This is a genomic window from Pseudomonas imrae, assembly GCF_046352735.2.
Classification (GTDB): Bacteria; Pseudomonadota; Gammaproteobacteria; order Pseudomonadales; family Pseudomonadaceae; genus Aquipseudomonas; species Aquipseudomonas imrae.
This window is the reverse complement of sequence record NZ_CP110853.2, coordinates 3,446,568-3,502,174: the sequence shown is the minus strand read 5'-3', so window position 1 is coordinate 3,502,174 and position 55,607 is coordinate 3,446,568. Positions and strand designations below refer to the sequence as shown.

Genomic DNA, 55,607 nt, shown 5'->3' with positions numbered 1-55,607 from the left:
AATGCCGATGACGTGATGGCGCCCAGCTACAGCGGTCGGTAACATGGCTTGCGAAATGCCTAGCTTCCATTGAGGGATATCCATGAGTTTTGTAATCCCGACGCTGATCGGAGTTGTTGTTTTCCTAATCGGACAATATCTACTCAAAATGGTGATTGAACCCATACAAGCCTTCAGAGCCGCACTAGCTCGGCTTTCTAATACGATTCTTAGGCATCAAGCCAAGATTACCAACGCAGCCGTCGATGACGAGTTGTCGGGAAAATTATCTGATCATTCGGCAGAGATAGTCTCTGCTGCTGCCACGATCATGTTCTATCGTGCAGCGAGACTGTTCTTCCGGTTACCCAAAAAAACCGGAGTTACCCTAGCAGCGCGAAGTCTGAACCACATCGCCTATTCGCTAAATGTGAGCGCGAGAGAGTGGGAGGCAAGCCCAGCATACAATAGTGCAAAACCTGATCATGCCCGATACGTATATGACGCGTTGACGGTGATACGCCAGCAACTTGGTATCAAGACCAGTTACGAAGACTAGCTAGGCGTATCCGATAGCTACTAGCTATCGGATCATAAATCACCCTTGAGACTGCTTAACGGCAATGTCTCGGATTGTCTGAATATTTTGGGTGGATTGTGAGAGTACAAACCACACTCCGGGGCCTAGGCAGCCAACAGCAAAGCCTATTAATGCTCCGATGTGCTCGTAGTTGCCCTCATTGCAAAATAGCCCACTACCGTTGCCACAACGATCCCTAGCCAAGCGAAGAAATTCACTACGGTAATCACGATGTCTTTCATTGCCATTGCTTCCTGCATGATTTGAAAATGTAGTCACTCAATCGCTCGTGGGGTGGCATCATTTTCAAGCATTGGTGGTTCTGTTCCAGACGGCAAATTTTCAGCACGTGCTTGCGTATTCCAAGATATACCGGTCAGTTCTTTTATCCGATCCACTATCGGCTTGGCGTTCTCACCTACTTTTTTGAGAACTACGCTTGCTTCGACCGCAAGACCGTAGAAAGCATTAAGGTCAGATACCTTTTTGTGGATTTCCGACTGCATCTTTTCCAAGCGTTTCAGTAAACGGCGTTTGTGGTCTTCATCTAGTTCGGTATTATCGGTTATCAGTTCGCGTAACTCATTAATTAATGCCCGAATACGCTTTAAATCTCCATCCGTAAACTCGTAGCCAAACGTATTGCTGAGGGCAAGAGAGAAGTGATTTTTAAAGTTGTCGAGCCTGCGTTCGTTAGTCTGGTCTCGACGCTGAGATTGTAATTGTTCTTTGACGCCATCTACGAACTGACTAATGCGTACACAAATATTTGGAAAGGAGGCTTTTAGATCTGGGGCATCTTGAAGATATGAGATTCGCCCTGCTTCCTTCAAACTGAATAATAGGGCGTAAATTTCAAATAGGAGTTCTTCGTCGGATGGTACCCACGAATTGCCATTATTGAACTCTTCCTCTACAAACTCGCAGGCTGCAATTGCTCCGGTTGTCGGGTCGTCCTTTATCTGCTCTAAAATTTCTTGTGGTATCCGCATTTTCTATCCTTGCCTTACTGGTCTTGATGTGACCCTATGGTGGCAGTGTGCTTTGACGGTTGTCCAGATGTCTAGCGGGCAGATCGTTGGCAGAGCATCAGTATCCATGGTGAAAAGCGGACCTGTTTTTCTAGTACCTTCCCTATATCCCCCGCCAAAATTTCCGGTGCGCTTCGATATGCACTTGATACAGCAGCAGGGGAAATAAGCTGTCGGCTCTATCCGAATCGCCAAGCAGGGGGCGATACGTCAAATAGGAATAGCTCTTGATTATGAAATAAGTTAGAGCAGTCAGTTTCTGTCGCCCCCGATCAAAGCAGGGGCATGGCAAGCACCAATGCTGTTACCCGGCCTTCACTCGCTGCACCGTGGACACCGCACACTGAACAATCTCGGCGGTCTTGCGGATACTCTTGCCAGCATCGAGACATTCCTTGATTCGGCCGTGAAGTGCCTGATCGACCTGCCGCCCCTTGTACACCTCTCTGACCTTTGCCTTCTCAATACCCTCAGCCTGACGGCGGCGGCGGTCGTCATAGTCCTTGCGTGCAACCACAGCGAGCATATCGAGTAGCATCCCGTTCACAGCAGTGATCATGCCTTTAGTGAATTCATCCTGACCTTGGGCGGGCTTCAATGCGGCATGACTGGTAGCCAAGTCGAGAGACACCACCGTGACTTTCTTGGCCGCTATGATGGCCTTCAGGCTTATCCAATCATCGGGAGACAAACGGGACAGCCTATCCACCTGCTCAATCAGCAGTACGTCGCCGTCGTGGCTATCGTCCAGCAAGCGGAAGAGTTCAACACGGTCGAGCTTGGTTCCCGATTCGTTCTCAACGTAGAAGGCAGCGATCTTATGACCGTTGTCAGCAGCGAACTGGATCAGGGAGTCCTTGGCACGACTGGCGTCTTGTGAGTCTGTCGAAGCGCGAAGGTAAGCACGGATGAACATGATGTTGAATGCCTTGTACCGTTTTGGGTGTAGCGATTGTGCCTGTGCTCGTTAGGGTTGTCTATTGAGTTATTCGGTACACCTGCAAGCGACCATCAGGGCGTGTTCGCTGATGTATACCCAAAAAGGTATATTCGTGACGTGGCATCAGAGTAGGTTGATCAGTCGCGATTGAAGGTTTCAGTAATTTGCTCGAAGCCACGATCCGTTTTTTAGGGGGGCTATCAAAGGATTTCATCTGGATGGGTGGAGATCACTGGAAAGCACAGCGCCGTCCCAACCTCGATTGGCTTATGTCTGAGCACATCAGCAATACCAATACGCTTGAACTCATCGAGCACCATCGTGGCAGCGTTATCACAGAGGCGAATCATGTCGTTTGCATACGTCGCTGACTTATCGCTGGAGGCGTACAAAAACCTCAGGCTTGGCGGCAGGTAGCTTTCACCATAATACGGCTCCCTGCCAGAGTTGATGTCAAGGTGCTTGCCCAGCTCACTATCCACGATCATCCCGATTTTACAGCTTTGCAAGAACAGTGGATCGAGACTCCGAGCGATCGCTAGATGCCATCCGATGGGCTCACTCTTGGCTTCATGATCCGTATTCAAGATGATGTAGCTAGCATGGTGGTCGTAACGGATTTCGGCTCCAAGCGAGTGTAGAGGCTCCTTCACCACGTAGATGCTACAAACGCTCACCCGATAGCCTTGATGAATCTCTGTAAGCGTATTTGTGTCAACAGCCATCAGGTAATCGAAGCGTGTCTTCAGCTCAGCAAAATCGCCCAGAGACATCGAGAAGTCATTGGCTGGGGCAGAATAGAGGACCTTATCGTCTTTACTCTCTCGTTTATGAGTGATCTGGCGACGAATGCTGCTTGGATCGATTTCAGGGATATGCAGTTGCTGGGTCGTAGGATCATATTCCAACGTAAGTGATGAGACGTTCTCTTTCACTTGCCCGTAGACGTAGAGGTCCCGTGGAATTTTGTCCTGACCTTGCTTGCGCTTTTTCTTGCCCTTCTTTGCCATAGACAGGTCCTTGTTGTGCAGGAGAAGGTTGTTATAGGCCTTGTAGCAGTTCTGACAGCGTCATTCCCAGTCCATTAGCAAGCACCTTGGCCGCATCTAGGCTGGGGTTGGCCGTGCCAGTCTCAATACGAGACATGTATGTCCGAACGAAGCCGCACTTATCAGCGAAAGCTTCCTGACTGAAGCCCTGACTGCTGCGAAGCTCTCGGATTCGTTGGCCGAAGCCTTTTCTAAGATTTTGATTTGGTTGCATCCCCAAATGATGGTCGGATGTATCCTGATCGTGAACACACTGAATGATGACACACTAGATGATACAATTGTGCTTGCAAGCCCCACTAGGGCAACCAATAACACGTAGAAAGGGTAAGCCATGAACGAACAGCTCTTCGTCCTCACTAGCCGGAAGCGGACCACAAACCATGTCCTGCACCTGCTGCTATGCATTCCAACGCTGGGGGTATGGCTCATCGTCTGGTTGGTCGTTATTTCAATGAACAGCAGCCATAACAAGAAGATCGACAGGCAGATTGACAGGATTGTCCAATACAAGGTTGACGGGTTGAGTGACTCCGATACCTTCAAACAGAACGAAGCAGACAATGCTGACGACGACGCCTTTCACTGGAAGGTGATATTTGCAATCGTTGTTGTAGGGTTGTACTTCTATTATCGGTAGTGGTTGCCGGTCATTCAGACCCCTACATCGGCACTAGTAGGTCAGCCATAACAGGCCGTTAACCTCCACTTCGAGAAGCTGTCGCACACCTAAGCGGAGCTTTGAGCGGGATACTCTGAGCCAGCTTCGCTAATTTATTCGCACCGAAAGCGATGAGCTTTCAACGGGCCGACTCTGTAACGGCGGATCACTCCCGACCTGACGGTCGAGTAGAGTGCCAATAAAAATTCCTACACAAATCCAGCTCTCGATCTTCTTCTTGGTGCGGCGTGGTTAGCGCAAGCTAACGATTGAATTCTTCTCAAGCTGCGCTTGGTTGGACGCACGTCAAGGCGGCAAGCCTTGGAAGGGTAGGGGATGATATTTATTATCATTCATCCCCAGCTTTACAAGTAGAGGACACCTCGTAAGCACCGCTTACATTGATCATCTACTAGATGCTCCGCATGCGAGTAAATGAGAATCAAAAGCGATGTGTGTTGATCTCATTGTATTGATGGAGTGCTGATCCAGAATCGGGACGATACGACTATTGCCTATGAAATGGGTTATTCCATTCAGACGCTCTCTCTTTCCGACGTTAATTAAAAAATGATCAACTATGACCAGCTTGAGTGTTCTGGTCACAGAGTTGGTGCGGTCTGATGCTGAGCACTTTCGCCACTGGAAATAGTCTTTTCCTTTTCGACGTTAATTAACATCCCTTGCGGAATGCTCTCAGAGCCTCGCCGTAGGCTAAGTAATCCCCAGCCAGACGCAGGGCTGCAATATGTTCTGGCACCTCCCGAAACGGCTTGCAGGGCACGAGAGCCACGTGGGAATAGGCAAGACTGGATTCAACCTTATAAGCGTCCTCATAGTACCGCAGTAGCTCAGGTCGTCGCAGCAGGTAAGAATGAATTCCATGAGCCGCGTGTCGAGCCGCTTTGATAATACGCTCAGCCTTTCGCTTTGCTACTCCGGTTGCCATTACAGCCTGCACGGTGAACTCCCTGAGGTGCAAAGCACCCAGCACTTCGTTCATGGAAACATTACAGACGTTCTGTGACTGTCTAGCGGAGGTCAGGCAACTGCCAAAGACAATGTCAGCCAACCACGCAGGCTTGGCGCAAGTCAGCTCGCCAGCGATATGTGCAATTGGGTTGACTGTAGATACGCGTTTGCGACCGGCACCCCGTGGGTTCTTCGGTGCAACATCTTCAATTGCGGGGATCAAATTTAAAACGAATGAGTGCGACATGGTTTTCTCCTGTATTCAAGTTCATTTCATAGGCGTGTGCCTCGTTAGTAGTGGTTGCCGCAGGCGTCGGCCTGCGGTGGTACTTGGGTGGACCTGAATCAGTCCCGGATGTGGCGGGAGCAGGTCCTTAGTCTCTGGATCACGCGCTCATCAATCTGGCCTTCGTACTTCTCTGCGAGCTCGATGCAATAATCACTATGAGCCGACTGGTAGGCTTTGAAAGCGTCAGAAATATCACTGAATTTTCCCAGTTCGACACGCTTGCCGAGCATCGACAGCGAAGACACAAATCCGACTCCGCTTGGCGCCACTGACACCCCGATGGGCAGCCTTCCGCGACGACTTCGGGTGTTCCTAAAAATCTGATTGATCAGCTTCGGAACTACCGAGCAATGCTCAGGTGAGTACACGGTGTTCAGTTGATCCAGAATGTCTTTGTCCAGCTCCGCGTCATCCTCAAAAGCATATGGTTGTACGGAGTACCAAGCTGCGAACTCCTGATAGTCCCACCACTTTCTACAGACACTGCAATCCTCATAAGCAGGGCGCTTTTTGGGGGCGTAAGCTCGCCGCATCATGTTGTGCCAAGTTTTGTAGGGCGTTCCCTTCCCTGTTTTGAAGAAGGGCATTCCCATGGCTTTACGACGGCGCCCAGAGTTGTAGCCAAAGCCGTAGGTCAACCGTTCATCCTTTGGCGGTGCGAAGAGTGGAAGCTCCTCCCCGAGGGTGTAGTCGAGATGGTGTCCTGCTACGCAAGGGTGTACGCGGATAGTTCTGGTGATGTCATTGATGCTGTGTTGTTGCATGTTGTTACCTCCGTTCAGTTGAAAAATGGGCAATAAAAAACCGACACATTGGTCGGCATCGGGCTCGTCATTCTTCTCGCTACGGAGGAGCAGGAACTCAGCTATTCGATGTCGTTGACCTCAATGTTGGTGCTGTTTGGATTGCGTTTGTCATGGGGCTTCTCATGATTTGCTATGACCGTCAGGTGGTGGTCAGCCAAAATTCAGGCGTTAAAAAACCTCCTGCGATTTCTGGGCGATTTGTTCGCACCATGGTCGCGTAGAGGTTTCTAATTTGTCTGTCTACCTAGGTAGCTTGCTTATTCTACAGGCTTTCGGCTGTCTGTCAAGAAGTTGTTGCAATCTAAGTCTAGATGTGATTGGGGGTTGGCTCGGGCGATAATCATTCTGAGCTCTCTAGCACCATCCGTCGTGCATAAATCAGTTTTCAAGGTAGAGAGAGCGTCCTGCTTAGCCCATACGTCCATATGAGCCAGTAAACACTAGGTCGAGGACGCATTGGTGTTCAAAATGTGAGCAATGGCTACGCGTTTTGGTTGGGTTATTTGCAGGTATTCGAAGGGTTTCTGTATCTAACTAGTTATATAACTCACCAAGAAAATCGTAAATGCAATAGCGGAGTGAGCGGGGTGAGGCAGCCGTACTCCAAATTGCCATGGCTGCCTTCAGTTTGATCAGTCGATTAAATGCAACACATCCCTGACATTTAGATGGGAGTATCTAGCTACAGATCGAGTATCCCTGTGCCCTGAGACGATCATTATCTGTGCGTTATTGAATCCCTTCTTCGCCACGTTGGTAATTCGGGTGTGCCTGAGTTGGTGCAGTTTGACGCTGCTATCAAGTCCGGCCTTTACACGTGCCAGACGCACAGCTTGAGATACCGCGTGTGGTGTGACAGTGAAGATCACTCCATGTGGATGGCGTTCCACTGTGGCCAACAGCTGGGCGAGTTCAAGAATCTCAACCGCTCGGTGGGTGAGGGGAACTGACCGTGTGCCATTCTTCCCGTCGATCACATCAGCAATACGGTCTTTGAGGTGTAGGCAGTCTTTCGTCAGTTTCAGGATTTCAGATCGCCGCATGGCAGTCTCATATGCCAGTTCAACAATCAGCTTCATGGTTGGTGAGAGTTTCGCGAGCAGGCGTTCAAGCTCACTCGCACGTATGACCTTGTCAGAAGACCGATCAGGTTTTGGAAGTGCGATATCACTCACAGGGTTGTGAATGTCGATCAATAGGCCGCGCTTGGCGAACCTGTAGAAGCGGGACATGAATGCAAGCTGCGTCCTGCACGTGGACGGCCTCACTGTCTTCAATCGCATGATTTTGAAGTCATTGATCATTTGTGGTGTGATTTCGTGAATGGGCTGGGGGAATTGCCTTCCCAGATGCTCCACGATTTTCAGTGCATGGTCGTAGCTGCCTTTGCCTTTGAGCATCGTTTCACAGTACATCATGCCCAGCGTATAGATGGTGTGGTGCTTGCGATCCATCGTCACGGCTTCGATCTGTTTCGCCCATGACTCTGCTTCGGTCTTGGTGCTGAAAGTTTTAGATTGGGGAGGTTTGCCTTTAACCCGTACCTGAGCATTCCAGTTGCCGGACGGAAGTAAGCGGAAATTGGCCATTGTTGACGCCTCATTGATGTGAATGGGCGTTCTGTGAAATCCAAGAGCAGCAGGGCTAGGAGCTTGCTCCTAGCAGACCTTGACATGGTGGGGGTCGTTGGTTCGAGTCCAATCGCGCCTACCAAACAAAATCCGCTCTGCTGGGCGGTCTAGAAGGGCTCACCGAAAGGTGGGCCCTTTTTTGTTGCTGCGATTTTCGATTCTTCGCAAAATCCACCCCAAATGCCAACTCGCCTTCACTTTCATGTAAGCGTCGGGGTCGCATCCAGGTGATCTCAAATCCAATCCGAATTCAAGGCGCGTGCGGAACCTGAAAGGCCGCGACTACTTTTTGCCAAGCTACGTGATAGGCCGTTGTGGCGCTGGTTGTTCAGGGTGATCAAGGGAACGTATGATCGAAGCGAGCGCATATTTGCTCGCTGAGATTCATACCTTATGAAGGACATGAGCATGGAAAAGCACTTCGGTAATTCAGGCCTGTTCAAGGCTGCTTCGTATCACTGCAACAAAGCCCTGGGTAGCGGTGTAGCTAGCTGGGAGCTGAAAAATATTGCGCTGAATACGAAGGAGTTTTTGATATGTCCAAAGAATTACTCGGAGTTTCTGCTTTAGGGTTGATGGTGCTTGGTGAGTTTTGTGCAATCTACAGTGAGGTGGTGACAGCTAAGCTGGCTCAAGTTGGCGATGGCTCATGGCAGGCGTTTATCATGCCTTTGGCGCTAATGTGCTTTGCTGGTTTCTGTCTGCTAGGGGCCTATTGGCTGGGATATCGTGCAGTCGGCGACATTTGGATTGTCACGGTTGTTTCCGTTACCTCGTTATTGCTGCTTGAACCTGTCGTGGTCTGGGCCTTGTTCAATGAGGTGCCTGGGCGAGGCGCGCTGATCGGGTTTTGCCTTGGAGCTTTAGGAATGCTTTCCACGGTTTTACTGTAGATGTACTTTCTGGCCCGGCACTCAAGTGTCGGGCCGGATGATTAAAGCTGTCTGCATGCTCTTACAAAATGCCACGCCTCAGTTGAGAGCACTGCAGCATCAATCTTTGACAAGCAGCTTCACAAAAGCCAGCAATATTGGTTTTTGGGTAGTTTGGCCTTGGTTCGGCCGATAGCTCGGATCGAATCGCCATTCCGTTGACCCTGCCAGCCCATCCCCTCACAAACTTTATTGATTTGCAGCAACAATTTTTCTTGTTGGACACCCCACGCTTCCAGCAGCAAAGATGCCCGCCACTGACTCTCGACCTTCAAGGTCAATAATAAAAATCCGTGTCGGGTTGCAAGCCAATTGCCATGCGTGAGTTGGCCTCGCAGCACGCAATCAAGGACTCAACGCCATGCAAACTGTTGTGAACCTCTGGCCGCTAATTGGCGTGCTCGTTATTGTGGTCGGCTTTGTGTTGCGCTTCAATCCGTTGCTTGTGGTGACTGCGGCGGCGATCGCCACCGGTTTTGCCGCCAGCTTTCCCCTGGAAAAAATCCTTGCCACGATGGGTGATGGTTTCCTCCAGACTCGTGCCTTGCAGTTGATCCTGTTGCTGCCGCTCGCTGTCATTGGCTTGCTCGAACGCCACGGCTTGCGATTGCACGCGCAGAATTGGATCGCTCGTTTCGAGAAAGCGACAGTCGGGCGCCTGTTGATCATCTACCTGTTCGTTCGCGAATCCACTGCGGCTATGGGGCTTACCAGCCTTGGCGGGCATCCGCAGATGGTGCGCCCACTGCTGGCGCCGATGGCCGAGGGGGCGGCTGAAAAGCGGTTCGGGAAATTGCCGGACAAGGTGCGTCACAAAGTTCTGGCCATGTGTGCGGCCACTGACAACGTCGGTCTGTTTTTTGGTGAAGATATTTTTGTCGCCTTTGGTGCGATTGCGTTGATGCACACCTTCTTGCTGGGTTCGGGTATCGATGTCGAGCCGTTGCATATTGCCGTCTGGGGCATTCCTACTGCGATCTGCGCCTTTATCATCCACGCCATACGCCTGCATCGCTTTGATCGAAGGCTGACACGAGAGTTGACCGCCGCCGAGCCGGTTGCCGTCCAGAAGGCGGAGGTCGCGCAATGATTATTTCCATCCAATACCTGTACTGGCTGGCCGGTGTGCTGTTGCTGATCACCGCCGGCATGATCCTGGCTGACCGCACTCATCCCAAGCGCTGGTCCAGCGCGTTGTTCTGGTTGTTGTTTGCCATTCCGTTCCTGGTAGGCGAGCGCCTGCCTTCGGTAGTCATCGGCGTGGGCATAGTGCTGATGGCGATTATTGCCGGCCTTGGCGGCGTAGGTCGTGGTGCCCATGCCGAGTTGCATGACAAGGCCTCCCGGGCCAGCGCCGGTCGGTTGGGGCACAAACTGTTTATCCCGGCGTTGGCGATTCCGCTGACTACCGTGATTGGCTCGGTGCTACTCAAGCATACCGAGGTCGGCGGCGTGCCGTTGCTGGACCCGAAGAACACCACGTTTGTGTCGCTGGGCCTGGGCTGCCTGATCGCCTTGGCGCTGGCCTGCTGGCTGACCCGTGACACGCCGGTACAGGCATTGCGTGAATCCCGGCGCCTGACGGAGGCGCTTGGTTGGGCGATGGTGTTGCCGCAGATGCTGGCGATGCTAGGGCTGCTGTTCAACGAGGCAGGGGTGGGCACTGCCGTGGCGCACATCACTACCACCTACATCAACCTGGATTTCAAGTTGGTGGCGGTAATGGTCTATGTGCTGGGCATGGCGCTGTTCACGGTGATCATGGGGAATGGCTTCGCTGCATTCCCGGTGATGACCGGTGGTGTCGGCGTGCCGGTGCTGGTGGGTATCTATGGAGGTAACCCGGCGGTAATGGCGGCGATCGGTATGTTCTCCGGATACTGCGGTACGCTGATGACGCCGATGGCGGCAAACTTCAATATCGTGCCCGCGGCGCTGCTCGAGTTGCCCGACAAGAACGCGGTAATCAAAGCGCAGATGCCAACGGCGTTGATGATGCTGCTGGTCAATATCGTCCTTCTTTACCTGCTGATGTGAGTCCCGTGATGCGTACTGTGCTGCTGACTGCTTTCGAGCCGTTTGACCAAGACGTGATCAACCCCTCCTGGGAAGCGGTGCGCCTGCTTGATGGCGTGCCGTTGGGCGACGAGATACGGATCGTCGCCCGCCAGTTACCTTGTGCTTTCGCAACTGCTGGGGTGGGTCTGAACCAGTTGCTGCTCAAGCATGCTCCAGATCTGGTGATTGCCACCGGACTGGGGCCCGGGCGTAGCGATATTTCTATCGAACGGGTCGCGATCAATATCAACGACGCACGGATCGCGGATAACCTGGGTGAACAACCTATCGACACGCCGGTGGTGCCGGATGGCCCGGCCGCGTATTTCAGCACTCTACCGATCAAGGCCATGGTCGCGGCTCTGCGCGATGCTGGTATTGCAGCGTCCGTCTCGCAGACCGCCGGCACCTTCGTGTGCAATCAAGTGTTTTACTGCTTGCAGCATGCGCTTGCCGGAACCGGCGTGCGCAGTGGGTTCATTCATGTGCCCTACTTGTCCGAGCAGTTAGAACATGGCGTACCGAGGCTGGCTTCAATGCCATTGGCGATGTTGGTCGAAGGGTTGCGAGTCGCGGTGATGACCGCCTGGCACACGCAGGCGGATATCGCGCAAACGGGTGGGCAGGTCAGCTAGTGCGGGCGGCGCCCTTGCGGGGCATGGCGATATTGTGATCGACGTGAGGTGGATGGCCTGCGTGCATTTACAAGTCTCGGATCGATCCGTAGATTGCAGCGGGCGTGTGGTTCGTCAAGACCCAAGACCGGGTGACGACAGCAAGGGAAGTCCAGCAGTGTCCGCCAAAAGCTCAACCGTATTCGATTATCGGTACCGTGCATTTCTGTTCGATATGGACGGCACCATTCTCAACTCCATCGCCGCCGCTGAGCGGGTTTGGGCGGCCTGGGCCAAGCGGCATGGGCTGGACGTCGAGGCGTTCCTGACTACGATTCATGGCGCCCGAGCCATCGACACCATCACTTGCCAGGCTTTGCCTGGAGTTGATGCCCAGGCTGAGGCGCGTGGTATTACCCAAGCCGAGATCGAAGATGTGGAGGGTGTGGTAGCAATCCCCGGAGCGGTCGAATTTCTCAAAAGCTTGCCCGCGAACCAGTGGGCGGTGGTGACCTCTGCACCCAAGGCTTTGGCTTTGCGCCGCTTGCAGGCGGCGGGGATTGTCCCTCCAGCGGTGATGGTGACAGCTGAAGATGTCGTCCGTGGCAAGCCGGACCCGACTTGCTACCAGTTGAGTGCGCAGCGATTGGGTGTGCCGATGGCGCAATGCTTGGTGTTCGAGGATGCGTCAGTGGGTATTTGTGCTGGTGAAGCGTCGGGTGCCAATGTGATGGTAGTCACTTCGGCGCACCGGGTGCCGATGACGACAACGCATTCGACGATTGATAGCTATGAGCAAGTGCAGGTGCAACGTGACGAGGGAGGTTGCTTGCGTTTGTTGCGCCGTCAGGTGGCATGAGTGGAAGCGGTCGTCGTTTCATCACGCGTTATGTTTGGGGTCGCATGAAGACGCTGTTTGGCGAGCATTGCGAAATGCCCGTCGACATAATTTTCGCTGGATAGCCGTCTGAATGGGCTTGATGCAAAAAAACAGCAAATAGACGCATAGAAACAGCGATAAATCCAACCATGATTTGGCGCCCGCGGTGCTCCTATCGTCCACTGCGAACCTGACGCCATACCCGATTGCTACGAAGACCAGGCCGATCATCAGGGCAATTATCCAGGATCTGGAAAGGTATGGCTGTTTGCTGGCTTGCTCCATCAACGCACTCCCAATGCATTGTAAGGTTTTATTACATTTTCACGACGTTTGGCTTTCAAATGCGCAGCAAGTTCCGTTCATGTGTGAGCGCGATGACAAGTTTGGGCAATACTGAGAGCGTCCGTCGGGCTGTCCAGCCCTGTTATTCGCTTGGGAGGCGCAGGTCATGCTGACTCACTGGTTTCTGGCGGCTGTTCATCTGCTGGCCTTTGCCATGGCTTTTGCGGCGATATTGGCGCGTGGCACGGCATTTCGCGGCCTTGGCGGTGCCGAGCCGGCACAGGTGCGACAGGTGCTGATGGCGGACAATATCTGGGGCGTCAGCGCGCTGTTGCTGTTGCTGACAGGCGGGATACGTGGGTTCGGCGGGTTTGAGAAGGGGGGAGAGTACTACCTGCAGCAACCCTTGTTTCATCTGAAGATGGGGATGCTGATTCTCATCCTGCTATTGGAAGTCGCGCCGATGATCCGGCTGATCAAATGGCGGATTGCGCTGGCCCGTGGTCGGAGCCTGGATATGAGCAAGGTGGGATTTTTTGCCCGAGTCAGTCATTTGCAGGCGTTGCTGGTGCTGCTGATGGTCGTCGCCGCTAGCGGCATGGCCCGAGGTATCAACTTTGGGTGACATTGGATGTGGCGCTGCGCGAATCACGCAAAGCCATAAGCAAACCAAGGGGCTTTCGCCAGCCGTTACAGTGAACGAAAGGGCTGGCTACTGGAGAAGCATCAAGGCGTTTCGCGTTTGTCCGGAGCAGTCAGGCCGGCCTGAATACGCTGGTAAATCTCTTCACGATGCACGGCTACGTTCTTGGGTGCATTGATACCGATTCTTACTTGCTGGCCGCTAACGCCCAGAATGGTGATCGTAATGTCATCACCGATATTTATGCTTTCACCGACTTTGCGGGTGAGTATCAGCATGGACTTCTCCTTGATTGCTTTAAAGGACACATATTTCAGACAGGGCGGATGTCGGTTGTGTACAGCTTACTGTGAAGCGCTTCCCTGTGGCTGCCTCATAAGACGCATGGAGGCCGCATTAATTCCCATGGCGCCATCATACAGGTCTGCGAAACATCATTCGCAATGTTTAAGCCAACGTTTATGACGGCCAGAATAGACAGTGAATGATAAAGTTGCCTCTTTGATCCTAAAGGGGCAGGGCAGTGCGTAGAGTAGCGATGGCGATTGCGGTGTTGGCATTGGCCGGTTGTGGTGATGGTCCCAATCTCGATACCCCCAGAGACAAGGCTGAAGCTGCCAGGGTTCAAGCCCAGGACGCAGCGGTCAGCGCCCCGCAGTGGGATGTCCTGGTACGCTCGCCCGATGACAAGTTGCAGGCGCTGACAGACCTTACCGCTTGGCTGCTGGAGAACGGCTTCAGTTTTTACCTGGCCAAGGAAGATGGCAAGGACCTGGTGTTATTGGGGCCCTTCGCTAGCAAGGCAGAGGCTGAGGCCCGGCAGGCTCAATTGACCGAACGGCTGGCAAAAAAGAAGAAAACCGATGCCGAATCCCTCGTGATCGAGCACAAGCGCACCCGGTAATGTGATGGCGGGCGGGATCTGCCTGATCCCGCTGGCATTCAACCGCAGGCTTTCAGGTTCACCGGGCCGACGAATTCATTGCCCCGTCCCATCACGCACGCCACGGTTTGGTTGCGCTGGTGCTCCCAAGGCTGTGCTGGATAGGTCTTGTTCCAGGCTTCATACAGTCGACGGTCCTGTTTCGACAATCGCAGCCCGTATTGTTTACTCATATAGAAGTACGTACGGGCGATCATGCCGCGAATGGAAGGGCGTGGCATGACCTTCTTGGCCTTGAAGTCCACCTGCGTCAGGCAGGAGCCGTATTGCCCGCTTTGTGCCGGCAGCCAGCCAAAGCTGAAGTTGCTACGATCACCATTGACCTCGCCTATGCTCGGCACCAGGTTGTGCAGATCTGCTTCTGCGCGTTTGTAGACGCTGTCGGTGCGAGTGCAGTTTTTGCGTCCACCGGTTTGCCAGCACTGGCGCTGATGGCCGATCTGCCAGGCGGGAACAATGTGTTCCCATTCGATGCGTGCCGCCCGTTTGGCATTTTTGCGCGGAATATAACCGCAGGCTTTCAGGTTCACCCGGTTGCCCGTGTATTTGCAGCCGCAATAGAACTCTGTGGATTGTGGGGCATAGAGCTTCCAGGCAACTTTCTTGGCTTCACTAAAGGTGCGTGGGGCTTGAGCTTGGACGGTGACGGCAAAAAACAGACAGAGCAGCGCAGTAAAACGAACACTCATTGAATCAATCTTCCTTCGGCACAACCCAGAAAATTTGCACTCCACCGTCATCGCGATAGGCGAGGGTGACGTTGTCGTTTTCTGCAATTTCTTCCAGTAGGCGTTCCCATTCTTCCACCGGTTCGTCCGGTAAACGAAAGATCAAGGCCGCCTTGGCTTTTTGTGCGCTGGTCGAATTTATGATTTTTTGCACGCGGATCGCCAGGCGTTCATAGGCGTCCGGCGGTGTCGCTGCTGCAGAGGAGGGCTTGGCCACGGGTGATCCTTATTAGGCTGTACGAACATACAGTATTTAACTGTGGGAAAATTCGCAACTGCTTAAAATTGAAGAAGCACCCTATGACAGTGGAATGTCCGCTTTTATGCAGATGCCCACTGTTTTTTAAGGATTTTTTACTGGAGGAGGCAGAGCGGGGCGTGCACTCCACTCGCGGAGTGCCGCGAGTGGAGATGGCCCGGCTATAAAAGTCGGGCCGAGGAGGAATCAATATTCCCAGAACATCCGTTGCAGTTCTTTGCTGTCCTGGGTCTTGGTCAGGGCGACCATTGCCAGGATCCGGGCTTTCTGTGGGTTCAGGTCATGGGCGACCACCCAGTCGTATTTATCGTCAGGCTGTTCGGCGTTGCGCAGAACGAAACCACCGGCATTGACGTGGGAAGAGCGGATGATCTGAACGCCTTCCTTGCGCAGTTCCTGCAGGGCAGGCACTACCTTGGAGGACACCGAGCCATTGCCGGTACCGGCGTGGATGATGGCTTTCGCGCCGGCATTGGCCAAGGCTTTGTAGGCGGTGTCGCTTACATTGCCATAGCCGTAGGCAATTTCAACGTCCGGCAGACTCTTGATGGTCTTGATGTCGAACTCCGAGCTCATGGTGTGGCGCTTGGCTGGCAAGCGGAACCAGTAGGACTTGCCTTCAACGACCATGCCCATCGGACCCCAGGCGCTTTTGAAGGCTTCGGTCTTGATGTTGATCATCTTGCTGACGTCGCGACCCGAATGGATCTCGTCGTTCATGGTCACCAGCACGCCTTTGCCACGCGCCTCTTTGCTGCCAGCAACGGCTACCGCGTTGTACAGGTTGAGCATGCCGTCGGCCGACATGGCTGTACCCGGGCGCATGGAGCCGACCACGACGATTGGCTTGTCGGTTTTCTCCACTAGGTTGAGGAAGTAGGCGGTTTCTTCCAGGGTGTCGGTGCCGTGGGTGATCACGATGCCGTCCACGTCCTTGCTGTCGGCCAGCTCGGCGACACGGCGCCCCAGTTGCAGCAAGTTTTCGTTGTTGATGCTCTCGGAGGCGATCTGCATCACTTGCTCGCCGCGCACATTGGCAATCTGGCTGAGTTCGGGAATACCGGCGATCAGTTGTTCGATACCCACCTTGGCAGCCTGGTAGGTGGCACTGTTGGCAGCGCTCGCGCCGGCACCGGCAATAGTGCCGCCAGTGGCGAGGACGATTACATTGGACAGCTTGGTCTTGGATTCAACTTCCTTTGCCTGGGCAGCAACAGGGAAGAGCAGCAGCAGGGCTAAAGCGCCCGGGACAAAGTTCTTGAGTGCGGATTTCATTATTTTTCTCTCTGGTTTTGATGAATGCTTATGCAGGTTCATCTAGAACACCCGGGCTGCGCTGAGCGCCACGAGGTGGGGATTGAGAGCAGGATTTGTACCAGCAGGATTTTGTTTGGCTTGAGTTTTTAACTTATTGATTTAAAACAAATTTAATTGATATTTTTGCAAATGTTTTGTTGTGTCTGTCCGAGTTTCCGAACATGAGTCCACCCGCTGTTCGGTTGTCCGAAAACGATGACAGAAAATTCATGGATGTCTCCCTGAAACAACGATCGCGATCCGTCGGTTTAGAGAACGAGGATGTGTCGCTGATGTTTAACAGCATGGGTAACGGGCTGTAGGGCAGGACATAGAGCGGGTACAGAAAAAGGTCTTATCTTTCGTTGACAAATTTCGACAGGCTTCGCATAGTTTGTTCAACGCAAACGTTTGCGAGACGTTTCATGTTCACTCTATACGTGACGTGAAGCTTCGTATCAGTCGTCCTGCGGGATGGCTTGCGAGGTGTCCTTCGGTGTAAGCGTTGCTCACAATAATCATAAGATCGGAGTGAACCCATGAAGCTGCCATTTGCTGGACGTCTTCTTGCTAGCGCTATGCTGGTTGCTGTATCCGCTGCTCTGCCCCTCTCCCCTGTATTTGCCGAAGACGCTGCCAAACCCAAGATCGGTCTGGTGATGAAGTCCCTTGCCAATGAGTTTTTCGTCACGATGCAAGACGGTGCCAAGGACTATCAGAAAGCCCATGCCGCCGATTTCGACATGATCACCAACGGCATCAAGAACGAAACCGATACGGCAGCCCAGATTGATATCGTCAACCAGATGGTCCTGGCCAAGGTTGATGCGTTGGTTATCGCGCCCGCTGACTCCAAGGCGCTGGCCTCAGCCCTGGAAAAAGCCAGCAAAAAGGGGATCAAGGTCGTCAATATCGACAACCGTCTTGATCCACAAGTGCTGAAAGGAAAATCCCTGGATATTCCTTTCGTCGGGCCGGATAACCGCAAGGGCTCACGTCTGGTTGGCGAGTACCTGGCCAAGCAACTGAGTGCCGGCGACAAAGTCGGCATTATTGAAGGTGTTTCCACCACTACCAATGCTCAGCAACGTACCGCTGGCTTCAAGGATGCGATGGAAGCGGCAGGTATGAAGATCGTTTCCATCCAGTCCGGTAACTGGGAAATCGACGGTGGCAATAAGGTCGCTGCTGCGATGTTGAGTGAATACCCGGATCTCAAGGCCTTGCTGGCTGGCAACGACAATATGGCGGTAGGCGCGGTTTCTGCTATTCGCGCCGCTGGCAAGGCAGGCAAGGTGCAAGTGGTTGGCTATGACAACATCGAGGCCATCAAGCCGATGCTGCAAGACGGCCGCGTACTGGCGACCGCTGACCAGGCCGCCGCTCAGCAAGCGGTTTTCGGCATCCAGAATGCGCTGAAGCTGATCAGCGGGGAAAAAGTAGAGTCTGTTGATGGTGTGATCGAAACCCCGGTCGAACTCGTTCTCAAAAAGTAATCCCTGTCCGTGCAACACAGCGTCCGCCCAACCAGGGCGGGCGCCTGGAGATTTCCCTATGTCATCTTGCGCCCCGGCTGCTGTCCTTTCGGTCAGCGGTATAGGCAAGACCTACGCCCAGCCGGTTCTGGCTGACATCACCCTGACGCTCAATCGCGGGGAGGTGTTGGCGCTGACCGGCGAGAACGGTGCGGGTAAAAGTACGTTATCGAAGATCATCGGTGGGTTGGTCACACCGACCACCGGCCAGATGCAGTTCAACGGTCAGGCCTACGCCCCAGGTAGTCGGACCCAGGCAGAAGGTCTGGGCATCCGCATGGTCATGCAGGAGCTGAATCTGCTGCCCACCCTGACGGTGGCCGAAAACCTGTTCCTGGATAACCTGCCCAATCACGGTGGTTGGATCAGTCGCAAGCAATTGCGCAAGGCCGCGATCGAGGCCATGGCTCAGGTGGGGTTGGATGCCATCGACCCGGACACGTTGGTGGGCAGCCTGGGTATCGGTCATCAACAAATGGTCGAGATCGCCCGTAACCTGATCGGTGATTGCCATGTGCTGATCCTCGATGAACCGACGGCGATGCTGACCGCCCGTGAAGTTGAAATGCTGTTTGAGCAAATCACCCGTCTGCAAGCCCGTGGGGTGGCGATCATCTATATTTCCCATCGTCTGGAGGAACTGGCTCGTGTGGCCCAGCGCATTGCGGTATTGCGAGATGGCCAGTTGGTTTGTGTCGAACCCATGGCCAATTACAGCAGCGAGCAACTGGTCACCCTGATGGTGGGGCGCGAGTTGGGCGAGCATATCGACCTTGGTGCACGCACCCTCGGAGACCCGGCATTGACGGTCAAGGGCCTGACGCGTGCGGACAAGGTTCGTGATGTTTCCTTTGAGGTTCGCGCCGGTGAAATCTACGGGATTTCTGGCTTGATCGGCGCAGGCCGGACCGAATTGTTGCGCCTGATCTTTGGTGCAGACCCGGCCGATAGCGGCACCGTGGCCCTGGGGTCGCCGGCCCGGGTGGTCAGTATCCGTTCACCCGTCGATGCGGTGGGGCATGGCATTGCGCTGATCACCGAGGATCGCAAGGGCGAGGGCTTGCTGCTGACCCAGTCCATCAGTGCCAATATTGCGCTGGGCAACATGCCGGAAATTTCCAGCGCCGGTGTGGTCAATGGGCGGGACGAAGCGACCCTGGCCAAGCGCCAGATCGATGCCATGCGCATTCGTAGCTCGGGGCCGGAGCAGTTGGTATCTGAGCTCTCGGGTGGCAATCAACAGAAGGTGGTGATTGGCCGCTGGTTGGAGCGCGACTGTTCTGTACTGCTGTTTGATGAACCCACTCGCGGCATCGATGTGGGGGCCAAGTTTGATATCTATGCGCTGCTCGGCGAATTGACCCGTCAGGGCAAGGCGTTGGTAGTCGTGTCCAGCGACCTGCGCGAGCTGATGCTTATCTGCGACCGTATCGGCGTGCTGTCGGCCGGGCGCCTGATCGAAACCTTCGAGCGTGACAGCTGGACTCAAGACGAATTGCTCGCCGCCGCGTTTGCCGGCTATCAAAAACGTGATGCGCTGCTCAACGAAGCAGCGCCTAGGACTGCCCCATGAAAACAACGTCTTCCACCGCCAAGCCAGGCGGCAACTTCTATGGACTGGGCACGTATTTGGGCCTGGCCGGCGCCTTGTTGGCGATGATTGCGCTGTTTTCGGCGTTGAGCGACCACTTTTGGTCCTATGACACCTTCAGCACCATTGCCAACCAGATCCCGGGCTTGATGGTGCTGGCCGTAGGCATGACCTTTATCCTGATCATCGGCGGCATCGATCTGTCGGTGGGCTCGGTACTGGCCCTGGCGGCGTCGGCCGTCAGCGTGGCGATCCTGAGTTGGGGCTGGAGCGTGGTGCCTGCGGCATTGCTGGGCATGGGATGTGCCGCGTTGGCGGGCACCCTGACCGGTTCCATTACCGTGGCCTGGCGTATTCCATCGTTTATCGTTTCCCTGGGTGTGCTGGAAATGGCCCGTGGCGCGGCTTATCAACTGACCGGTTCGCGCACGGCTTACATCGGTGATTCCTTCGCCTGGCTGTCCAACCCGATTGCCTTTGGCATCTCTCCGTCGTTCATCATCGCTTTGCTGGTGATCATCGTTGCCCAGGCGGTATTGACCCGTACGGTGTTCGGTCGCTACCTGATCGGCATCGGCACCAACGAAGAAGCTGTGCGCCTGGCAGGGATCAATCCAAAGCCCTACAAGGTTCTGGTGTTCACCCTCATGGGGTTGCTCGCAGGCCTGGCAGCACTGTTCCAGATCTCCCGCCTGGAGGCGGCGGACCCGAACGCCGGTTCGGGGTTGGAGCTGCAAGTGATTGCAGCCGTGGTGATCGGCGGCACCAGCCTGATGGGGGGGCGTGGTTCGGTGATCAGTACCTTCTTTGGCGTGTTGATCATTTCCGTATTGGCCGCAGGCCTGGCACAGATTGGTGCGAGCGAACCCACCAAGCGCATCATTACTGGCGCCGTGATCGTGATCGCCGTGGTGCTCGACACCTACCGCAGCCAGCGCGCCAGTCGGCGGGCCTGAGTCATGGCAACCATCAAGGATGTGGCGGCACTGGCGGGTATTTCCTATACCACGGTGTCCCATGTGGTGAACAAGACGCGACCGGTCAGTGAGCCTGTGCGAATCAAGGTCGAAGCGGCCATCAAGCAGCTGGACTATGTGCCCAGTGCCGTCGCGCGATCATTGAAGGCCAAGACCACCGCCACTATCGGTCTGCTGGTGCCCAACAGCCTCAACCCCTATTTCGCGGAGTTGGCCAGGGGCATCGAGGATTACTGCGAGCGAAACGGTTACTGCGTGATTCTCTGCAACTCCGACGACAACGCCGAAAAACAGCGCAGCTACCTAAGAGTGCTGCTGGAAAAACGTATCGACGGCTTGATTGTCACCTCGGTAGGCGGAGATGACAGTGGCCTGACGAGTGGTTTGAAAGCGGTGCGTACGCCAATGGTTATCGTCGACCGGGGCCTCGACGGGATTGATGTGGATCTGGTGCGCATCGATCACGAACAAGGCGCGTACCTGGCTACGCGGCACCTGTTGGCGCTGGGGCATCGGGATATCGCGTGCATCGGCGGCCCGGCGCATACCCGTGTGGCGCAAATGCGTCTGGCCGGCTATTGCCGTGCGCTGCGGGAGGCCGGAATTGAAGTGCCCGCAAACCGGGTGCTGGAAAGCGACTTCACCAGCACGGGTGGTTATACCGTGGCCGCGACCTTACTGGCGAGTGATCCTCCCACTGCAATATTCGCCGGCAACGACATGATCGGTTTCGGCGTTTTGCGGGCTGCCGCCGAGCGCAATATACGGGTGCCTGCCGAGCTGTCGGTGATCGGCTTCGATGACATTCAAATGAGTCGTTATGTCTATCCGGCATTGACCACGGTCGGTCAGTCGATCCTGCAATTGGGGGAGATGGCGGCGGAGCTTTTACTGCGTCGGATTGCGACGCCCCATTTGCCGGTCGATCAACGCATCGTGACGCCGAGCATTGTTTTGCGCGAGTCAACAGCGCCATTGGCCGCTGTGTTCGCCTCAACCCGCTGAATGAATTGATGAGTATTGATGTATGCAAGCAAAAGTAGTGGTAGTCGGCAGCTTGAACATGGACCTGGTCACCCGAGCCAGCCGGCTGCCTCGCGCCGGTGAGACCCTGGTCGGCCAATCGTTTTTCACGGTTGCGGGAGGGAAGGGGGCCAATCAGGCAGTGGCCTCTGCGCGGCTGGGGGGAGATGTCGCGATGATTGGCTGCGTAGGCTCTGATGCCTACGGCGCCGAGTTGCGCGGTGCATTGCAGGTAGAAGGTATTGATTGCCAGGCCGTCAGCCAGGTCGATGGCTCCAGCGGTGTTGCGTTGATTGTGGTCGACGACAGCAGCCAGAACGCGATTGTTATCGTCGCGGGGAGCAACGGTCAGTTGACACCTGCGGTGGTACAGTCATTCGACAGCGTGCTGCAGTCCGCCGATGTAGTGGTCTGCCAGCTTGAAGTACCAATGGCGACCGTGGGGTACACCCTCAAGCGTTCACGCGAATTGGGCAAGACGGTGATCCTCAATCCAGCGCCGGCCAGCGGGCCGCTCCCAGAAGACTGGTACGCCGCGATCGACTACCTGATCCCCAATGAAAGCGAGGCGTCGGCCTTGAGTGGCGTGATGGTCGACTCCCTGGAGACTGCCAAGGTGGCAGCTGCACAGCTGATCAAGGCTGGAGCGGGCAAGGTAATCGTGACCCTCGGCGCCCAGGGCGCGCTGTTCGCCGATGGCCGGAGCTTCGAGCATTTGCCGGCGCCCAAGGTCAAGGCAGTCGACACCACGGCGGCTGGCGACACGTTCGTTGGCGGCTTTGCCGCTGCGCTGGCCAACGGTAAAAGCGAGGCCGAGGCCATCCGCTTTGGCCAGGTCGCCGCGGCCTTGTCGGTCACCAGAGCGGGGGCGCAACCTTCCATTCCCTCGTTAAACGACGTTCAAGGTTATGTCCCCGCATGAAAAAGACACCGTTACTCAATATCGCCTTGTCGCGAGTGATCGCATCCCTTGGTCACGGGGATATCCTGGTGATCGGCGATGCCGGCCTGCCCGTACCGCCGGGTGTCGAGTTGATTGACCTGGCGCTGACCAGGGGCATTCCGGACTTCGTCAGCACGTTGCGCATTGTGCTCAGCGAGATGCAGGTCGAAAGCCACGTATTGGCCGAAGAAATCCTGCTCCGACAGCCCCCGGCCCTGGCGGATCTTAATACTCTTGATCCGGGCGACCTGGGCGAGCGGCGACTGTTGAGTCATGACGAGTTCAAGCTGCTCAGCCGCAAGGCGCGTGCAGTTGTACGCACGGGCGAGTGCCAGCCTTACTGCAATATCGCGCTGGTTTCCGGTGTGACTTTCTAGTATTCCCCAATGACAAGGAGAGCGTCATGCAACCTAGTACCCAAACCCTGCGACATCTGTTCCGGAGTGTGCTGCTTTTGTCCGTATTGACTGCTGGAAGCGCCCAGGCGGCGGAAAAAATCGACCTGATCATTGATACCGATCCAGGTGCCGATGATGTGGTCGCGTTGCTGTTTGCCATGGCCTCGCCTGAAGAACTGAATATTCGCGCGCTGACCACCGTGGCAGGCAACGTGCGTCTGGACAAGACCTCACGCAATGCGCGACTGGCGCGCGAGTGGGCGGGGCGCGAAGAGATACCGGTGTATGCCGGAGCGCCGCAACCTTTGCTGCGTACACCGATCTATGCTGAAAACATTCACGGCAAAGAGGGTATTTCCGGCGTCACCGTACACGAACCCAAAAAAGGTCTGGCCGAAGGGAATGCGGTCGACTACCTGATTAAAACCCTCAGCACCGCCAAGCCCCATAGCATCACCATCGCCATGCTGGGTCCACAGACCAATCTGGCGCTGGCATTGACTCAGGCACCTGGAATCACTCAAGGCATCAAGGAAGTGGTAGTGATGGGCGGCGCGCACTTCAACGGTGGCAACATTACGCCGGTGGCCGAGTTCAACTTGTTCGCCGATCCGATTGCCGCTGAAATTGTGCTTAAAAGCGGCGTCAAGCTGACCTACCTGCCACTGGATGTGACCCATAAGGTCCTCACCAGTGAGGCGCGCCTGAAGAAAATCGCTGACCTGAAAAACAATGCCAGCAAAGTGGTCGGCGATATTCTCAACGAGTACGTCAAAGGGGATATGGAGCACTACGGCATCCCGGGCGGCCCGGTGCATGACGCTACAGTCATTGCCTACCTGCTCAAGCCCGAACTGTTCAGCGGGCGCCAGGCCAACATGGTGGTGGACAGCCGCGAAGGGCCGACCTTTGGCCAGACCATTGTCGACTGGTATGACGGCCTCAAGCAGGACAAGAACGTGTTCTGGGTTGAAAACGGCGACGCCCAAGGCTTTTTCGATCTACTCACCGAGCGCCTTGCGCGCTTGAAGTAAATCGTGTGCCAGCCATGTACTAATCGCGTTCGGGGTTATGCGCACCCATATGATCGGCCGGGTATTTTCCAAATATCTGGTCGATGAACGTTCGGGCTGACTTTGTGCCCAGCTCCTTCACCAGCAAGTCAATACCGATGATCGCCAGCTCCTCCGGGCTCCCGGGGCTATAGGAACTTTGTCCTTGGGGCCACTTGGCTTTGATGTCGGCTTGCAGGGTCACGGTGGTCATGTATGTCTCGCGGGCTGAAAACTGGGCTATGCGCTAAAGCGCAACCTTTACCGAGCCAGTTAACCATTTCACGCGGCATTTGGCACTGCTACTTAGGCATGAAGAAAGGGCTGTGCCACACTGTCAGCCTGTTTAATTGTCGGGAACACCACGTGCAGATTGATTTGAGCAATCCTGAGGGCCTGACGCTGGCGGCCGTGCGCCAACTGATCGCCAGTGCCAGCGACGACGAACACACCCAGTTGCGGGTGACCAAGGTCGGTATTGCCTATATTTCCTCTGGCAGCCAAGTAGGCGGTGCGGATATCGATGAGCTGCTGTTTCGCCTGGAGACCTGGGCCAAGGGTTCGGGGTATGTCGGGAATGTGGCTGCCAGCGATGAAGTCTGGGTAACCCAGATTTTTAATGCGCTGAAGCAGAACTGGCCTACTCCCCCCCATGACTACATCGATATCTACTGAGATTCATTCATATCTGGTGACGATTGATTCCCCGGGATGCGGCGTTGAGTCAGGCAGACTTGCCCACGACGAATAGCGACGATCCTGAAACCAAATTGGGAATCGGCTGTCGCACGATCTCTGACCATTTTTTCTCAAAGGAGGCTTCATGCCTTGGAAGCTCGCATCATTCGGTACCTTGTTGGCAGCAGCCCTTCTGGCTGGGTGCAGCACCCCGGGTACCTCAGAGCCCGCCAAAGACACGGCCGTGGCTGACGCTGCTCATACCCGTTGCGAAGCGGCGGCTGCACAGTTTGCGGTAGGCCAGAAGGCGTCGCCTCAACTGCTGGAGCAGGCCCGTGCCCGGGCGGGGGCGCAGAACGCCCGGATCCTCAAGCCCAATGACATGGTTACCCTGGAATACCGTTCTGATCGCCTGAATCTCAACACCGACGACAATCTGGTGATCACGCGCGTCAACTGCGGCTGATTGCCCGACGCTTTTGCTTCACCCACAAAAAACCCCGTCACATGGACGGGGTTTTTTTGATTGGCTCAGAAATTACTCTGGGCGAACCTGTGCAGCTTGCATACCCTTTTGGCCTTTCTCAGCCACGAAGGAAACGGTTTGGCCTTCTTTCAGGCTTTTGAAACCGTCGCTTTCGATAGCTTTGAAGTGTACGAACAGGTCGTCACCGCCACCTTGAGGAGTGATGAAGCCGAAGCCTTTTTCATCGTTGAACCATTTAACGGTGCCGGTTTGGCGATTAGACATGGTGTATCTCCAAGAAACATATATTTTCAGTAGTGCTGTGCTGCTCAGGCCAACTGGGCACACTGGGCTATCATAGTCGAAATGTTCGGCTTGGGAGCCCCCCCAAGGCATTGTTTGCTAATCAATCGCGTTGCGCAGAGTGCCTTGGCTGGCTGAAAGCCCCGGTTTATGGGGCTTTCGCGTGAAATATCAGCTGGTAAAAAAAGCAGTAAAAGCTACGTAATTTGTGAGAAATGGCAGTTTTCGGGCTGTTTTTCCGGCTAAGCATTCGTCTGAACGGCGGTCAAACTTACTTTTTCTTCACCACCTTGCACGATGAAATAGCTGCCACGGCCTTGTTTTTCAGGTCGGTACTGGCGTTCTGGTTGGTCATGAGCTCCTTGATTTCTGCAGTGCTCAATTCAGCATTGATCTTGTCCGCGCCACATTCACAATGGGCTTTGGCAGTTTTGACGTCTACGTTCTGGCTGGCGGCAGTGCTGCAATCGTTGACGAAGGCGTCACGGGCACCGGCAGGCCAGTTCGAAGGGGCCGCAGCCTGGGCACCGAGGGACAGCAATGTCAGGGACGCGGCGAGAGCGAGGGTTGGGATAAAACGCATCATGGTGCTCCTTTGAGTCGAGGGCGAACGGCGATTCTCAGTGGGTTTGAGGGGAGGCGTACAGCTCAAGTTCACTTTTGCATCTATAAAGAGTTGATTTTGCCTTTGCACAACAGGGTGTCAGCGCGATGACCGTTCATCTGTGCTAGCATCTCCCGCTTGGCTATTTTCAGGCGCAACCTTTGTCGCCTCGCCATGTTTTTGTTTAACTCCAGTCACTCTGGTTCGATTATCGGTTGGCCGAAAGGTCCCTGCCGCTGTAAGGCAGGCGTTCAGCAATGGGCGGCCTGGTGTTGGATCTTGTACTGGCTCATCCCAACCCACGTGACCTTTGGTAGGGGTCACCACTAGGAGAGGAGGCGCCATGCCAACTATTACTCTTCCCGACGGCAGTCAACGTTCATTCGATCAATCGGTTTCCGTAGCCGAGGTCGCCGCATCCATTGGTGCTGGCCTGGCCAAAGCCACCGTGGCCGGCAAGGTCGACGGCAAACTGGTTGACGCCAGTGACCTGATCACCAGCGATGCCAGCCTGCAAATCATTACGCCCAAGGATCAAGAGGGGCTGGAGATCATTCGTCACTCCTGCGCGCACCTGATTGGTCATGCGGTCAAGCAGCTGTACCCGACGGCCAAGATGGTCATCGGGCCGGTCATCGAAGAAGGCTTCTATTACGATATTGCCTATGAGCGTCCTTTCACCCCGGACGACCTGGCGGCGATCGAAGCGCGCATGCATGCGTTGATCGAGAAAGATTACGACGTCATCAAGAAAGTCACTCCGCGCGCCGAAGTGATCGACGTGTTTACCGCCCGCGGCGAAGACTACAAGCTGCGCCTGGTGGAAGACATGCCCGATGAACAGGCCATGGGGCTGTACTACCACGAAGAGTACGTCGACATGTGCCGTGGTCCGCACGTGCCGAATACGCGTTTTCTCAAATCCTTCAAGCTGACCAAACTGTCCGGTGCCTACTGGCGCGGCGACGCGAAGAATGAGCAGTTGCAGCGGATCTACGGCACTGCCTGGGCTGACAAGAAACAGCTGGCGGCCTATATCCAGCGTATTGAAGAAGCGGAAAAGCGCGATCACCGTAAGATCGGCAAGCGCCTGAACCTGTTCCACCTCCAAGAAGAAGCACCGGGCATGGTGTTCTGGCACCCGAACGGCTGGACCCTGTACCAAGTGCTCGAGCAGTACATGCGCAAGGTGCAGCGTGAGAACGGTTACCTGGAGATCAAGACTCCACAGGTGGTTGATCGAAGCTTGTGGGAGAAATCCGGGCATTGGGCCAACTACGCCGACAATATGTTCACCACGCAGTCGGAAAACCGCGACTACGCCATCAAGCCGATGAACTGCCCTTGCCACGTGCAGGTGTTCAATCAGGGCCTGAAGAGCTATCGCGAGCTGCCGATGCGCCTGGCAGAGTTCGGTGCCTGCCACCGTAACGAACCATCGGGTGCCTTGCACGGCATCATGCGTGTCCGTGGGTTCACTCAGGACGACGCTCACATCTTCTGCACAGAAGAACAGATGCAAGCCGAATCCGCTGCTTTCATCAAGCTGACCATGGACGTTTATCGCGATTTCGGCTTTACCGAAGTCGAAATGAAACTGTCCACTCGTCCGGAAAAGCGCGTTGGCTCCGACGAATTATGGGATCGCGCCGAAGCTGCACTGGCTGCTGCGCTGGACAGCGCGGGCCTTGCGTACGATCTGCAGCCGGGGGAGGGTGCGTTCTACGGGCCGAAGATCGAGTTCTCGCTGAAAGATTGCCTTGGTCGCGTCTGGCAGTGTGGTACTCTGCAGCTCGATTTTAACCTGCCGATCCGTCTGGGAGCCGAATACGTCTCCGAAGACAACAGCCGTAAACACCCGGTTATGTTGCACCGGGCGATTCTCGGTTCTTTCGAACGGTTTGTTGGCATCCTGATCGAGCACTACGAGGGCGCGTTTCCTGCGTGGCTGGCTCCGACCCAGGCAGTGATCATGAATATCACTGATAAACAGGCAGATTTTGCTGCTGAAGTTGAAAAAACTCTCAATGAAAGCGGATTTCGTGCCAAGTCTGACTTGAGAAATGAAAAGATCGGCTTTAAAATCCGCGAGCATACTTTGCTCAAGGTTCCCTATCTCTTGGTTATCGGAGATCGGGAAGTCGAGATGCAGACTGTCGCTGTGCGTACTCGTGAAGGTGCTGACCTGGGCTCGATGCCCGTCGCCCAGTTCGCTGAGTTTCTCGCGCAAGCGGTTTCCCGGCGTGGTCGCCCAGATTCGGAGTAATTACTATTAAGCGTGAAATGAGACAAGATAAACGAGCTGCACCGAAAGCCCCGATCAACGAGAATATCTCGGCACGTGAGGTTCGGTTAATCGGGGCTGAAGGCGAGCAGCTTGGGATTGTGTCAATTGAAGACGCGCTTCTTAAGGCTGAAGAAGCCAAGCTCGATTTGGTGGAGATTTCCGCCGATGCTGTACCTCCTGTCTGCAAGCTGATGGACTACGGCAAATCGATCTTCGAGAAGAAGAAGCAGATTGCTGCAGCCAAGAAAAACCAGAAGCAGATCCAGGTTAAAGAAATCAAGTTTCGTCCAGGGACGGAGGAAGGGGATTACCAGGTAAAACTGCGCAACCTGGTACGTTTCCTGAGTGATGGGGACAGGGCCAAGGTATCCTTGCGATTCCGCGGCCGTGAGATGGCCCACCAGGAGCTGGGGATGGAACTCCTCAAGCGGGTTGAAGCTGACCTGCTCGAGTACGGTTCGGTCGAACAGCATCCTAAGATGGAAGGACGCCAGCTGATCATGGTCATCGCCCCGAAAAAGAAGAAGTAATCAATAGGGCACGGCAGGCCTTCTGATTATGTTTATCAACTGAATGCGGAGTATCCGAACATGCCAAAGATGAAGACTAAAAGTGGTGCTGCTAAGCGGTTTCTGAAAACTGCTAACGGTATCAAGCACAAGCACGCTTTCAAGAGCCACATCCTGACCAAAATGTCGACCAAGCGTAAGCGTCAACTGCGCGGTAGCAGCTTGCTGCATCCGTCTGACGTGGCAAAAGTCGAGCGCATGCTGCGCCTTCGTTAATTTTTGGATCAAGAATAGAGGAAGTAACTCATGGCTCGTGTAAAGCGTGGCGTCATTGCCCGTAAGCGTCACAAAAAAATTCTGAAACTTGCTAAAGGCTACTACGGCGCGCGTTCACGCGTATTCCGTGTTGCCAAGCAAGCGGTAATCAAGGCAGGCCAATACGCCTACCGTGACCGTCGTCAGAAAAAACGTCAGTTCCGCGCTCTGTGGATCGCTCGTATCAATGCTGGTGCTCGTGTTAACGGTCTGTCCTACAGCCGTTTCATCGCTGGCCTGAAGAAAGCGTCCATCGAGATCGACCGTAAGGTTCTGGCTGATCTGGCAGTGAACGAAAAAGCGGCGTTTGCTGCGATTGTCGAGAAAGCTAAAGCCACCTTGGCTTAAGTACCCCCGACAGTCACCCTGGGTCACTTCCGTGACCCAGGGTGTTAAACGTCATAAATAGGGGAAGAGCCTTCAAGCTCTTCCCCTATTTTGTATCTGGAGTCTGTACATGGAAAACCTGGATGCGCTGGTCGCTCAAGCTCTTGAGGCTGTGCAAAGCGCTGAAGATATCAATGCCCTGGAGCAAATCCGGGTTCACTACCTTGGCAAAAAGGGTGAATTGACTCAGGTGATGAAGACCCTGGGGAATTTGCCGGCACAAGAGCGTCCGCAAGTCGGTGCGCTGATCAACGTTGCCAAGGAGCGTGTCACAGAGGTTCTCAATGCGCGCAAGGCGTTATTCGAGGAGGCCGATCTTGCGGCCAAGCTCGCCGCCGAGTCCATTGACGTGACCCTGCCTGGCCGCGGCCAGACCTCAGGCGGTCTGCATCCGGTTACCCGGACTCTGGAACGTATCGAGCAGTTCTTCACCCACATCGGCTACGGCATTGCCGAAGGCCCTGAAGTCGAAGACGACTATCACAACTTCGAAGCGCTCAACATCCCAGGCCATCACCCGGCCCGTTCGATGCATGACACTTTCTATTTCAACGCGAACATGTTGTTGCGCACCCATACCTCGCCGGTACAGGTCCGCACCATGGAATCGCAGCAACCGCCGATCCGCATCGTCTGCCCAGGTCGTGTATACCGTAGCGATTCCGATATCACTCATTCGCCGATGTTCCACCAGGTTGAAGGCCTGTTGGTTGATCGCGACATCAATTTTGCCGACCTCAAAGGCACCATCGAAGAGTTCCTGCGGGTGTTCTTCGAGAAAGAGCTGGCGGTGCGTTTCCGTCCGTCGTACTTCCCGTTCACCGAGCCTTCCGCTGAAGTCGATATGGAATGCGTGATGTGCAGCGGTAAAGGCTGCCGCGTCTGCAAGCAGACCGGCTGGCTGGAAGTCATGGGCTGCGGCATGGTTCACCCCAACGTGCTGCGCATGTCCGGGATCGATCCGGAAGAGTTTTCCGGCTTCGCCTTTGGCATGGGCGTTGAGCGTCTGGCCATGTTGCGTTACGGCGTGAATGACTTGCGTCTGTTCTTCGACAACGACTTGCGGTTTCTTGCGCAATTTCGCTAGTCGTAACGGATCTTTAGGAGAGCAGAATGAAATTCAGTGAACAATGGCTGCGTGGCTGGGTAAGCCCGCAGGTAGATCGCGACGAGCTGGTCGCCCGTCTGTCGATGGCCGGCCTTGAGGTCGATAGCGTTACGCCGATTGCCGGCGCATTCAGTGGTGTGGTCGTGGGCGAGGTGCTGAGCACCGAGCAGCACGCTGACGCCGACAAGTTGCAGGTATGCCAGGTCAGTAATGGCGTGGAAACTTTCCAGGTCGTGTGCGGAGCGCCAAACGTGCGTCCGGGCCTGAAGATTCCGTTTGCGATGATCGGCGCCGAGCTGCCTGGCGACTTTAAAATCAAGAAAGCCAAGCTGCGGGGCGCCGAGTCCAACGGCATGCTGTGCTCTCAGGCAGAGCTGCAGATTGGTGAAGGAAATGATGGTTTGATGGAACTACCGGCTGACGCGCCAGTGGGTCAGGACATCCGTGTTTACCTGAACCTAGAAGATGCCTGCATCGAAGTCGACTTGACCCCGAACCGTGGCGATTGCCTGTCCTTGGCCGGCATGGCCCGTGAAGTGGGCGCACTCTATGCTGCCCCTGTTACCCGTCCGGTAATCGCAGCGGCACCAGTGGCCCATGATGAAGTGCGTTCTGTCGAAGTGTTGGCCCCGGCCGCTTGCCCGCGTTACCTGGGTAGGGTCGTGCGTAATGTCGACTTGTCCAAGCCAACGCCGTTGTGGATGGTTGAGCGTCTGCGCCGTGCTGACGTGCGCAGCATCGATGCGGCAGTGGATATCACCAACTACGTGATGCTGGAGTTGGGGCAGCCGCTTCATGCCTTCGATCTTGCCGAAATCAACGGCGGCATCCGTGTGCGCATGGCCGAAGAAGGCGAAAAGCTGGTACTGCTTGACGGTCAGGAAGTTACGTTGCGCAGCGACACCTTGGTGATTGCCGACCACTCCCGTGCCCTGGCGATTGCCGGTGTGATGGGGGGCGAGCACAGCGGCGTCTCCACGACGACTCGTGATGTGTTCCTTGAAAGTGCTTTCTTTGACCAGATCGCTGTGGCTGGCAAGGCCCGTTCCTACGGCTTGCACACCGATGCTTCGCATCGCTATGAGCGTGGTGTCGACTGGAAACTGGCCCGTGAAGCCATGGAGCGTGCCACAGGCCTGCTGCTGGAAATCACTGGCGGCGAAGCTGGTCCGATAATCGAAACAGTCAGCGAACAGCACCTGCCGTCGATCGCACCGATCATCCTGCGTGCCCAGCGGGTTGAGCAAATGCTCGGCTTGGTAATCGAGAACGCTGAAATCGAACGCTTGCTATCGGCCTTGGGCCTGGGCGTATCGGCTGATGGGGCAGGGCAGTGGCGCGTAGAAGTGCCAAGCCATCGCTTCGATATCAGCCTTGAAGTCGACCTGATCGAAGAACTGGCTCGTCTCTACGGCTACAACCGCTTGCCGGTTCGCTATCCGCAAGCCCGCCTGGCGCCGCAGGCCAAGGCCGAAGCTCGTGCCCACCTGCCGGAGCTGCGTCGTCTGCTGGTCGCTCGCGGTTATCAGGAGGCGGTGACGTATAGTTTCATCGATCCGAGACAGTTCGAACTGTTCAATCCCGGCGTTGAGCCATTGCTGTTGGCGAATCCGATCTCCAATGACATGGCAGCTATGCGTTCGTCTCTGTGGCCGGGCCTGGTCAAGGCGCTCAGTCACAACCTGAACCGTCAGCAGGATCGTGTACGCATGTTCGAAAGTGGCCTGCGCTTTGTCGGCCAACTGGAAGGTCTGAAGCAGGAGCCGATGCTGGCTGGTGTAGTCTGTGGCAGCCGCCTTCCAGAAGGCTGGGCTCAGGGACGTGATCCAGTGGACTTCTTCGACGTCAAGGCTGATGTTGAAGCGGTGCTGGGCTTTGCCGGTGCACTGGACGCGTTCAGCTTTGTCCCGGGCAGTCACCCGGCATTGCACCCGGGCCAGACTGCGCGCATAGAGCGTGAAGGGCGGCTGGTCGGTTTCGTCGGAGCTATTCATCCGGAATTGTCGAAAACCCTAGGTCTCGACCGTCCGGTTTTCGTTTTCGAGCTGGTATTGGCTGAAGTCGCCTCGGGCAAAATGCCGAAATTCAGCGAGTTGTCGCGTTTCCCTGAGGTGCGACGTGACCTGGCGCTGATCACCGATAGCGAAGTGGCAGCCAGTGCTGTTCTGGACGTAATCCGTGAAAATGCAGGGGAATGGCTGACGGACCTCAGGCTATTTGACGTCTATCAGGGTAAAGGCATTGATCCGCATAGAAAAAGCCTTGCAGTTGGCTTGACCTGGCAGCATCCATCGCGCACTCTTAATGACGATGAGGTGAATACCACGACGCAAAACATCCTCACCTCGCTCGAACAAAGGTTAAACGCCACGTTAAGGAAGTGACGTATGGGGGCTTTGACGAAAGCTGAGATGGCGGAACGTCTATATGAAGAGCTGGGCCTGAACAAGCGCGAGGCCAAGGAATTGGTCGAGCTGTTTTTTGAAGAAATCAGGCACGCTCTTGAAGACAACGAACAGGTCAAATTGTCCGGTTTCGGCAATTTTGACCTGCGGGACAAACGCCAGCGGCCTGGCCGCAATCCAAAAACGGGAGAAGAAATCCCGATCACGGCTCGCCGTGTGGTCACCTTTCGTCCAGGGCAGAAGTTGAAGGCCCGAGTTGAGGCTTATGCTGGAACCAAGTCATAACGACGAACTACCCGTCATCCCAGGCAAACGCTACTTCACCATCGGTGAAGTCAGCGAGCTATGTGCGGTAAAACCGCACGTACTACGCTATTGGGAGCAGGAGTTTCCTCAACTCAACCCCGTCAAACGCACTGGGAACCGTCGGTATTATCAGCGCCAGGATGTGCTGATGATCCGGCAGATCCGCGCGCTGCTCTATGATCAGGGGTTTACCATCAGCGGCGCACGTCAACGTATGTCGGGTGATGAAGCCAAAGACGACACCACCCAATACAAACAACTGATCCGCCAGATGATCTCCGAACTGGAAGATGTGCTGGTGGTTTTGAAGAAATAACTCAGGCTTTAAAATACTTCCACATTTCAAATGCTTGCGGTATATTCCTGATCGCTTCCTTGCGAAGCAAACCCAGTTTCACGCCTAGTCGGGGCGTAGCGCAGTCCGGTAGCGCACTAGCATGGGGTGCTAGGGGTCGAGTGTTCGAATCACTCCGTCCCGACCATATTCCCTGATTAAAATCAGACACTTAAGCCGATCATCTAGATCGGCTTTTTTGTGCCTGCGCAAAACCCGCGCAAAACTACCCGGTGATTTCGCTGATATTTAGGTCTGGAATTGCTTCAGGCCAGACGATTTCTGCATGGCCCTTTTGGTAGTTCTTGGTCATCTTTTCGCTGGCATGGCCTGCGATCTTCTGCCCGTCCTTTCCGGCTTTCTGGTACAGGTGAAGCGATAGCGCTCGCACCTCATGAAAGCCCGGCATCTCTTCCTCCTTCCAACCCTTGTAACAGCCTGCTGCCTCCCGGGCCTCCTTAAAAGCCCGCGTCAAATATCTCTCTTCGACCTGGGTCCAGTGATCCTTCGTATGCGCCTGCTTTTGTTTCAGGCGATCTGGGCGACGGTGCACCAGGTATCGGCGAGCTCATCGCGAACGCAGCGAACCGCAACGAATTGAGCGAAGAAGTCGCAATGAGTGCCGGCTGGCTGATCAATTCGCTGGCTCTTCTGTCGATGTCCATGGCAGAAGTCGGCGCTGCCGCCGAATACAAGCTGCAGAACATCCCCCACCGGGGAGTCGCCAAATGAACAAGCCACTACCAACCATGCAACAGGCTTCGCAGGAAGCGGAGTTTCAGCTGTCTGCAGCCAAAGATGTGCTCGAGTGGCAGCACGCACTGATCAGGGCCGTCCATCTGGACCACCTGCACGGCGGCGGCCAAGGTATTGGCACTTTGTTCGAGGTGGCGAAGTACTTCAACGACACCGGTTTCGGCGGAGTTTATAGCGCGATCGACCAGTTCAAGACCCTCGGTGAATCGACGCCACAAAATGCGCAATCTGAAAACGTGGCGCGGGAAATTGGGGGTGATCAATGAATAAGATCACCATCCACCAGACCCAGCAAGGCAGCACGCTGCGTGGCTGGCTGCACGTCACTACCGACCGCTGCTCGACACCGCGAACACTGACGTGGCCATTGCCAAGAAGGCCAGGGACAACCTTGAGGCGCTGGCGGGGGAGCAGGGCAAGAAGCTCGGCGAGTTGGTGCTGGCTGGCAAGGAGCGGGAGGCGCTTGCAGCTCAGGCGCAGGCTGATGCCAGAAAGTTGGCCAAGCCAGACTATGCCGCAGCAAACCGGTTATTGCAGGAGCGAGCTGGCGGCGATCCCACCCAGGCAGCAGAATTGATCATCGATCAGGAGTTGGGATTATGAAGCGGGCCCCTTACTGGCAGACGGCTGGATATGGCGTTGACTTTCCTTTCGAGAATTACGAGCGGATGGCCGACTTCATGCGTCGTTGCAAGGGCAAGGTGATGGTCAGTATCAATGATCATCCAGACATCCGACGCGTATTTGACGGCTTCCACTTTGAAACGGTGGATATCCGATACAGCACAACGAACCAGCGGCAGGGTAAGGCCGAGGTCAGCGGGGAGTTGGTGATCATGAATTGGGAGCCCGATGCCTTGGGCGGTCTGTTCTAAGAAACTGGATCAATCAAACTGGCTTCCTGGTTTCTCACATTGCCCACGGCGGTGCTCACCTTGAACCATTCAAAGGTCTCGGCCGGCTCGCCCTGATGCAATACCATCTGCTCGGCACGCTCCTTTGGCGTGGCGGGGTCCAGCCATTCCCTGGCCAACTCCGGCGTTAGCACCACGGGCCGCCGGTCGTGGATGTCCACCATGCCGCCGGCGCTGTCGGCGGTGATGGTCGCGAAGTGATCACGTGCGCCTGAGCGCTAATACCACTGGCATACCATCCAGTCGGTAGATAGTCGAAGAGCTTTTTACCGGTTTGGTGCTTCAACTTGCTGAGGATGCCTGAGAATAGGGGTATGGGTTTTGTATCCATCCTTCAAACGCATCGATCTCCATTGGCCTAGCACACAGAAAGCCCTGACCAATTCGCGCCCCCATCTCACACAGGTGATCGTGCTGTGCTACGGTTTCAATACCCTCGACTACGAGTTGCATGCCTAGGTCTGTGGCCAGCGCCAGGGTATTGCGAATGACTACACGGTAGTGGCTGGGCCCGCCAATAAAACGGGTGAACTCTGCGGCAAGTTTGATTTCGCTAAACGGTACCTGGCATAGACGTAAGAGTGACGAATAGCCTGTGCCGAAGTCATCAATCGATAGGCGCATGCCCAGCAGGCGCAGACGATTTAGCTGCTCCACACTGGTAGCGCAGACAACGCCAGGACCGTCCTCGGTGATTTCCAAGGTGAGCGACGAAAGTGGCAGAGGGTGCTGGTGCAGGCGAGTCTCCAAGCGATCAATGAGTGTATCGTTCATTAATTGACTAAGGGACAGGTTGAATGCCATCCCTATGAGTCTGCCTTGGTCGTGAAGTTTGATCTGATAGGTAAGACTCTGTTCCAGAAGTTCGAAAAATAGCTTGTCGAGCCATTTTTCACGTGCCATCACCGAGATGAAGGTTGCTGGGCTCAGCACACCGTAAAGCGGGTGATGCCAGCGAGCTAACACCTCAGTCGAGTTGACTTGGCCAGTGCGTAAATCGAATTTGGGTTGCACGTACGCCACGAACTCTCGTCGTCGTAGACCCAATTGCACATCATCGGCACTGGGTAGTTTGGCTAGTGTCTTCGATACACTTAAATTGTTCGACTGCCCTGGCTGAGCCTGTTGTCGTTGGTGTGGGGCGCTCGATATGAGAGCGAGCGAGGAGCTTTTGGGCATTGGGGTGGCCTGAATTTAGATGCCCCAAAGCCTACGTGAACTCACCCTGGCGACCTGCGAGACTAGTCTTGGCTCTCGTCGAGATTTGTCTGGAGTGGCGTGCGGATATTCCTTGCTTGGCGTTCGGGAAATTAGTTCGGGCGCAGTGACTCGTTGATTATCTCCAGTGATTGAATCAGATCTGTGACGCTTTCACGTATATCGACGGACATAGTTCCTTCCGCGCACAATTCTTCTATCTCGACGCATTGCTCCAGCATGACTGAGTGGTTCAGCAGGTATGCGGTGCCTTTTAGCTTGTGCGCGACGCGCTCCATTTCCTTCAGATCTTCTTTTTCCAGCGACTGTCGCAAGATTATGCGTTCGCTATCATTGCTTTCGATCACTTGTTCGACCATGGCGGCGTGGATAGAGTTCATCAACGACGGCGAATTTTTTAGCTGCTGCTGATCTGTCTCAAGTTTGGGAATCCAGCGGTTAAGGTCGGGCAGGGTGACCGGCTTGGTCAGCGCATAGTCCATGCCGGCAGCCAGGCAGCGCTCAATAGCTTCGCGTTGGGCGTCGGCAGTCAGTCCAATAATGATGCACGGGCGACAGCGTCGGGATTGCTCCAGCTGTCGGATGCTCTGGGTCATTTCGAGACCCGTCATCTGCGGCATGTTGCCGTCGGTGAGCACAATGTCGATTTCACTCTCTTGCCACATCGCCAGGCCTTCCAGGCCATTGCTGGCGGTAACCACGCTATGACCTAGATAGGAGAGCTGCTGGTACAAAAGGTATTGGCTCGGTAGATGGTCTTCGACAATCAGAACGGTCAACGCCGCATCCCTGCACTTATCCGTAGTCGATCCTGAAGCAGGGGGAGCTATGGGGCTCTCAGCTATGACGCAATCAAGGACTATGCTGAATGTCATCCGTGTGCCGGACTTCGTATCACTCTCGGCCTCCAGATGCCCGCCCATAAAGTTGCTCAGCTCCTTACAAATCGCCAGGCCCAGGCCGGCGCCGGCATTGGGGTCACCAATCGCATCACTCGTGATATAGAACGGTTTAAATATCTGATTAATCTGTGCTGCGGGAATTCCTACTCCGGTATCGCTCACACAGATGAGAACCTGTAAAGAGGTCTTGTTCGCGGGTGTTACTTGGCAGCGAATATTTACGCCACCCTGCTCAGTGAATTTGATCGCATTGTTCACGAGGTTGGAGATGATTTGTTTGACCTTTAGCGCATCAACCCAAACCAGTTCAGTGGCCAATGGAGCTATATCCAGATGCAGTTGCAATCCCTTCTGCCGAGCCAAGCCGGAAAATACATTGGTTGTCGTTTCCAGTAGATCCTTGATGCGGGTTGGTTCAGGCGATAGGATCAGCTTTCCTGACTCTATGCGCGATATGTCTAGGATGTCGCCGATCAGCGCTAGCAGATGAGTGGATGATTCGTAGGCGATGTGCAGGGACTGAGTGTTGAGCTCGGTGTTATCCTTGCGGATGAGTGCCAGTTCCAACATGCCGATGATGGCGTTGAGAGGAGTGCGGATCTCGTGGCTCATGGTAGCCAGGAACACAGATTTGCTCCGGCTGGCCTTTTCGGCAGACTCCTTGGCAATCTGCAGTTCATCTAAGAGCAATTGTCGTTGTTCAAGGTCCCGGCGTTTAGCAGATATGCGGCGGCGTTGAATAACTATCAGCAGGCTGGTTATCAGAAGCAGGGCGCCTAAGACCTCGAAGGACCGCCAGATATAAGAGTCGATACCTTCCCAGTATTTTTCATCGGTGGCAGAGTTTGCGCGCCAGCGACCAATGATTTGCAAATTCTTACGCGGAGGGATTTCAATCATCGCCTTGTTGAAGATCGAGATCAGTTCCGGCTGGTTTTCAGGGGCGGCGAACACGATTTTTGAATCCTCAAAATTCAGGATGCCGCCGACTTTCAGGCTCGATTCATATTTATAGGAGAGGTAGTAGCGCGCTACGTTGGCCGGCGCCAGAACAAAGTCGGCGCCACCTTCACGAACAAGTTTGAACGCCTCGCCCATCGTCTCGGTGTGCTCGATCCGCACATTGGGATATTGCCGGGCAAGCATCTCGCTCTGCAGATAGCCTTTCGCAACGGCGACCAGTGCAGTGCTTTGTGGTTCCAAGGGCACCTGATCGTTCTGTCGCATGACGAAAAGGTAGGGGGCGACGGCCAGTGACCGTGTATGCAGGTAGGGCAGTGAGGATTTACTGGCCTCTGTCAGGATGCCGATGCTTGCCTTGCCACTGTCCAGCAAAGCGTTGACTTCACTTAACGATCTGACACGGATAATGTTGAGGTGGATGTCAGTCTTGCGCCGAATGATGCCCAACAGATCCAAAGCAATGCCATTCAAGCGGCCATTGCTGTTGAAAAAAGCGTAAGGGGCAAGATCCTCACTGATCGCCAGGTTGACGACCCCGTTATTGGTCATCCAGGTACGTTCCGCATTCGTGAGGTGGACGCGAAAATCACTTAGATCACCACTCTCGAAGTCGCCCCAAAAATACTGGGCTTCGGTCATTTGGCGGTGCTTGATGCTGCCCAATCCACGCTCAAGAAGACCGGCCAGCACAAGGTTGTCCGCTGCAATGGCAAAAGAAAGGTTGACCTTTGGCAGGCGGGTGCTCTGGTTGATTTCAAACTGCACACTGAATAGCTGGCTGGATAAATAGTAGGTGGAGAGCGTGTCACCGAGGTAGGCGTCGTTATCGCCAGTCAACACTGAGGCCATCGCGGCAAGAGGCGTGGCATACATCTTGAAGGTCCCTTGGCCGCCGTTGGCCTCGTACATCGAGAGTGCAGCTCTGCTGGCCACGGCGATGCGCAAGTGGGGATCATTGATGCTGTATTCGTGAAGATCCCCTGCGTCCGCGAAGAGGGCGAGCTCTGACAGCCCGTAAGGTGGCGTTAATTGCACACCCAAATCGTTGGCCTCTTGAGGGGTGGCAGTCGCCACCAGATCCACTTGTCCTTGACGCAGGGCGTCAAAGGCGGCGACGGCCGTAGCGAACGGGCGCACCTTGATCTCAATCGCAAGCTCGCGCTGCATAGCGGCCAGATAGTCCGCTGTGAGTCCTTCAAAAGTCTCTTGCTCACTGAAGATGCGGTACGGCGGTAAGGAATCGCTGGTCACTGCAACTATCAGCGTTTGCTTTTTCCCAAGCCAGGCTCGCTCGCCATCGTTGGGCTGGACTTTCACGCTATCGAGTTGCTGTCGCGCGATGGGTCGCAAATCGCCCATTTCGGCCCCAGCCGGCATGCAACACAATAACGTGAGGTAGGCGAGGGTAGAGAGGTGAGAGATTGTCGATTTCAATTCGATATCAAATGAGGTTGTGCTGTTTGGCGATGTCGGCCAGTTCGACCAATGAGGTCGCGCTAAGCTTCGTCATAAGGTTGACCTTGTGGCCACTGACCGTTTTGCTGCTGAGGTTGAGTTTAGTTGCGATATCACGGTTGGAGTACCCTTCAGCCAGCAACTTCAGAATCTGCATCTCGCGATCCGTGAGATTCTGAAAGTCACCTAATACTCCTACTCCAGCTCTAATAGCACCAGAGTAGACCGGCATGGCACTCCTTGGAAATAACACGTACCCATCAGCGATGGTTTTGATCGCCTTGAGCAGTTGGGCGAGGGGTTCGTGCTTGCTCACAAAGCCGCTCGCCCCGGCGTGAAAACAGCGCGTGGCATAGGCGTCTTTCATCTGAGAGGTAAATACGAGCACCCGGGTATCGAGCTTTTCCCGGGTGATCCGCTGCAATACCGTGAGCCCGTCCATTTTTTCAAGACCTATATCCAAGATCACAATGTCTGGCGTAAGGGCCTTGATCATTTGCAAAGCATCGACCCCATCGGCAGTCTCGCCAACGGTCTCGTATCCGATTCCTTCCAGGGCGGTACGGATGGCCAAACAGATCAACGGATGATCATCGACGATTAATACTTTTTTACTCATTATTCGTGGCTCACATTTAGGCCTGGGTCGGTGGGACAACAAGGGTTCTATAGCCAACGCTTCACTCTCGCAGTCTGAACAAGACCGGCGCTAAGCTACTGAGTTTCCGGGCGTCCGCCCCCGGGCCTCTCTCTGTCGATGCAATCATTATTGCAGGAAGTCGACCTGCTGGAACCAAGCCTAATCTGGCTGCTGGCGTGAATATTCTTGCCAGATAGCAAGATTTTTCTTGCTTTTAGGCTGTCTGGCTTCTCGGTTGGATTAAGACTAATCCACGGAATAATAGGAAAGGTCTCGTAGAAAAGCTAACAAATGAAAGCTAACTTCCTCGCTTTTTTTAGGAGCGGGATGTGCATAGGGGTAGGAGTCGCATTGTTGTGCTTAGCAAAAGCCCTGGTTCGCTGTTTGGCTACGCAGGGGCTCTCAATGAACTGGGGTATTACTCGGTTAGCTTGTGCGCCCGCGCCCGAGAGGTGGCCGATCTACTGGAGGCGGGGGCGCGTTTCGAGTATCTGGTCTACGACGGGTTTGATCTCGGAAAAAATGCTGGTTACCTACAAATGTTTGTTAAGCACAATGCGATCATCTCCGTTATTGCAGTTGCTGATGTGAACTCCCAGCAGCGAAAAAAAATAATCTTGTGGGCGAAAGTTCATCGGGTCCCGCTTCGGGGCGTTCTTCAGGCACCGCTTCGCTCAAATGAGTTGCATGAATTGATACAGTTGAACTCTCTAAATACAGAGTGCCGTAGTGTCGCTTCGGAGCTCTAATAGCTACTGGGAGGATTAAGGTCCTCTATGCCAAACAAGAAATTTCTTGCCTCTCTTCAAGAGGCGCCTTGGTTATCTCCGTGTGCATCGCCCCTATACTTATGCCAGCTCAACGATATAAATATATCGGAGCTCGACTGCTTGCTATTGATTGCCCTGTTGTGGGGTTGACATCTATTTGTGGGTCTTTAAATAGATGTGTGGTCGAAATTTTTGATCTGGTTATAATTAAGGATAATAGTTCGTATGAAGTTTAATAAGCTCGCTCTGGCGGCCGCAATGGTGCTCGGTACTATCACTAGTGTCCAGGCTGCAAATGAAGGCAACGGTGTAGTTCGTTTTACCGGCTCTATTATTGATGCGCCATGTTCTATTGATCCGAACTCTGCTGATCAGGCAATCGAGTTGGGTGCTGTTTCTAGCGTGGCACTGGTAGATGGTGGTAATTCCACTCCAAAACCTTTTGAAATTCGCCTCGAAAACTGCAGCATCGATGTCGCTAAAACTGTAAAAACGACCTTTAACGGTACGGCAGGTGCAAGTGGTTTGCTCGGTATTACCGGTGATGCCAGCGGTGCTGGCATTGCGCTGACTGATGGTAATGGCACTTCGATCGAGCTGGGCACTGCCAGTGCTGGTCAATTGATTAGTGTCGGGGCGTCCGAAGCTATCCTGTCCTACAGTGCTTACCTGAAAGGCAATGGTGGCGCTGCAGATACGATCGTGCCGGGTGAATTTAGCAGTGTGGCCAACTTCATGTTGACCTACAACTAATACCGGCTTTGCTATGCATGTGGGTGTATCCCACATGCATTTTGCTATGAATAATTACTTGACCAGCTATACGGATTGGCAGGGGGCGACGGTTGATTGGCTCTCGGCATTTACTCGGCAATCAACAGAAATTGCGATTAAAGACGTTTAATTAAGTCCGGTGCTTTTTCGTGGGTGATGAGTGGGTGAAAGTCATGTCTTGCTAGCAGTTGGCATGCCTCGTAGTGTGAATATAAATGATATGGACTCTTCAGTCGTGAGTGTGCCGAAATGGGCACTTGTACCTTTTCGTCCGCGCGTATTGGGCGTTTCCATAGCTTGTGCACTCAGCGGCGCTGGGTATCACGCCAGTGCGCAGGAAGTAGAATTCAATATTGATGTTATAGATATTAAAGATCGTAAAAATATTGATTTGGGCCAATTTTCCAGTGGCGCATACATCATGCCGGGCGATTATACGATGCTTGTGCGAATTAACAGGCAGGCGCTGCCTGAGCAGTCGGTGGTTTTTTACCCCTCAGAACAGAATACCAAGGAGAGTGTGGTCTGCCTCGGTCCGACTTTGGTCGATCAGATCGGTTTAAAACCGGACATCAGCAAAAAACTCACATGGTGGCACCAGGGGCAATGCCTGTTACTGGATAGTCTGCCAGGTGCAGTCGCACGTGCAGAGCTGGGCACTTCCAGCCTGATGGTGAGCGTACCGCAGGCCTATCTGGAATACGCTGCAGACACTTGGGATCCACCGTCGCGATGGGAGGAAGGTATCCCCGGGGTGTTCGTTGACTATTACATGAACGGACAAAGCCAGCGGCAGGAACATGGCGGCGGGGCCTCTTACAACCTGAGCGGCAACGGCACAGTAGGGGGCAACATGGGTGCCTGGCGGCTGCGTGCCGACTGGCAAGCGCGGCTGGAACATCGGAGCAATGGTCAGGCGACCGGCAATAGTTGGGACTGGAGCCGTTACTACGCCTACAGGGCAATACCGTCCCTTGGGGCTCAATTTTCCCTAGGTGAGAACTTCCTGTATTCGGACATCTTTGACAGTTTTCGCTTTACCGGCGTCAGCCTCGTCACTGATGACAGTATGCTGCCGCCTAACCTGCGGGGTTATGCCCCGGAAGTAGCAGGTGTGGCGCGAACCAATGCCAAAGTGGTCATCAGCCAGCAGGGGCGGGTGCTATATGAAACCCAGGTCGCCTCAGGGCCTTTCCGCATTCAAGACATTAATGATGCGGTTTCCGGACAATTGGATGTGCGGGTAGAAGAGCAAGATGGCGGCGTGCAGACGTTCACTGTCGAAACCGCCAGCGTTCCCTACCTGACCCGGCCTGGGTCTGTGCGTTACAAGGTCAGCAGCGGTCGTCCCTCGGACTTTAGCCATAGTACCGAAGGTCCAATGTTCATCACCGGTGAGGCCTCGTGGGGAGTGAGCAACGGGTGGTCGCTTTATGGCGGCGGTGTTGAAGGCGGTGATTACAAAGCCCTGGCTGTGGGGGTAGGACGTGACCTGATGACGTTTGGGGCATTGTCATTTGACGTTACCCAGTCGCGGGCACGCCTGCCTCAAACGGAGCAAAACACTCTGAGCGGTAACTCTTACCGACTGCGCTATTCGAAAAACTTTGACGCGTACGACAGTCAGGTGACGTTTGCGGGGTATCGCTTCTCCGAGAAAGACTACATGTCGATGAGCGATTATCTGGATGCCCGTAATTTCGGCACACGTAACGAAAACAGCAAAGAGTTATACAACGTCAGTTTCAGGCAGAACTTCAGCGACAGCGGGTTGAGCACCTACCTCAACTACGACCACCAGACCTACTGGGACACCAAAGCCAGCGACCGATACACATTTACCCTATCCAAGAGCTTCAACGTCGGTCAGTTCAGGGCGGTAAGCCTGTCGCTTACGGCGTACCGCAATAAGTACAACGGCTCCAATGATGACGGCATGTATCTTTCGCTCTCAATGCCACTTGGTGGCGGTAGCAGTTCTGTCAGCTACAGCGGCAGCTTCGATCGTGATGCAAACAGTCATCAGGTGGGCTACTACGATCGTCTCGAAAATGGCGACAGTTATCAGCTCAATGGTGGCAAAAACAGTGACGGAGCCACCGCCAGTGCTTTCTACACCCATGACGGAACCCTAGCCCGGGTCAATGCCAATACCAGCTACCAAGAGGGGCGTTATTCCTCAGTCGGTATGTCGCTGCAGGGCGGGGCGACCGCCACCGCGAAGGGGGCGGCGATGCACCGCTCGAACATGATCGGTGGTACCCGAGTCCTGGTCGATACCGATGGTGTAGGGGACATCCCAATCTCTGGATATGGCAAAGCCATTCGCACTAACCTATTTGGCAAAGCGGTAGTCACCGACGTGAACAGTTATCACCGAAATCAACTGAGCATTGACGTTAACAAGTTGCCGGAAAACGCCGACGTGGGGCGCTCGGTGACGCAGGCGACTCTGACCGAAGGCGCTATTGGATACCGGCGGTTTGAAGTAGTGGCCGGAGAGAAGGCGATGGTGGTGATCAAGCTTGTCGACGGTTCAGCCGCACCCTTTGGTGCCACGGTGAAAAACGACAAAGATCAGGATGTAGGCATCGTCAGCGACGAAGGCAGCGTCTACCTCAGCGGTATCAACCCTGGCGGGGAAATGAGTGTGCATTGGAATGGCCGGGCGCAGTGTGCGCTGCAAATTCCGGAGCAGATATCCGAGGTCGATATGGCAGAACTGGTGTTGGCATGCGCACGTCTACCCGCCAACGATTCGCCAAAAAAAGCGCCAGGTTGACCCGTACGGCAAAGACGCCAGTAGCCCATGTGACAGGCCAGTGTGAAGTTCTCTTCAGAGGTCTGCCTTTGAAATTTATACAGATACAAAACAGTGAGTAACAAAAGATGAACATACAGAGTAATCCTCTTTTTCGCGTGGCGGGCGGGTTGTTGTTAAGCGTGTTGGGCCTGCAACAGGTGCAGGCGGCCGTAGCGCTGGACCGTACCCGAGCGGTATTTAACGGGGGTGAAAAGTCCATCAGCCTCAGTATCAGCAACGAAAACAAGACTCTGCCTTACTTGGCGCAAGGCTGGGTGGAAGATGAACAGGGTAATAAGATTACCAGCCCTTTGACCGTTCTCCCCCCCCTGCAGCGGCTGGAGCCAGGGACCAAAAGCCAGATTAAGGTACAGGCACTGCCTGCCGCCAATTTGTTAGTACAGGACCGTGAGACGCTGTTCTATTTCAACCTGCGTGAAATCCCGCCAAAGAGCGAAAAACCCAATAGCTTGCAACTGGCACTGCAGACGCGCATCAAGCTGTTTTATCGGCCAAAAGCGCTGGGCGCAACCATGGGCATGGTGCCCTGGGAGGAACAACTAACACTAAGCAAGCAGGGCAACAAATATCAAGTGAATAACCCAACGCCGTATTACGTGACGATAGTGGACGCGGGCAACAAACCCGGCAGCGCCGGCGCGGAGGGGTTTGAGCCGATTATGGTGGCGCCAAGGAGTAAGGAAATGCTGAATCTGGGTGTTTCCGTGCTGGGCCCGACGCCCGTGCTGACTTATGTCAATGACTACGGTGGTCGCCCCCAACTGCAGTTCACTTGCAGCGGTAACGACTGCAAGGCGAAGCCCGTCAAGCCAAATTGATCGTCGGTGTAGTGGTGTCATGACGTAATGAAGGAGCCAAACACACTATGAGTAACGGGAGCAGTATGGCCACCGAAACATCACGCCGGCTTGCGCGGAGTGTACTGTGCGTTGCTCTGGCCGTATTGGGAGCTACCGCTCAACCAGTCATGGCGACCTCATCGAGCACCATCAATGTGACGGTGATCCTCACTGCTGAGCCGTGCAAGGTTAACAACAATAATATTATTGAAGTTGATTTCGGCGACGACGTGCAGACCAAACTCGTAGACGGCAACTATAAAAAAATGCAAGTGCCGTACACAGTGCAGTGCCCGGCTGGCGCCCCCAGTGCGATGAGTATCCGGATAGAAGGCGCAGCGGCGGCGTTTGACAGCAGTGTGTTGACGACCAATATCGGCAATTTTGGAATTGCGATATTAACTGATGGGGCTCGGCTGCCGATCAACAGCTCCAAGGATTTCACTTACCCGAATTTGCCACGACTTTATGCAGTGCCGGTCAAGCGTTCCGGCGCCACTCTTAAAGGGGGGGGCTTCTCTGCGGGAGCGATCATGAGGGTGGAGTACCGGTGAACAGGAATAACGTGATGAAACTTTCTGCAGTCATGCTGCTGTTGCTGGTCAGTGGCATCAAGAGCGCGTCAGGTTGGGAGTCAGATAACCTGAAACTCCGCGGCACCCTGATTGAACCACCGCCATGCACCATCAACGACGGCGGTCAGGTGGATGTGAATTTCGGTAACCGGGTGGGTGTGAAAAAGGTAGATGGCGTGAACTATCAGCAAGTCATGAATTACCAAATCACCTGCGACCCCACTGCCAGTACCTGGGACATGACGCTGGAAATCATTGGTACTCCTGCGGATTACGATACTGCGGCAGTGACCAGCGACGTTGCTGACTTGGCGATCCAGATCAAGCAAAACGGCATGCCTTTTGAATTGAACAAGCCTATCCCAATAAAGTTGACGACCCCGCCTATTCTGTCGGCCGTGCCGGTCAAACGGGTTGGAGCAACGCTGATCGAAGGGCCGTTTGAGGCTACTGCGACTCTGCGGGCGGTATACCAATGAGCCCGTGCAAGAGGCATCTGTATGCGCTACCGCTGGCGTTGATGCTGAACCAGACGGCACACGCCGAGAATGTTCGGCTACACGGCGCTTTGGTGGCAGAACCTTGTGTGATTACGCCAGGGGGCGAGAGCATGATACTGGACTTTGGCACGGTGATAGACAAGGACCTGTATGTCCACCAGCGTACCCGCGGCCAGCCGTTTGATATTCGCCTGACGGGGTGCGATGCGAACTTGGGTAAAACAGTCAAGGTGACCTTTAGTGGTGCTGAAAGCCTGCATTTGGCCGGGATGCTGGCGATTGATGGTAAGGGTATTGCTATCGGTATGGAAACCCCGGCCGGCCAGAAACTACCGCTGAATAAGCCCGGTGAAGGAATTCGGTTGGTCAACGGCAGCAACACCCTGACGATGGTGGCATTTGTGCAGGGCGAACCGGTGGCAATAGCCAATAAGACCATTGAGCGCGGGCCGTTCAGCGCCATCGCCACCTTTAGACTGGACTATGAGTAAGGCTGAGAGTGACTGGTTGGCGGCGTATGTCTGGTTGGGAAAACGACGCCGGCACTCACCTCCAAATGCGGAGATGTGGCACCTGGGGTTCACACGAATATTTGCAGTTATTACTGCAGTTTTCGCAAGGAGCATTTGCTGACTCTAATACTTCAGCACCGTGATAAACCGACTTTATCGCACGCGTTGACAAATGCGACGCTGCGTAAAATAACCGCACGAGATTTTTTAATCTGGCTCGTGCACAACCGCTGCGACTTTACGAGCAAGCTCCACGAAGGGGACTGGCGGCAACAGGGTTGATCCGCCTAGTTGTTGCTGGTCAAGCATTGGCGCTGCTGGCCGCAGCGTAACTTCATCTGGGCTGAACCGATAAGCGCCAGTTACCTCCAAAAGAACGACAGGAACCCCCATGCAGATGCCGCAATACACCCTGTACTTGCTTCTAGGCGCGCTGGCTTGGATGCCTTGCTTCGCCTCTACTCTGGCCTTACAACCGGCTGGTACAACAGCAGACGGTCGAAACCGATATCTCATAACTTCCGTATCTGCTACGAACGCCCGCGTTAATGGTTTTATGCAAATGGCGCATGGCATTCTTTGGATCAAAGATTTAGATGGCGTCATGTCTCAGTGCGGGACTGACCAAACAGGGAGGCACTACCCGGAATGCACGGCTACTGTATGGTACCAGCCGGTTACCTGCGGTAACGCTGCGCAAGCGATTTCGATGTTCGGCCGCCTTGTAGGGAACATAATTTACTATGATGGAAACGGGGTGGCAAAGTGGCAATTCCACTGTGCCTCGCAGCAGGGTAATGGCTGGGCGATTGAGGGGCAGGTGAGCACTGCTCCGAAACCCCCACCTGTGTCGTGCACAAGCCCCTCAACCGAAATAATGATGCAGGGGCGCATTGGGTCACGGGTGGCCGATACGGCCAATGTTTACATCCACTGTGATTCAAAAGCTTCTCTCAAATTATCCATTTCTAATGGAGGGCGAGTTCAGTTGAGTGGAAGTGGGGAGGTTCAACTGAAATTTCCATTGACGGGAGAGGCCGTTCTAAATGTAACCGGAACCGACCCAATTGTGCGTATTGATGGCGAATTGACTAAATCGCCAACCACCGCAGGAACTTACCGGGGCTCTACCGTGCTACGTATCGACGTATTGTAAATATATCGATCGCAACGGGAACCGCTTCTGTCGATCCCGCCCTAAAGACCCCCATGTCAATGAAGGTTCAGGTCTTGCTCTCCTTCACTTATGGGCACGCTGAGACGATGGCCCAAACAATCGCTGAGGCGAGGCGTTCGGCGATTGTCGGAGTTTCACTTAGACGCGCTTCCGAATTAGTATCGACAGAAATGGCGCGCGAAGCAGTATTGAAGAAATGGAGCTTCGACTGAGCAGCGCGCCGCACAAGCTGCGGCGTCCGAAAGCTGGCTGTTGAGTATCCCTTCGGGCTGCTCAAGCAAGTGATGGAAGGCGGGTCTTATATAATGTAGTGGTCTAATGAAACCGGACACCCATTTAGGCGAGAATGCTCGCCAGATCGAGGTGTCAGATGACCAAACAACGCCGTTCCTTTTCTGTTGAATTCAAACGCGAGGCTGCCGATCTCGTGCTCAAGCAAAACTACAGCTACATCGAAGCCAGCCGTTCACTCGGCATTGGTGAGTCGGCCCTGCGTCGCTGGGTTGACCAGGTTCAGAAAGAGCGCCAAGGCGTCACCCCTCAAAGCAAGGCGCTGACACCGGAACAACAAAAGATTCAGGAGCTGGAAGCCCGGATCGCCCGCCTTGAGCGGGAAAAATCGCTATTAAAAAAGGCTACCGCGCTCTTGATGTCGGAAGATCACGAGTGTACGCGCTGATCAATCAGTTGAGCGTCCATGAGCCAGTCGATTGGCTGTGCAAGGTGTTTGAAGTCACTCGTTCGTGCTACTACGCCCAGCGCCTTAGGCGCCGCACGCCTGATGTTGAATGGCTTCGGTTACGCAGCCGGGTGAGCGAATTGTTCACGCAAAGTCGCAGTGCTGCGGGCAGCCGCAGCATTCTGTCGCTGATGCGTGAAGACGGTGAGCAGCTCGGTCGATTCAAAGTGCGCAGCTTGATGCGCGAGCTTGATTTAGTCAGTAATCAACCCGGCTCACATGCCTACAAACGAGCGACAGTAGAAAGACTCGATATCCCGAATACCTTGAACCGTGAGTTTGATGTGCCAGCCCCGAATCAAGTCTGGTGCGGCGACATCACCTACATTTGGGCCCAGGGCAAATGGCATTACTTGGCGGTCGTACTGGATCTTTGCACGCGCCGGGTGGTGGGCTGGGCGTTGTCGGAAAAGCCGGACGCCGATCTGGTTATCAAGGCCCTAGATATGGCCTACGAGCAGCGTGGCAGGCTTTCGGGTCTACTGTTTCACTCGGATCAGGGGGCCCAATACGCAAGCCGGCTATTTCGTCAGCGATTGTGGCGTTATCGCATGCGCCAGAGCATGAGTCGCCGGGGAAATTGCTGGGACAACGCGCCAATGGAGCGCGTGTTCCGCAGCCTAAAAACGGAATGGATACCGACCACGGGCTACAGAACGACTCAAGAAGCCAAGCGCGATATCAGCCACTTCTTGATGCATCGGTACAACTGGATTCGGCCTCACCAATTCAATGGTGGATTGCCACCAGCTCGGGCCGAGGAAAAACTTAACGTCGTGTCCGGGATTAGTTGACCACTACATTTCGTCAGTGCGACTCTTACCCTTAGCCCGGCGCCCGAGGTATTTAAGTCCAAGATCTGGCGGATTGACGAGTTCGCTGCAGATAGCCTCCGGGTCATACCTGGGCTTGATCTTGTCCTGGATGGCCCGTTCTTGAATCGCCTGCCAGAAGCGGAGATGTCTACGATGCTGGGGGCAGTCCAATTAGCAACACTTCTAGCACCCCTAATCAGTGAAACCGAACGAGACAGGTGATGTCCGATAGCTATCGGTAAAGGACGAGGTCGCCCGAGCGAGCATTGGGTCTACACTCAGTAAATTGATCGAACGACCTCAAAATGCCGGTTTAGCCGCGCGTTTATCTTGCCAATGCAGGAAACGCCCGTACTCAAAGCTGACAGAGTGAACCATGAAACAAAACATTCTTCTTGTGGCCGTTTGTGCTGCACTGATCCAAGGCTGCGCCGCCCCCTCCAAAAGCCATGAAGGATCACCTTCCATGCCTGCTGCTACCTCAGTTGCTGTAGCCCAGCCAGCATTATCCGCTTACTACTGGAACCTGGTCTCGGCTACTGATGCTTCGGGCAAACGTCTTGTCGCTCTGGACAAAGGTATTGAGCGCAAGTTGCGCGTCTCCTTCGGTGACGGGAGTCTCAATATCAGCGGTGGCTGTAATGGCCAGTTCGGTGGCTATCACTATCAGGAAGGGATTTTGAAGGTGCAGCCACTGGCCTCTACGCTTATGGGCTGCGACAAGAGTCTGATGGACCTTGACGCCCAGGTGGGTCGGCTGTTCAAGGGGGATCTGCGCGCTGTCATCACCGTTGATAACACGGAGCCGATGCTGCAACTGACGACATCGGACGGCTCTGTGCTCAAGCTACAGGGCGAGGCTACTCCGCAGACCCGATACGGTAGCAAGGGCGAGGTAAAGTTCCTGGAAGTGGCTTCCAAGACTGTCGAGTGCAGTCATCCGCTGATCCCTGACTATCAGTGTTTACAAGTGCGCGAGCGCCGCTATGACGCTGCCGGCCTGCAACTTCCGACCCAAGACACATGGCATTCGCTGTATCAGCCTATCGAAGGCTTCGAACATCATGACGGCGTGCGCACTGTGTTGCGGGTAAAGCAATACGAATGGAAGAATCCGCCAGCAGACGCCCCTTCGAAGGTCTATGTGTTAGATCTGGTGGTCGAGCAGGACGCTTCTGGGACTAATAAGTAAGCGAAATCTAAGGCGGTCGGTAGCCACGAGTAAACGGTGCATACCGGCCTGCCCCAGGCATTCGCGATTGATAAGGCCGTCCTCAGGCTGTTCGGATTAGAGGGGCAAGCAACGCTGGAAAAACGAAGTTCATCAGAACCAGTGTCACTAAGGTAGATGGCGTTTTGGAGATCTTCCGTGACGCTGCCTAAAAACTCTTTCCACGCGGATAAACACCTGTTTTCATGGCGCCGTGTTTAGCTTTTTAAGCGCGACATTACGTAGAAAGCACGGCCGAATTAGCTTGTGAATGATCTTGTTCAGCCGTCAAGTATATGAGTTATGGACAACACGATTAAGAGGCCGATGTTCATTCTGGGCGTCTCATTTTTTGCGGTAGGCCTGGCCGCATCTATTTCCGGAATATGGATTCCCGGTCTGGTTTTCATGGTTATCGGGATTTCCCGGAAACCGAAAAGTTAACCCCGCGCCTGCCTAACCTTGTCAGACGCCGCTGTTACTTTGTTGCCAGAGAGCCGCGCGCGGGCCACGGTCAATAAACAATCTGGCTGTGGCGAGCGCAAAGAAGAGTTGATCAGCGCATTGCGCCAGGGCAATTGATCCAAGTCAGCTCATCTGGCGCGTTCACCCGCTGCCACTGTCACATCCGATTGTGCAAGGTTGCGCAGTGCCACTGGAACTTTGCCGCTCGCAACGGCGAGTGCGCCCAAGGTCTCTGATCCGGCACGGCTCAGGTGCCCCCCGTCATAGTAGAGTGGGGTATTGCCTGCGAATGCCCTACATAGGCTGCCATCACAGATCAGGTCTCGCACGCTGAATGTCGATATGTTCTTCCTGCCCGCTGCCTTTTCAATGATCTGCAGGTTTACGCCCATCTCACCCCTGTCCTGGGCGATCGCTTTTGATGAACAGTCGAGAAACGGAATCTTCAGGGCTTTCCCTGGGCACTGCCGGTCCATTGCCGGGAACGTAGGCGCCTTTAGCGCAACCACCACGTTTTTTCCGCTGGCTTGAAGATCATCCAGTAACGCGTCTATGTCATTTGCGAACTCGGACTTGTTCTGTGCCTGATAAGACAGCCAACTGGCCCCGACTATGATCGTGTCGTACTTGAGCATTTCTTCCCTGGCCTTTGCATAATAGGCCGGGCAGCTGGTTTCATACGCCTGCCGAACATATTTGACGCTTCTGTTTCCAGGCAGTGGCGGACAGGCGGAGTGCTCGACATTTCTCACGGCGATGCCTTGGGATTTGGCGATCTGTGAGAGATAGCCTGCAAAGTGAGCGGCGTTTGAATCTCCGATCAAAAGAACTTTGGGGGCTTTGTTCATATCGCCAAATACGCACTTTCCATCGCTGAACAAAGCGGGCTTGTATGCCACCTGGCAGACGTAAACGGCTGCCGAAGCAGGCTGTGCGCCGTCTCGATGGGCAGTCAGGTTCTCCCTGTAGTTTTTCGGTGCGAGCGAATCAATGAGTCCACGCTGCTGCAGAACTACGCCTGAAAAAACAACGGTGAGCAGCGCAAGCGCAGGGATGGCTGCTGTTTTAGTCAAGCCGGTGTTGGTGGATCGGAACGGAACCTCAATGAATTTGTAGCTGGCATAAGTCAGCACCACCATGATCGCCAGACACAACGCCCCACCCGGCAGGCTCAGGTCTGCATATGCGTATCGGTAGAATGCGAGCACCGGCCAATGCCAGAGGTACAGTGAAAACGACACCAGGCCAATAGCAACCATTGGGCGTATTGACAGTACGGTACCGACAGCGGTTTGGCCAAGGCTGCCAGATGCGATGATCAGCGCAGCTCCGAGGGAGGGAGCCAGGGATATGAAGCCTGGAAACCCTGCGGTTTCTCGAATGAATGCCAATGACCAAACGAGCAGGGCAGCCCCGACCACGCCGATCGCCTGTGCCCCAATTCGCCCGGTTTTTCCCTTCAAGGTGTCGCAGGCAAAGAACACCAGGCCACCCAACAGCAGCTCACCAGCGCGCGATGGCAGCATGTAGTAGGCGAACGTAGGATCACTTATCAGCACGTGTTGGCCGTACCAGAACGAGGCGATGGCCAATACTACGGCGGTGCTTACCGTCAGTGCCCGGCCACCGAGCTTGTAAGTGATCAGAAGAAGCGCGGGCCATAGCAGATAGAACTGTTCTTCAACACCCAACGACCACATGTGCAGAAGCGGCACGGTGTCGGAAGACGCAGCAAAATAGCTGGTATCCAGAGACTTCCAGAAGTAAATGTTGGCAACCGACAGCGTCGTGGCAATCGCCGAGCGGGAGAGCACTTTAGCGTCATCGGGCAGCATGAACACAAGACCAAACAGCAGTGTGCTGATCGTCACAAAAAGCGCCGCCGGCAGAATTCGCCGCACCCGCCGCCGGTAGAACTCACCGAACGAAAAGGTGCCTGTCGCTACCTGCCTGGCAATGATGCCGGTAATCAGGAAGCCGGAAATCACGAAGAAGATGTCTACGCCGACAAAACCACCGGGTAGCCACTCTTTATTGAAGTGAAATATTACGACCGCCAAAACGGCAATGGCTCTCAGCCCGTCAATATCAGGGCGATAGCTGAGACTCTTGTTATGCATGAATTCCCTTTCCGCAGGCCGGCCGGCCAAGTTGATATCGCTGTGGGCTCTGAATTGAGTTCCGGGTATGTCAGCAATTGATTGTGCCCGCTCGACCAAAGGCTTTATAGCAGAAAGCCAGTAGGACGATCAGCGAGGATTCAACGCGTGAGCACCTTGTGTACGGCTCCACGAGCCAAGCGGATGGTCTGGGACGCCCGATAACACGTGGCTGGATTATTCCTCAGTAAAGAAATTTCCTACAAGCCTTGACCTTGCCACTGGAGGAACGTTTACGCTTTTTTCCACAACAAAAACAAGGTTAAAAGGTAGATCAATGGCTTCTGTCGGCCTCAAAAAAAGCTGTAGCCCTTTCTTGTACTCATTCACTCCTCCAAGTCCGTTGGGCAGGAGTGCGAACTTTCGCGTGCCGTTTCTCTCATTAATCGCCAATGGAACTCGTCATGAATAACGACACCACTTATCCCGATGCACTAAAACCGCAAAGCCGAGTTGGCCAGGCGGGATCGCCCACTGCGGCATCGGAGCTCCTGGATGTAGCCTTGCGGCCAGGTGCCAGCTATGCCCAAGTCACTGTCGCTCTTGAAGCACTTCTCGCACTGACCTCAAAGGGCCTGGCGGGGGATGAGGCATCCTACGCGCAATACCAGTCGTTGCTTCTGGATCTGCACATTCCGGGCGAACCGCGCACCGAACCGACCCGTCGCTGGATGGCGAGCCAGATATACCAAGTGGAAGATCAGTTCGCTCCCGCGCTGGCGGATTTCACCGCGCTGCCCGTGGACCAGTTCCGGAAGCGGGTCGACGCCGAAATCGCCGAGCGTAGCCGTGTGAAGCATCCGATGTCAGCGTATCTTTTTGAGGGGACGCCGTCTGTCGAGGATGTACGATTCTTCCTCGAACACCACTGGACCCGCTCGTACAACTTCTACAGCCTCCTGGCAGAACTGGCATTTCGCTTCGAAGCGATTGAAGACGCTTCGGTGTTCTATCGCAATCTCTATGGCGAAGCGGGAGCCGAGGCTCCTGACCGTTCGCATCCGGCATTGCTCTCGCACCTGATGACGTATTTCGATATTCCGTTGCGCGTCGATTTTCCCGCTCTTGACCCCTTGGAAAAGGCCTACCTCAATAACCGCATCCGCTGTGTACGGCATACGGACGTCGCGTGGGGGTTAGCGTTGTTGTACGCCGTCGAGTCCGTGAGTTGCGTCAACCACCGACGCATCTACGAGTTGTTGCAGCGCCTGGACGTTCCAGAGGAGCCAAGCGAGTTTCATCGCCTGCATGGCACTCAAGACGAGATCGATACTGAGGAAATGTGGGAGTTGATTGCCAAGTTCGCACCAGATGCAACCTTTCAGCACAAGTTCATGCAGTCGTTGACACGCCACTTCGAAATCAACCGGGCGTACTTCGATATGTTGTGGAAGAAGATGCAGCAACAGTAATCCACCTGCATCCCCTAGGCCACGATGGCGTATCTAGAACAGAAAGGAGCACGCATGATGAGTACTTGTAATTTTTCTTCGCAGCAACTCCAGAACTTGAACACCCCCAACGCTCGCGTGGTTGCCCGTGCGCTGGTGCCACACGCGCCGTATGCCGATATCGAAGCAGCGTCCAAGGTGCTCCGTGAATT

General features: G+C 54.6%; 59 protein-coding genes, 2 tRNA genes and 3 pseudogenes (1 of these 64 only partly in view). 44 read left to right on the top strand and 20 right to left on the bottom strand.

The features are described from left to right. Nucleotides 1-82: 82 nt before the first annotated feature. Entirely contained in the window at nt 83-538 is a 456-nt protein-coding gene (locus OQ460_RS15650; RefSeq protein WP_410018338.1) for a hypothetical protein, read from the top strand. A gap of 296 nt (nt 539-834) precedes the next feature. Here OQ460_RS15650 and OQ460_RS15645 read toward each other — a convergent pair whose 3' ends face one another. The 4 genes from OQ460_RS15645 to OQ460_RS15630 form a co-directional block, all read right to left on the bottom strand. Next, nucleotides 835-1,551, bottom strand: a complete 717-nt coding sequence (locus OQ460_RS15645; RefSeq protein ID WP_410018337.1) for a hypothetical protein — start codon at nt 1,549-1,551, stop codon at nt 835-837. A gap of 343 nt (nt 1,552-1,894) precedes the next feature. Further along, nucleotides 1,895-2,506: a recombinase family protein gene (locus OQ460_RS15640; RefSeq protein WP_410018336.1), complete on the bottom strand. Its 612-nt coding sequence runs from the start codon at nt 2,504-2,506 to the stop codon at nt 1,895-1,897. A 224-nt stretch (nt 2,507-2,730) separates the two neighbouring features. Then, nucleotides 2,731-3,540, bottom strand: a complete 810-nt coding sequence (locus OQ460_RS15635; protein ID WP_410018335.1) for a hypothetical protein — start codon at nt 3,538-3,540, stop codon at nt 2,731-2,733. Nucleotides 3,541-3,571: 31 nt separating this feature from the next. Next, nucleotides 3,572-3,793: a helix-turn-helix domain-containing protein gene (locus OQ460_RS15630; protein WP_410018334.1), complete on the bottom strand. Its 222-nt coding sequence runs from the start codon at nt 3,791-3,793 to the stop codon at nt 3,572-3,574. A 120-nt stretch (nt 3,794-3,913) separates the two neighbouring features. On the opposite strand from OQ460_RS15630, the gene OQ460_RS15625 reads away from it, so the two are divergent. Further along, nucleotides 3,914-4,219: a hypothetical protein gene (locus tag OQ460_RS15625; protein WP_410018333.1), complete on the top strand. Its 306-nt coding sequence runs from the start codon at nt 3,914-3,916 to the stop codon at nt 4,217-4,219. Nucleotides 4,220-4,913: 694 nt separating this feature from the next. Here the strand turns inward: OQ460_RS15625 and OQ460_RS15620 are convergent. The 3 genes from OQ460_RS15620 to OQ460_RS15610 all read right to left on the bottom strand — a co-directional run bounded on the left by OQ460_RS15620 (nt 4,914) and on the right by OQ460_RS15610 (nt 7,896). After that, nucleotides 4,914-5,459, bottom strand: coding sequence for a hypothetical protein (locus tag OQ460_RS15620; protein ID WP_410018332.1), 546 nt, complete (start codon nt 5,457-5,459; stop codon nt 4,914-4,916). Nucleotides 5,460-5,557: 98 nt separating this feature from the next. After that, nucleotides 5,558-6,265, bottom strand: a complete 708-nt coding sequence (locus OQ460_RS15615) for a hypothetical protein (RefSeq protein ID WP_410018331.1) — start codon at nt 6,263-6,265, stop codon at nt 5,558-5,560. 674 nt (nt 6,266-6,939) lie between these two features. Continuing rightward, complete coding sequence (locus tag OQ460_RS15610; protein WP_410018330.1) at nt 6,940-7,896, bottom strand: tyrosine-type recombinase/integrase; 957 nt, start codon at nt 7,894-7,896, stop codon at nt 6,940-6,942. Nucleotides 7,897-7,920: 24 nt separating this feature from the next. On the opposite strand from OQ460_RS15610, the gene OQ460_RS15605 reads away from it, so the two are divergent. The 7 genes from OQ460_RS15605 (at nt 7,921) to OQ460_RS15575 (ending at nt 13,332) form a co-directional block, all read left to right on the top strand. Beyond that, a tRNA-Val gene (locus OQ460_RS15605) sits at nt 7,921-8,020 on the top strand. A gap of 493 nt (nt 8,021-8,513) precedes the next feature. After that, nucleotides 8,514-8,831, top strand: a complete 318-nt coding sequence (locus tag OQ460_RS15600) for a hypothetical protein (protein ID WP_410022024.1) — start codon at nt 8,514-8,516, stop codon at nt 8,829-8,831. Between the two features lie 400 nt (nt 8,832-9,231). Beyond that, complete coding sequence (locus OQ460_RS15595) at nt 9,232-9,960, top strand: DUF969 domain-containing protein (protein ID WP_410018328.1); 729 nt, start codon at nt 9,232-9,234, stop codon at nt 9,958-9,960. Next, nucleotides 9,957-10,907, top strand: coding sequence for a DUF979 domain-containing protein (locus tag OQ460_RS15590; RefSeq protein ID WP_410018327.1), 951 nt, complete (start codon nt 9,957-9,959; stop codon nt 10,905-10,907). The genes OQ460_RS15595 and OQ460_RS15590 overlap by 4 nt, the downstream gene beginning before the upstream one ends. A gap of 8 nt (nt 10,908-10,915) precedes the next feature. Further along, the gene (gene pcp, locus OQ460_RS15585; protein WP_410018326.1) at nt 10,916-11,563 is read left to right on the top strand and encodes a pyroglutamyl-peptidase I; all 648 of its coding nucleotides are present in this window, start codon (nt 10,916-10,918) and stop codon (nt 11,561-11,563) included. A 157-nt stretch (nt 11,564-11,720) separates the two neighbouring features. Beyond that, complete coding sequence (locus OQ460_RS15580) at nt 11,721-12,401, top strand: HAD-IA family hydrolase (protein ID WP_410018325.1); 681 nt, start codon at nt 11,721-11,723, stop codon at nt 12,399-12,401. A 472-nt stretch (nt 12,402-12,873) separates the two neighbouring features. Beyond that, on the top strand, nt 12,874-13,332 hold the full coding sequence (locus OQ460_RS15575; protein ID WP_410018324.1) for a DUF2214 family protein: 459 nt from the start codon (nt 12,874-12,876) through the stop codon (nt 13,330-13,332). 101 nt (nt 13,333-13,433) lie between these two features. Here the strand turns inward: OQ460_RS15575 and csrA are convergent, their stop codons facing one another. Further along, on the bottom strand, nt 13,434-13,628 hold the full coding sequence (csrA, locus tag OQ460_RS15570; protein ID WP_060838422.1) for a carbon storage regulator CsrA: 195 nt from the start codon (nt 13,626-13,628) through the stop codon (nt 13,434-13,436). Between the two features lie 245 nt (nt 13,629-13,873). Here csrA and OQ460_RS15565 point away from each other — a divergent pair, with 245 nt between their 5' ends. After that, a complete protein-coding gene (locus OQ460_RS15565) occupies nt 13,874-14,254 on the top strand; it encodes an SPOR domain-containing protein (protein WP_410018323.1) in 381 nt (126 codons plus the stop codon). A 38-nt stretch (nt 14,255-14,292) separates the two neighbouring features. Here the strand turns inward: OQ460_RS15565 and OQ460_RS15560 are convergent, their stop codons facing one another. The 3 genes from OQ460_RS15560 to OQ460_RS15550 form a co-directional block, all read right to left on the bottom strand. Continuing rightward, nucleotides 14,293-14,982, bottom strand: coding sequence for an endonuclease (locus OQ460_RS15560; protein WP_410018322.1), 690 nt, complete (start codon nt 14,980-14,982; stop codon nt 14,293-14,295). Between the two features lie 4 nt (nt 14,983-14,986). Beyond that, complete coding sequence (locus OQ460_RS15555; RefSeq protein ID WP_410018321.1) at nt 14,987-15,238, bottom strand: DUF1654 domain-containing protein; 252 nt, start codon at nt 15,236-15,238, stop codon at nt 14,987-14,989. A 228-nt stretch (nt 15,239-15,466) separates the two neighbouring features. Then, nucleotides 15,467-16,555, bottom strand: coding sequence for an asparaginase (locus OQ460_RS15550; RefSeq protein ID WP_410018320.1), 1,089 nt, complete (start codon nt 16,553-16,555; stop codon nt 15,467-15,469). A 560-nt stretch (nt 16,556-17,115) separates the two neighbouring features. On the opposite strand from OQ460_RS15550, the gene OQ460_RS15545 reads away from it, so the two are divergent. The 7 genes from OQ460_RS15545 to OQ460_RS15515 are packed head-to-tail and all read left to right on the top strand — an operon-like array spanning nt 17,116 to nt 24,077. After that, nucleotides 17,116-18,072, top strand: a complete 957-nt coding sequence (locus tag OQ460_RS15545) for a sugar ABC transporter substrate-binding protein (RefSeq protein ID WP_410018319.1) — start codon at nt 17,116-17,118, stop codon at nt 18,070-18,072. A 58-nt stretch (nt 18,073-18,130) separates the two neighbouring features. Continuing rightward, nucleotides 18,131-19,684, top strand: coding sequence for a sugar ABC transporter ATP-binding protein (locus OQ460_RS15540; RefSeq protein ID WP_410018318.1), 1,554 nt, complete (start codon nt 18,131-18,133; stop codon nt 19,682-19,684). Beyond that, a complete protein-coding gene (locus OQ460_RS15535; RefSeq protein WP_410018317.1) occupies nt 19,681-20,658 on the top strand; it encodes an ABC transporter permease in 978 nt (325 codons plus the stop codon). The genes OQ460_RS15540 and OQ460_RS15535 overlap by 4 nt, the downstream gene beginning before the upstream one ends. A 3-nt stretch (nt 20,659-20,661) precedes the next feature. Next, complete coding sequence (locus OQ460_RS15530) at nt 20,662-21,684, top strand: LacI family DNA-binding transcriptional regulator (RefSeq protein WP_410018316.1); 1,023 nt, start codon at nt 20,662-20,664, stop codon at nt 21,682-21,684. A 22-nt stretch (nt 21,685-21,706) separates the two neighbouring features. After that, nucleotides 21,707-22,624: a ribokinase gene (rbsK, locus tag OQ460_RS15525; protein WP_410018315.1), complete on the top strand. Its 918-nt coding sequence runs from the start codon at nt 21,707-21,709 to the stop codon at nt 22,622-22,624. Continuing rightward, entirely contained in the window at nt 22,621-23,022 is a 402-nt protein-coding gene (gene rbsD, locus OQ460_RS15520; protein ID WP_410018314.1) for a D-ribose pyranase, read from the top strand. The genes rbsK and rbsD overlap by 4 nt, the downstream gene beginning before the upstream one ends. A gap of 26 nt (nt 23,023-23,048) precedes the next feature. Next, entirely contained in the window at nt 23,049-24,077 is a 1,029-nt protein-coding gene (locus tag OQ460_RS15515) for a nucleoside hydrolase (protein WP_410018313.1), read from the top strand. Between the two features lie 19 nt (nt 24,078-24,096). On the opposite strand, the gene OQ460_RS15510 is transcribed toward OQ460_RS15515, so the two are convergent. Then, entirely contained in the window at nt 24,097-24,309 is a 213-nt protein-coding gene (locus OQ460_RS15510; protein ID WP_410018312.1) for a hypothetical protein, read from the bottom strand. A gap of 152 nt (nt 24,310-24,461) precedes the next feature. Between OQ460_RS15510 and OQ460_RS15505 the strand changes: the two genes are divergently transcribed. Continuing rightward, nucleotides 24,462-24,770 (top strand): hypothetical protein, encoded by a 309-nt coding sequence (locus OQ460_RS15505; RefSeq protein ID WP_410018311.1) that lies wholly within the window; start codon nt 24,462-24,464, stop codon nt 24,768-24,770. Between the two features lie 148 nt (nt 24,771-24,918). Then, a complete protein-coding gene (locus OQ460_RS15500; protein ID WP_410018310.1) occupies nt 24,919-25,239 on the top strand; it encodes an I78 family peptidase inhibitor in 321 nt (106 codons plus the stop codon). Nucleotides 25,240-25,311: 72 nt separating this feature from the next. Here the strand turns inward: OQ460_RS15500 and OQ460_RS15495 are convergent, their stop codons facing one another. Continuing rightward, entirely contained in the window at nt 25,312-25,524 is a 213-nt protein-coding gene (locus OQ460_RS15495) for a cold-shock protein (protein WP_003179963.1), read from the bottom strand. A gap of 289 nt (nt 25,525-25,813) precedes the next feature. Continuing rightward, nucleotides 25,814-26,128, bottom strand: coding sequence for a hypothetical protein (locus tag OQ460_RS15490; protein ID WP_410018309.1), 315 nt, complete (start codon nt 26,126-26,128; stop codon nt 25,814-25,816). Between the two features lie 361 nt (nt 26,129-26,489). On the opposite strand from OQ460_RS15490, the gene thrS reads away from it, so the two are divergent. The 9 genes from thrS (at nt 26,490) to OQ460_RS15445 (ending at nt 33,945) form a co-directional block, all read left to right on the top strand. Then, nucleotides 26,490-28,412: a threonine--tRNA ligase gene (gene thrS, locus OQ460_RS15485; RefSeq protein ID WP_410018308.1), complete on the top strand. Its 1,923-nt coding sequence runs from the start codon at nt 26,490-26,492 to the stop codon at nt 28,410-28,412. After that, nucleotides 28,412-28,963, top strand: coding sequence for a translation initiation factor IF-3 (gene infC, locus OQ460_RS15480; RefSeq protein ID WP_169960276.1), 552 nt, complete (start codon nt 28,412-28,414; stop codon nt 28,961-28,963). Before thrS ends, infC begins: the two co-directional genes overlap by 1 nt. A 60-nt stretch (nt 28,964-29,023) precedes the next feature. Continuing rightward, complete coding sequence (gene rpmI, locus OQ460_RS15475; RefSeq protein WP_002553160.1) at nt 29,024-29,218, top strand: 50S ribosomal protein L35; 195 nt, start codon at nt 29,024-29,026, stop codon at nt 29,216-29,218. Nucleotides 29,219-29,248: 30 nt separating this feature from the next. Next, a complete protein-coding gene (rplT, locus tag OQ460_RS15470; RefSeq protein WP_002553161.1) occupies nt 29,249-29,605 on the top strand; it encodes a 50S ribosomal protein L20 in 357 nt (118 codons plus the stop codon). Nucleotides 29,606-29,714: 109 nt separating this feature from the next. Further along, nucleotides 29,715-30,731, top strand: coding sequence for a phenylalanine--tRNA ligase subunit alpha (pheS, locus tag OQ460_RS15465; RefSeq protein ID WP_410018307.1), 1,017 nt, complete (start codon nt 29,715-29,717; stop codon nt 30,729-30,731). A 26-nt stretch (nt 30,732-30,757) separates the two neighbouring features. Then, entirely contained in the window at nt 30,758-33,136 is a 2,379-nt protein-coding gene (gene pheT / locus OQ460_RS15460; RefSeq protein WP_410018306.1) for a phenylalanine--tRNA ligase subunit beta, read from the top strand. Between the two features lie 3 nt (nt 33,137-33,139). After that, on the top strand, nt 33,140-33,442 hold the full coding sequence (gene ihfA, locus OQ460_RS15455; RefSeq protein ID WP_002553164.1) for an integration host factor subunit alpha: 303 nt from the start codon (nt 33,140-33,142) through the stop codon (nt 33,440-33,442). Beyond that, nucleotides 33,423-33,779 carry a MerR family transcriptional regulator gene (locus OQ460_RS15450; RefSeq protein WP_003174972.1) on the top strand — a complete coding sequence of 119 codons (357 nt, stop codon included), beginning with the start codon at nt 33,423-33,425 and terminating at the stop codon, nt 33,777-33,779. The genes ihfA and OQ460_RS15450 overlap by 20 nt, the downstream gene beginning before the upstream one ends. An 89-nt stretch (nt 33,780-33,868) precedes the next feature. Further along, nucleotides 33,869-33,945: transfer RNA gene (locus OQ460_RS15445), tRNA-Pro, on the top strand. A gap of 78 nt (nt 33,946-34,023) precedes the next feature. Here the strand turns inward: OQ460_RS15445 and OQ460_RS15440 are convergent. Then, nucleotides 34,024-34,365: pseudogene (locus OQ460_RS15440) on the bottom strand (integrase); the annotation flags it as partial. Between the two features lie 29 nt (nt 34,366-34,394). On the opposite strand from OQ460_RS15440, the gene OQ460_RS15435 reads away from it, so the two are divergent. From OQ460_RS15435 to OQ460_RS15420, 4 genes and pseudogenes are all read left to right on the top strand, one after another. Then, a complete protein-coding gene (locus OQ460_RS15435; protein WP_410018305.1) occupies nt 34,395-34,529 on the top strand; it encodes a hypothetical protein in 135 nt (44 codons plus the stop codon). After that, nucleotides 34,526-34,819: a hypothetical protein gene (locus OQ460_RS15430; RefSeq protein ID WP_410018304.1), complete on the top strand. Its 294-nt coding sequence runs from the start codon at nt 34,526-34,528 to the stop codon at nt 34,817-34,819. Before OQ460_RS15435 ends, OQ460_RS15430 begins: the two co-directional genes overlap by 4 nt. A 94-nt stretch (nt 34,820-34,913) precedes the next feature. Next, on the top strand, nt 34,914-35,156 hold the full coding sequence (locus OQ460_RS15425) for a hypothetical protein (RefSeq protein WP_410018303.1): 243 nt from the start codon (nt 34,914-34,916) through the stop codon (nt 35,154-35,156). Nucleotides 35,157-35,164: 8 nt separating this feature from the next. Continuing rightward, a pseudogene (locus OQ460_RS15420) lies at nt 35,165-35,428 on the top strand (DNA adenine methylase); the annotation flags it as partial. Here OQ460_RS15420 and OQ460_RS15415 read toward each other — a convergent pair. The 4 genes and pseudogenes from OQ460_RS15415 to OQ460_RS15400 all read right to left on the bottom strand — a co-directional run. Further along, nucleotides 35,425-35,664, bottom strand: a pseudogene (locus OQ460_RS15415) (SOS response-associated peptidase family protein); the annotation flags it as partial. The pseudogenes OQ460_RS15420 and OQ460_RS15415 sit on opposite strands and share 4 nt — an antisense overlap. 85 nt (nt 35,665-35,749) lie before the next feature. Continuing rightward, a complete protein-coding gene (locus OQ460_RS15410; RefSeq protein WP_410018302.1) occupies nt 35,750-36,646 on the bottom strand; it encodes an EAL domain-containing protein in 897 nt (298 codons plus the stop codon). Between the two features lie 131 nt (nt 36,647-36,777). Then, nucleotides 36,778-39,909, bottom strand: coding sequence for an ATP-binding protein (locus OQ460_RS15405; RefSeq protein ID WP_410018301.1), 3,132 nt, complete (start codon nt 39,907-39,909; stop codon nt 36,778-36,780). 82 nt (nt 39,910-39,991) lie between these two features. After that, nucleotides 39,992-40,624, bottom strand: coding sequence for a response regulator (locus OQ460_RS15400; RefSeq protein WP_410018300.1), 633 nt, complete (start codon nt 40,622-40,624; stop codon nt 39,992-39,994). Nucleotides 40,625-41,001: 377 nt separating this feature from the next. On the opposite strand from OQ460_RS15400, the gene OQ460_RS15395 reads away from it, so the two are divergent. From OQ460_RS15395 to OQ460_RS15350, 10 genes are all read left to right on the top strand, one after another. Then, nucleotides 41,002-41,394, top strand: coding sequence for a hypothetical protein (locus OQ460_RS15395; RefSeq protein WP_410018299.1), 393 nt, complete (start codon nt 41,002-41,004; stop codon nt 41,392-41,394). Between the two features lie 246 nt (nt 41,395-41,640). Continuing rightward, entirely contained in the window at nt 41,641-42,168 is a 528-nt protein-coding gene (locus OQ460_RS15390; protein WP_410018298.1) for a fimbrial protein, read from the top strand. Nucleotides 42,169-42,424: 256 nt separating this feature from the next. Next, a complete protein-coding gene (locus OQ460_RS15385; RefSeq protein WP_410018297.1) occupies nt 42,425-44,971 on the top strand; it encodes an outer membrane usher protein in 2,547 nt (848 codons plus the stop codon). 107 nt (nt 44,972-45,078) lie between these two features. Beyond that, the gene (locus tag OQ460_RS15380; RefSeq protein WP_410018296.1) at nt 45,079-45,831 is read left to right on the top strand and encodes a fimbria/pilus periplasmic chaperone; all 753 of its coding nucleotides are present in this window, start codon (nt 45,079-45,081) and stop codon (nt 45,829-45,831) included. A gap of 65 nt (nt 45,832-45,896) precedes the next feature. Then, nucleotides 45,897-46,406: a fimbrial protein gene (locus OQ460_RS15375; RefSeq protein WP_410018295.1), complete on the top strand. Its 510-nt coding sequence runs from the start codon at nt 45,897-45,899 to the stop codon at nt 46,404-46,406. Nucleotides 46,407-46,420: 14 nt separating this feature from the next. Beyond that, nucleotides 46,421-46,906: a fimbrial protein gene (locus OQ460_RS15370; RefSeq protein ID WP_410018294.1), complete on the top strand. Its 486-nt coding sequence runs from the start codon at nt 46,421-46,423 to the stop codon at nt 46,904-46,906. After that, a complete protein-coding gene (locus OQ460_RS15365; protein ID WP_410018293.1) occupies nt 46,903-47,418 on the top strand; it encodes a fimbrial protein in 516 nt (171 codons plus the stop codon). The genes OQ460_RS15370 and OQ460_RS15365 overlap by 4 nt, the downstream gene beginning before the upstream one ends. Nucleotides 47,419-47,830: 412 nt before the next feature. Next, complete coding sequence (locus tag OQ460_RS15360; RefSeq protein ID WP_410018292.1) at nt 47,831-48,595, top strand: hypothetical protein; 765 nt, start codon at nt 47,831-47,833, stop codon at nt 48,593-48,595. A 391-nt stretch (nt 48,596-48,986) separates the two neighbouring features. Continuing rightward, nucleotides 48,987-50,149 (top strand): IS3 family transposase gene (locus OQ460_RS15355; protein ID WP_410018291.1). Its coding sequence is split into 2 segments (ribosomal slippage): nt 48,987-49,239 and nt 49,239-50,149, totalling 1,164 coding nucleotides; the frame shifts between segments, so codons are not numbered across the junction. A gap of 397 nt (nt 50,150-50,546) precedes the next feature. Further along, nucleotides 50,547-51,362 carry a DUF4377 domain-containing protein gene (locus tag OQ460_RS15350; RefSeq protein WP_410018290.1) on the top strand — a complete coding sequence of 272 codons (816 nt, stop codon included), beginning with the start codon at nt 50,547-50,549 and terminating at the stop codon, nt 51,360-51,362. Between the two features lie 611 nt (nt 51,363-51,973). On the opposite strand, the gene OQ460_RS15345 is transcribed toward OQ460_RS15350, so the two are convergent. Next, nucleotides 51,974-53,965, bottom strand: a complete 1,992-nt coding sequence (locus OQ460_RS15345; protein ID WP_410018289.1) for an acyltransferase family protein — start codon at nt 53,963-53,965, stop codon at nt 51,974-51,976. A 443-nt stretch (nt 53,966-54,408) separates the two neighbouring features. Here OQ460_RS15345 and OQ460_RS15340 point away from each other — a divergent pair, with 443 nt between their 5' ends. Further along, the gene (locus OQ460_RS15340; protein WP_410018288.1) at nt 54,409-55,416 is read left to right on the top strand and encodes an HOASN domain-containing protein; all 1,008 of its coding nucleotides are present in this window, start codon (nt 54,409-54,411) and stop codon (nt 55,414-55,416) included. 57 nt (nt 55,417-55,473) lie between these two features. After that, nucleotides 55,474-55,607, top strand: partial view of an HOASN domain-containing protein gene (locus tag OQ460_RS15335; protein ID WP_410022023.1) — the start only. 853 nt of this gene lie beyond the right edge of the window; 134 of the gene's 987 nt are visible here — the first part of the coding sequence; the start codon lies at nt 55,474-55,476; its stop codon lies beyond the right edge, outside the window.

What these genes read in the sequence shown, in the direction of transcription:
- OQ460_RS15650 (WP_410018338.1), top strand. Translation starts at nt 83, where the DNA reads ATGAGTTTTGTAATCCCGACGCTGATCGGAGTTGTTGTTTTCCTAATC.
- OQ460_RS15645 (WP_410018337.1), bottom strand. Translation starts at nt 1,551, where the DNA reads ATGCGGATACCACAAGAAATTTTAGAGCAGATAAAGGACGACCCGACA.
- OQ460_RS15640 (WP_410018336.1), bottom strand. Translation starts at nt 2,506, where the DNA reads ATGTTCATCCGTGCTTACCTTCGCGCTTCGACAGACTCACAAGACGCC.
- OQ460_RS15635 (WP_410018335.1), bottom strand. Translation starts at nt 3,540, where the DNA reads ATGGCAAAGAAGGGCAAGAAAAAGCGCAAGCAAGGTCAGGACAAAATT.
- OQ460_RS15630 (WP_410018334.1), bottom strand. Translation starts at nt 3,793, where the DNA reads ATGCAACCAAATCAAAATCTTAGAAAAGGCTTCGGCCAACGAATCCGA.
- OQ460_RS15625 (WP_410018333.1), top strand. Translation starts at nt 3,914, where the DNA reads ATGAACGAACAGCTCTTCGTCCTCACTAGCCGGAAGCGGACCACAAAC.
- OQ460_RS15620 (WP_410018332.1), bottom strand. Translation starts at nt 5,459, where the DNA reads ATGTCGCACTCATTCGTTTTAAATTTGATCCCCGCAATTGAAGATGTT.
- OQ460_RS15615 (WP_410018331.1), bottom strand. Translation starts at nt 6,265, where the DNA reads ATGCAACAACACAGCATCAATGACATCACCAGAACTATCCGCGTACAC.
- OQ460_RS15610 (WP_410018330.1), bottom strand. Translation starts at nt 7,896, where the DNA reads ATGGCCAATTTCCGCTTACTTCCGTCCGGCAACTGGAATGCTCAGGTA.
- OQ460_RS15600 (WP_410022024.1), top strand. Translation starts at nt 8,514, where the DNA reads ATGGTGCTTGGTGAGTTTTGTGCAATCTACAGTGAGGTGGTGACAGCT.
- OQ460_RS15595 (WP_410018328.1), top strand. Translation starts at nt 9,232, where the DNA reads ATGCAAACTGTTGTGAACCTCTGGCCGCTAATTGGCGTGCTCGTTATT.
- OQ460_RS15590 (WP_410018327.1), top strand. Translation starts at nt 9,957, where the DNA reads ATGATTATTTCCATCCAATACCTGTACTGGCTGGCCGGTGTGCTGTTG.
- pcp (WP_410018326.1), top strand. Translation starts at nt 10,916, where the DNA reads ATGCGTACTGTGCTGCTGACTGCTTTCGAGCCGTTTGACCAAGACGTG.
- OQ460_RS15575 (WP_410018324.1), top strand. Translation starts at nt 12,874, where the DNA reads ATGCTGACTCACTGGTTTCTGGCGGCTGTTCATCTGCTGGCCTTTGCC.
- csrA (WP_060838422.1), bottom strand. Translation starts at nt 13,628, where the DNA reads ATGCTGATACTCACCCGCAAAGTCGGTGAAAGCATAAATATCGGTGAT.
- OQ460_RS15560 (WP_410018322.1), bottom strand. Translation starts at nt 14,982, where the DNA reads ATGAGTGTTCGTTTTACTGCGCTGCTCTGTCTGTTTTTTGCCGTCACC.
- OQ460_RS15550 (WP_410018320.1), bottom strand. Translation starts at nt 16,555, where the DNA reads ATGAAATCCGCACTCAAGAACTTTGTCCCGGGCGCTTTAGCCCTGCTG.
- OQ460_RS15545 (WP_410018319.1), top strand. Translation starts at nt 17,116, where the DNA reads ATGAAGCTGCCATTTGCTGGACGTCTTCTTGCTAGCGCTATGCTGGTT.
- OQ460_RS15540 (WP_410018318.1), top strand. Translation starts at nt 18,131, where the DNA reads ATGTCATCTTGCGCCCCGGCTGCTGTCCTTTCGGTCAGCGGTATAGGC.
- OQ460_RS15535 (WP_410018317.1), top strand. Translation starts at nt 19,681, where the DNA reads ATGAAAACAACGTCTTCCACCGCCAAGCCAGGCGGCAACTTCTATGGA.
- OQ460_RS15530 (WP_410018316.1), top strand. Translation starts at nt 20,662, where the DNA reads ATGGCAACCATCAAGGATGTGGCGGCACTGGCGGGTATTTCCTATACC.
- rbsK (WP_410018315.1), top strand. Translation starts at nt 21,707, where the DNA reads ATGCAAGCAAAAGTAGTGGTAGTCGGCAGCTTGAACATGGACCTGGTC.
- rbsD (WP_410018314.1), top strand. Translation starts at nt 22,621, where the DNA reads ATGAAAAAGACACCGTTACTCAATATCGCCTTGTCGCGAGTGATCGCA.
- OQ460_RS15515 (WP_410018313.1), top strand. Translation starts at nt 23,049, where the DNA reads ATGCAACCTAGTACCCAAACCCTGCGACATCTGTTCCGGAGTGTGCTG.
- OQ460_RS15510 (WP_410018312.1), bottom strand. Translation starts at nt 24,309, where the DNA reads ATGACCACCGTGACCCTGCAAGCCGACATCAAAGCCAAGTGGCCCCAA.
- OQ460_RS15500 (WP_410018310.1), top strand. Translation starts at nt 24,919, where the DNA reads ATGCCTTGGAAGCTCGCATCATTCGGTACCTTGTTGGCAGCAGCCCTT.
- OQ460_RS15495 (WP_003179963.1), bottom strand. Translation starts at nt 25,524, where the DNA reads ATGTCTAATCGCCAAACCGGCACCGTTAAATGGTTCAACGATGAAAAA.
- OQ460_RS15490 (WP_410018309.1), bottom strand. Translation starts at nt 26,128, where the DNA reads ATGATGCGTTTTATCCCAACCCTCGCTCTCGCCGCGTCCCTGACATTG.
- thrS (WP_410018308.1), top strand. Translation starts at nt 26,490, where the DNA reads ATGCCAACTATTACTCTTCCCGACGGCAGTCAACGTTCATTCGATCAA.
- rpmI (WP_002553160.1), top strand. Translation starts at nt 29,024, where the DNA reads ATGCCAAAGATGAAGACTAAAAGTGGTGCTGCTAAGCGGTTTCTGAAA.
- rplT (WP_002553161.1), top strand. Translation starts at nt 29,249, where the DNA reads ATGGCTCGTGTAAAGCGTGGCGTCATTGCCCGTAAGCGTCACAAAAAA.
- pheS (WP_410018307.1), top strand. Translation starts at nt 29,715, where the DNA reads ATGGAAAACCTGGATGCGCTGGTCGCTCAAGCTCTTGAGGCTGTGCAA.
- pheT (WP_410018306.1), top strand. Translation starts at nt 30,758, where the DNA reads ATGAAATTCAGTGAACAATGGCTGCGTGGCTGGGTAAGCCCGCAGGTA.
- ihfA (WP_002553164.1), top strand. Translation starts at nt 33,140, where the DNA reads ATGGGGGCTTTGACGAAAGCTGAGATGGCGGAACGTCTATATGAAGAG.
- OQ460_RS15450 (WP_003174972.1), top strand. Translation starts at nt 33,423, where the DNA reads ATGCTGGAACCAAGTCATAACGACGAACTACCCGTCATCCCAGGCAAA.
- OQ460_RS15430 (WP_410018304.1), top strand. Translation starts at nt 34,526, where the DNA reads ATGAACAAGCCACTACCAACCATGCAACAGGCTTCGCAGGAAGCGGAG.
- OQ460_RS15410 (WP_410018302.1), bottom strand. Translation starts at nt 36,646, where the DNA reads ATGCCCAAAAGCTCCTCGCTCGCTCTCATATCGAGCGCCCCACACCAA.
- OQ460_RS15405 (WP_410018301.1), bottom strand. Translation starts at nt 39,909, where the DNA reads ATGGGCGATTTGCGACCCATCGCGCGACAGCAACTCGATAGCGTGAAA.
- OQ460_RS15400 (WP_410018300.1), bottom strand. Translation starts at nt 40,624, where the DNA reads ATGAGTAAAAAAGTATTAATCGTCGATGATCATCCGTTGATCTGTTTG.
- OQ460_RS15390 (WP_410018298.1), top strand. Translation starts at nt 41,641, where the DNA reads ATGAAGTTTAATAAGCTCGCTCTGGCGGCCGCAATGGTGCTCGGTACT.
- OQ460_RS15380 (WP_410018296.1), top strand. Translation starts at nt 45,079, where the DNA reads ATGAACATACAGAGTAATCCTCTTTTTCGCGTGGCGGGCGGGTTGTTG.
- OQ460_RS15375 (WP_410018295.1), top strand. Translation starts at nt 45,897, where the DNA reads ATGGCCACCGAAACATCACGCCGGCTTGCGCGGAGTGTACTGTGCGTT.
- OQ460_RS15370 (WP_410018294.1), top strand. Translation starts at nt 46,421, where the DNA reads ATGAAACTTTCTGCAGTCATGCTGCTGTTGCTGGTCAGTGGCATCAAG.
- OQ460_RS15365 (WP_410018293.1), top strand. Translation starts at nt 46,903, where the DNA reads ATGAGCCCGTGCAAGAGGCATCTGTATGCGCTACCGCTGGCGTTGATG.
- OQ460_RS15360 (WP_410018292.1), top strand. Translation starts at nt 47,831, where the DNA reads ATGCAGATGCCGCAATACACCCTGTACTTGCTTCTAGGCGCGCTGGCT.
- OQ460_RS15350 (WP_410018290.1), top strand. Translation starts at nt 50,547, where the DNA reads ATGAAACAAAACATTCTTCTTGTGGCCGTTTGTGCTGCACTGATCCAA.
- OQ460_RS15345 (WP_410018289.1), bottom strand. Translation starts at nt 53,965, where the DNA reads ATGCATAACAAGAGTCTCAGCTATCGCCCTGATATTGACGGGCTGAGA.
- OQ460_RS15340 (WP_410018288.1), top strand. Translation starts at nt 54,409, where the DNA reads ATGAATAACGACACCACTTATCCCGATGCACTAAAACCGCAAAGCCGA.